Raw genomic sequence first — 57,671 nt, forward strand, 5'->3', positions numbered from 1 at the left:
AGCAGAAAGGCGCAGTTGGGGACTGCCCCCAGAGACGATCGTCTTTGCAGAGGTTCATCCCCTGTACGGAATTTCCGACATTCGCGGTTCCAGCGACGAAAGAAACCGAGCAATTCAAACAGATTTGCTCGAACAATTCCGCTTGGGTTTAGCCATAGCCGATGCCGTTTGCCAAACACAAACTACCCACCTAGGCGAGCAAATGCGGCTCGACTTGCTCGACTACATCGAGCATTTAAAAGAAAAAGTAACAGTCGATATGGAAGTGCGAGCAGCCGAGTATTTAAACGAGCGTTTAGAAGTATATTTTGACTACTTTGTACAGTGCGGGCCCACGGTTCTGGTAGCAGTTGAAGCTTACCGAGCCGCCTGCGACAACGAACACAATTGCGTTTATAGCGATCGTACCCGCTACGATCAAATGTTGAACCTAATCGGCACTAAACTTCAAGAAATCTGGGCCCGCTGGCAAGAAAAAATGCAGCAAATCATCCCCCACTACTGCGACATCGAATGCACCGACGGCATCGATCACATGATTTATGTCGGAAAGTCGATCGATCCCAAATTCAGCCCGTTTCATTTGCACAGTTTGCGCTACGAACAACTGCGAGCAATTTGTGACTGTGCCCGCACAGTTTTTCGCCTGCAGGCCGAGTGTCAAATTAACATGGAACTCGCCCATTTAGTCTTAGTACAGAATACAACCATAGACATTTTTCACAACGAAAACACCGAAAAAATGTTCGATGTCAAAGGCACCCGCGACATCCGCTACGAACTCGTCAAAAAGCGGATAGAAAAAGCCGTTGACCAAGATGCAAAACAGCGCATTACCCAATCGGGAATGCTAACCGTAGTTTATTCAACGGAAGACGAATGGGAAGAATACCAACAATACTTGCGCTACTTGTCACGGGAAGGTTGGGTAGAGGCAAAAGTTCAGACGGGGATGGTAGAATCACTGCAAGGAGTCAGCGGTTTAAAATTCGCCCGCGTGCGTATTTTGCCGGATACCAAATCTCTTGCAGAATACCGTGAAGTTACCGTAGTCACCGAGTAAAATTATCCCGAAAATAATCTTAATTTTCGTCTGGTGCAGGGCAGGCAAAATATTTTGAGCGTACCTCTTTTAATATCAATTGCGGTTGCAATCCTCATGATGTTAACGGTTAACAGTTAACGGTTAACAGTTAACAGTGAATTTACTATTCTGATGAAGAGAGGGATTGCTATAATAGCTACAAATAATATCAAATCCTCTCTTCATCGGAATGATTCAGATCTATATTCTCGGACTCTGTGTACTCTGTGTTCTAGCGCCGGTTAAATCACCTGACGATGCAACCGGAAACGATATAATCTAAAAAATCTGCGTTACATCTGTGTGGTATCTGCCTTGAATCGGCGGTTGATGTAATCGATGATTTATGCAAGAAGTATATTGAAGGATCGATCGCTAAACACCTCATTTTTTGAGCGAACTGCTATAACCCTACCAAGGGATGTCAGCGGAGGTGAGGGCGAAAATATTTGACTGCTGGTTTACTACCAAAGGAGTCAGAAAGGGTAAGGGTTTGGGGCTGTCTATCAGCGGCCAAAGCGTGCAAGAAACCCGCGGCGGTAAACCCAGTTGCAAATCTGTGTTTCGTGGAGGTACCCAATTTGCGATCGCAAATGTCGATCGACTAAAATTTATGCAGCTTGGGAAAAGACAGCAGAAAGTTCGGCAACGGATGCAAGTAACGGATGTAACGCACTCCCACCGAAGAAACCGGTTTTTTACCTGAACTGTGGACTCTAACGAAGTATTTTTGTCAAAAAAACCAGTTTCAGGCTACCTATGCGTCTCAGACTGTAATCTATCAAAGAGTCCACAGTTTACCGTTTAAAGCAGGCAATATGCAGTTACATTATTAGCTAAATGATGTCATAACTGTATTTGATAGGAGTTTTTCTAGTGAACGCTGCCGAACAAGCCAGAAATATAGAATTAGCTAGCAAAATTGCTGCGGTTGTTAATTTATTCAAATCGGAATTCCCGGATGTGAAAGTCGATTTGAAACCTTGGATGAACGATCGGGATACCAGGGAACTTGTCGATCCAGATTCCATCGACATTGGCTTCCATTTTCCCGGTAGAAGCCGCTACTTGCAAAGCCGCAGCATCCTGATTCAAATCCGATTTTACCAAGATCCAGTCGAAGGATCTCGGCGGGCGATCGGAGTTGAGGCAGCCGGTTACGATCATAGCGGTCAGCAGTGGCGCTTTTCTACCGTGGAAAATTGGGATTTTGTGGGTGAAACTGAACCTGTTGCGGAGTCTGCCGAAAAGCTCAAACACTTTTGCCGCGAGATATTCAATTTGTTTAATAGCTAATATTAATTTCTGGTTAATTACACATCATAAATCAGGCTTATAGTAAGGACTTTAGTCCTTATTAAGGCTTGTAGTGAGGACTTTAGTCCGTATTAAATTAAATTATCCTCGATGGAAAAAACTAAAGTCCTCACTACGAACCGGATTTTAAGTCGGGATTTTCGCAATTGTCGATCGCCCTACAGCCAACTGCATAAACAGATTTGTACGTTGTCGATCGCTTGCCAAACAAAGTATAGCGGTTATCGCGGACTTGTTCGTACAGGCGATCGCCCATCCACTTCATCCCCGGCATAGCGCGGTAAGCCGCCACAAACACCTCACCAGCAGGCAATATCCGCCCGATTTCCTCCGCCGCATCGCTACCTTGCCAGCGTTTTTCTAGATTCTGTGAATCTATCAAAATCATCCCCATTTCGCAGTCATCGGTAGCGATCCCAAAGCGATCTAATCCCTCTAAATCTTGCATAGAAATATATTCAAAATTCTGCCCTCCATCTAAGTTTTCCAGTAACTGCACCAAGGTGACGCAGAGATTGCAATTGCCGTCGTAAATTACCTTGTAATTCATAGGTTAACTGTTGACTGTTGAATGTTGACTGTTGACTGTTGACTAATGACTAATGACTAATGACTAATGACTAATGACTAATGACTAATGACTAATGACTAATGACTGTTAACTGTTAACTGTTGACTACTGACTACTGACTAATGACTACTGACTACTGACTACTGACTTCTAGCGACAGGAATCTCGATCGCAAATTCCGTACCTTGACCCGGTGCAGAATGACATTTAAGCTGACCGCCGTGCTTTTCTACCACAATTTGATAGCTGATAGACAACCCCAAACCCGTACCTTTACCGGGTTCTTTTGTAGTAAAAAACGGATCGAACAGCCTTTGATGAACCTCTGCTGGAATCCCCGGCCCGTTGTCAGCAATCCGAATCACTATATGAGAAGCATCCCCAACAGAATGATCCGCCACAGCATCCCGTTCGTATTTTACACCAGTACAAATCCGCAGCGTCGGCGAAGGACAAGAAGGAATAGGCGCAAGTTCCCCATCTGCCCAATGTCCCGTGTCCATTGCTTCTTCCAAAGCATCTATTGCATTACCGATAATATTCATAAAAACCTGATTCAACTGTCCGGCATAACACTGTACGCGAGGCAAATCACCAAACTCTTTGACTAGCGTAATTTTCGGATGTCCTGCAGTTTCTTTTAACCTGTGCTGCAAAATCAACAAAGTGCTGTCAATCCCTTCGTGAATGTCAACCTGTTTTTGTTCGGCTTCATCCAATCGCGAGAAATTCTTCAGCGACAGCACAATTTGACGAATTCGCTCGGCTCCCATTTTCATCGATGTTAACAGTTTTGGCAAATCTTTGAGCAGAAAATGCAAATCTACATCCTCTATCTCTTGTAGAATTGCTGCTGTTGGTTGAGGATATTCCTGCTGGTAAAGTTGCAGCATTTTTAGCAAGTCTTTAAAGTAATCGTCAGCGTGCATGACGTTGCCGTAAATAAAGCTAACTGGATTGTTGATTTCGTGAGCTACACCAGCTACTAACTGCCCCAAACTCACCATTTTTTCATTTTGAACCATCAGGCTTTGAGTTTTGTGCACGTCCCGCAGCGCTTTGGCAAGTTCTTCATTTTTATTCCTCAATTGACTTTCCGAAAGGCGCACTGCTTCTTCTGCTTGTTTGCGATCGGTAATATCTTTGCGAATTGCTACATATTGATGGGGTTCTCCGTTAGAATTTAAGCAAGGTACAATAGTTGTATCCAACCAGAATAATGTGCCGTCTTTAGCTTGATTTTTCATCTCTCCCCGCCAAACATTTCCTTGGCGAATGGTAGACCAAAGATGCTTGAAAAAATCCGGTGAATGATAAGCTGAATTGACAAGTCTGTGGGTTTTGCCGATCAAGTCTTCTCGATTGTATTTAAAGAGTTCGCAAAATTGGTTGTTGACATAGGTAATGACACCGAATTCGTCGGTATTCGAGACGATCGCAGATTCATCTAATGCAAATTTTTCAAATTCTAATTCTTGCAGAGTTTGGCGCAGTTCGGCTTCGGCTTGCTTGCGATCGCTAATATCGGTAATCATCCGCAAAACACCCGAAAATTCGCCTTTGTCATCGAACATCGGTGTCGCTGAGACGATCGCCCACAAGTGAGATCCATCAGAGCGAGTAAACTTAAAATCGTGGCGTTCCCGAATACCTTGTCGCCTGCGCTTTACGTAACCTTCAGCTATTTCCCTCGCCTCGGCGTCGATAAACTCAAATAGCGATCGCCCCAGCATCTCCTCCACAGTATACCCCAGCATTTCGGCCATCCGAGAGTTAGCAAAAGTCGTGGTGCTATCACCGTCAAACATCCAAACGCCCTCCGAAGCCGTCTCTACAATGCAGCGGTAATAACTCTCGCTCTCCCTCACTGTTGCCTCTGCTTGCTTGCGATCGGTAATATCAGTTTCTACCGCAATAAAACCTTCTAGTTTCCCAGTTTCTTGATAAATCGGCACGATCGACATCGCCACCCAATAACCTTTTCCATCCTTGCTGTAATTGTAAATTTCCTGATTAAACGGTTCACCTGTCGCCAAAGCCGATCGCATTTGAGCAATAGTTAACGGGTCAGTGTGAGGGCCTTGCAGCACATCAACCGGTTTTTTTCCCAGCACTTCTTCTAGCTTGTAACCGCTAATCCGAGTAAACCCTTCATTCACCCATTCAATGCAGCCTCGATCGTCAGTAATAATCACACCATTTTGCGTTTTTTGAGCCACGATCGCCAACCGCAACAATTCTGTTTCAGTTTTTTTACTTTCCGTAATATCTTGAGCAATACCCAGAATGTACTTAGGCGCGCCGGAACTGTCAAACAAAGGAACTTTTTTAGCCTGCAAAATCCGCTTTCCCCGGCGCGGTAGTTGAATAATTTGTTCTGGCAAATCCACACATTTTCCCGTAGCCAATACTTCTAAATCTTGGGTTTGCAAGTAATTTGCCTCCTCTGCTTCCAACAAATCAGCAGCATTGTTATTAAGCACTTCATCGCTGGAATAGCCAAATAAATTTTCGCTGGCTTTATTCCAATAAATAAATTTTTGTTCCGTAGCATCTTTGATAAACACGCTAATCGGCAGATTTTGCAGTACCGCATTCAGAAAATCTTCTGTATTTCGCAGCTTTTCCTCAGCTTGTTTGCGCTCCGTAATATCCCAAATCACTCCGTCGATATAAAAAACCCGCGACTGAAAATTTGCGGGCGAAATCGGCGAATCAGCAGCAGACAAAAACCCCTCAATTTCCCCTTGTCCCTCTTGTTTTCCTCTAGCCTCATTTACCTCGCCGCCAACAGATCGGCCTTTTTCGCAAACCCAGCTAATTTCACCGTCAGCCCGGACAATACGGTATTCAAGAATGTACGGAGTTTTTGTTGCTACACTTTTTTGGACAGCAGCATCCACATTTTTGCAGTCTTGAGGATGGATAATGCTGGCAAAAGAACGGACGCGATCGTTGATAAAATCAGAAGATGGATAGCCTGATATTTCTTGAATTGCCTCGCTCAAAAACCCCATTGTCCGTGTTGTGAATCGGCCGTCGCCCGTACCCTCGCAGGTACAGCGATAGACAGCACCGGGAATATTAGCTACTAAGTTTTTATAGCGTGCTTCGCTGCTTAACAAAGCTGAGTGGTCTTCGTTATGGCGATCGCCGTTATTAAATTTAGAAGAATTCGAGGAAGTTTGCATAATTTAGTCACTTGTGAGTGTGGGGGCAAGTGTTAGAGTAGATGCCTGTATAAAAAATGAATTTAATTGGGACAATAATCCGCTATCAACTAATATAGTACAAAATTACTTGGACTAACATTCAAAAAATTTTATTCTGGTTAATAGGTAAAGCTAATCAAAGATATTATGTAGAACGCAGAAGGTCGTTCGCCAAGGGATTTGATAACGGATTTAAGGGATTTAACCCATGGATGTTCGGGAAATATTTTTCCGATTCTCCCCTTGAGACTATCTTTCTCTTTCCCCATCGGACTATTCTCCCCATCTCCCCCTCTCCCCCGATCTCCATTGGGATCATCTGTGTTTTACTTTTGATCTGGCGAACTCTTAAGCTCGCAGTGTAACAAAAAATACTTGGTGGCAAACTTTACAGATGCTCTCTCCCCATTACACCATTAGACTATCTCCCCCCGCTGCCACTTCCCCAATTCCCCACTCTCGTTAGAATAAGAGAAGTTGCCTTGCTATCGATCGCCCTCAAACAAAAACCATGACTCAACAACAACCCCGGATTTGCATTCTCGGCGGAGGCTTCGGCGGACTCTACACAGCCCTGCGCTTGAGTCAGTTACCCTTCTCCAAAGCCGAAAAACCCGAAATAGTCCTAGTCGATCGGCGCGATCGCTTCCTGTTCGTTCCCCTGCTGTACGAACTCCTCACTGGCGAACTCCAAACCTGGGAAATCGCCCCGCCGTTTGCCGAACTATTGGAAAACACAGGCGTGCGCTTTTGTCAAGGCACCGTCTCAGGCATCGACTTAGACCAGAAGCGAGTGCAGTTACGCGACGGGCCAGAAATTCCGTGCGATCGCCTCGTTTTAGCTTTAGGCGGCGAAACCCCTCTCGATATGGTAAGAGGAGCCGTTGAATACGCTTATTCGTTCCGCACCCTCAAGGACGCCTACAGCTTGGAAGAAAGACTGCGGTTTCTCGAATCCAGCAATACCGACAAAATTCGGGTGGCGATCGTCGGTGCCGGTTATTCGGGAGTAGAATTAGCTTGTAAATTGGCCGATCGACTCGGAGACAAAGGCCGCATCCGGTTAGTCGAACAAAGCAACACAATTCTGCAGACATCGCCAGAGTTCAACCGCGAAGCCGCCAACAAAGCACTAGAAAAGCGCAAAGTGTGGATCGACTTAGAAACATCAGTAGAGGCGGTCGAATCCGACACCATATCCTTAGTCTACAAAGGACAATTAGACGTTCTCCCCGTAGACATAGTATTGTGGACAGTAGGAACTAAAGTTAGTCAAGCAGTGCGATCGCTACCCCTCAAACAAAACCGTCGCGGTCAACTAATAGTGAATCCGCAGATGCAAATTATCGACCATCCCGACATATTTGCCTTGGGAGACATAGCAGAATGTCACGATGCAACCGGTCAAAAAGTCCCCTCCACCGCTCAAACAGCATTCCAGCAAGCCGACTACACCGCCTGGAACATTTGGGCATCCCTGAGCGATCGTCCATTACTACCTTTCCGCTACCAGCCGCTAGGAGAAATGATGACATTAGGAATAGACAACGCCACCCTCACAGGTTTAGGAATCAAACTCGACGGACAACTAGCACACATTGCTCGCCGCCTAGCCTATCTCTATCGGATGCCCACATTTGACCACCAAATAAAAGTTGGATTCAACTGGATTAGCAAACCAATTCAGGACTTGTTGAAAAAGTAATAGTTAACTGTTAACTGTTAACTGTTAACTGTTGATTTATGATATAGAGGAGACGGCAGTGCCGTTTCCCTACGCCAGATTAATTGTAGGGAAACGGCCAAGCCGTCTCCTAATTTCTAATAATTCCGATGCAACCGGAAACTCTATGACTAACAATTAACTTATGATATAGAGGAGACGGCTTGGCCTTAGTCCCTACCTTGATTAATTGTAGGGAAACGGCACTGCCGTCTCCTAATTTCTAATAATTCCGATGCAACCGGAAACTCTATGACAAATAACAATTAACAACTAACAAATAACCAATAACTAATGACAAAAATTATATTTTTAGATGCCGCAGGTACATTATTTGACGTTCGCGGCAACGTCGGCGAAGTCTACGCAGAACTAGCCAAAAAATTTGGAGTTGCAGTTAAAAGCGAAGAGTTAAATGCAGCATTTTCCCAAAGTTTTGCCACAGCCAGTCCGATGGCATTTCCTGGGATAGAAGCAGCAAAAATTCCCCAGCTAGAATTTGAATGGTGGCTGACAGTTTCCGCGAAAGCATTTCAAATAGCAGGCGTTTTCCATCAATTCTCAGACTTTCCAAATTTCTTTGCCGAACTCTACGCTCATTTTGCCACCGCCGAGCCTTGGTTCGTCTATCCCGATGTATTCCCCGCCTTAAATAGGTGGCAGCAACAAGGAATTGAATTAGCAGTAGTATCGAATTTTGATTCGCGAATTTATGCAGTCTTAAAAGCATTAAATTTAGCAGAATATTTCACATCGGTGACAATTTCTACCGAAGTAGGTGCTGCTAAACCAGATTATAAGATTTTCACGGCAGCTTTACAAAAGCACAACTGTATTGCTGAAGATGTGTTGCATATTGGCGATAGTTTTAAGGCTGATTATTGTGGTGCTAAAAATTATGGGTTAAAGGCAATTTGGTTGAATCGCCAACAGGAAAAACTGGATTTAGGAAAGTTGTATTTTCCGAAGGTGGAGGAATTTGCTAGCTTGGATTTGATCTAAATATGATTTTTATGATGTTAAGGTTATGATTTTTATGAATTGACTTTGAGAATTATTTATTGAATAATATGGATAATTTAACCGCAGAGGGCGCAGAGGGCGCAGAGGAAGAGAAGAGAGGGGTGATTTATATATCTGATTTTTACTGGAAAACTCTATGGAAACTCGACTTACTCAAGATCAGTTAGCACAGGTTGTCGCTGAAATCGATAGGTTATCAAACCAGCGTGAGTTAGAATTGGGAACCGATCGCGTAAGAGAAATTTTACGGGAGTTGAATTTGCCTGATGAACTTCTGGAAGATGCGATCGCCCAAATGCACCGCCGCGAGGCCTTGGAAAAACAGCAGCGACGGAATCGTTGGATTGCGATCGCCTCGACTGCGGTTGTGATTTCGGCGATCGCGATCGGCATTCTATTCGGGCAAAATCGACAGCAGCAAAATGCTGGAGTTGCGTCAACAGAAGACAGGATTTCGCTATCGAAAAAGGGTGGTGATAGCCTCAGTCAAGTCAATCGTCAAATCAATCCCCGCATCTACTACCAGGTGACGTTGAAAAATGCTCCGATCGGCAATCGGTTGTCTCTGCAATGCGACTGGACTAATCCGAGTGGTCAAATTGTTCATCAGAACAAGTATCAGACTCGCACGATCGATACATCAGTTTGGAATACTTACTGTTTTTATGACCTCGGATCTGCTTCCGCGCCGGGAAACTGGGAGGTTCGGATGTCTCTGGATGGGCGCGCGATCGGCAGTGAACCTTTCGTGGTGAAATAGATATGGGTGCGATCGGCAAACCTGCACATTTCATCGGCTACTGGGGACAAACTGATCTCACAAAAACCCTTAGCCGTTTAGTGCCTAATTACTTTATCCGATCGGGCAAATTATCCGAGTGGGCGATCGCCTCTGCATCAATCCTCGCGGCTGACACAGTGACGCTGAATGCTTGCGGGCGATTTCAACCGACGGATTTTCCGGGAGATGTTTGGGCTGGAGTGGAAACGGGACAGCTACGGCTGGGGCGCGATCCGTTTGGGCGCGTGCCGCTTTACTGGATTCAGTTGGCAAAAACGATTTGGTTTTCGACTCAAATGCAATTGCTGCTACCGCTGATTGATTCTCCTGAAGTGAGTCCGATCGCCCTACACAGTTATGCTTGTTTTTCCTATGTACCAACGCCGTTAACTGCGATCGAGCAAATTGCATCTGTAGCAGCCGGAACCGAAATCCTTTGGGAAATCGCCGATGTTCAGTCTCAGCCGAAAGTGAGATCGCTCAAATCAGCTTGGCAAGAAGCGCCGCAATTACTGCGGAGTGAAGATGAGGCGATCGCACAATTGCAAACGCTGTTACAACAGGCGATCGATCGACAGGTGGCTGATTTGCCGATCGACGAACCAGTCGGCGTTTTGCTATCAGGCGGGATTGATTCTTCCCTAGTGACAGCGCTGCTAGTCAAAGCAGGCTTGAAAGTCCGCGCCTATGCCCTCGATTTTGGTGTCGAAGCCTATTCCGAATTGCCCTACGCGCAACAGGTTGCCGACTTTTTCGGGATTCCGCTAATCCGAGTGGCGGCGACGGGCGATACAATCTTGGGCGCGATCGGGCCAACCGCCAAAGCCCTAGATTCACCCTACGGAGACGGCACAACAGCCCCGCTGTTTTTGCTCAAACAGGCGGCGGCGCAAGAGGTGCGAGTTGTATTCAATGGCGAAAACGGCGATCAGCTATTTGCCGGATGGACAAACAAACCCTTGATTGCTAACGGAGTTTACAGCGCAGAACATCCAGCCGGCAAAGAAACCTTTGAACAGCAGTATTTGCGGACGTTTCAGCGATTTTATGGTTATGAAAAACAGATTTTTACGCCCAGTTTTTTATCAAAGAGGCTCGATCGCACTCAATCCCACGATTTAAGCATTTACCTGCAAGATGCGATCGGTACCGACACCTGTCCCTCCCTGCTAGCCAAACTGCGGCGGGCTTCGCTGATGCTCAAAGGCGCCCAAAATATCCAGCCGAGGGCCACCGCATTGGGCTTTGCTTGCGGTTTGTGGGTGCGATCGCCCTTCTGCGACCCCGACCTCACGGAGTGGACGTTTCAACTCCCTGGCGAGCTGCTGCTGCAAGGTGCGTGCGAAAAATACATCCTCAAAAAAGCCTCCGAACGTTGGCTGCCACCGGAAATTGTCTGGCGGGAAAAACGCGGGATGGGTGTGCCGTTGAAGGTGTGGTATTACCGGGAGTTTTGGAGTGCGATCGGATCTCGGCTGAATCCGAATGTACTGCGATCGCAAAAATCCTGGCAACCGCATTTAGCCGACTCGATGTTATCGGGAAAACTCGGAGTTGCCATGCGCGATCGATACATTGGCAACAATCTGTGGTTGCTGCTGATGTGGCAAGCATGGCGAACCGAAGTTTTAGGCGAAATTCCAGTTAAGCGATCGCTGGATCATGTTTTTTGGTTGCCACCGGCGATCGGACAACGCATTTGGAAATATCGAAGACAGTTAACAGTTGACAGTTGACAGTTGACAGTTGATATGGTCGGGGCGGGTTTATAAATTTGTTGGCTTTGAATTTGAGAATACTGGTGAACCCGCCCCTACAAGATATGGAATTATATCAGAACAGATCCATCGGACTTGATATAACCTCCGTTACATCCGTTACATCCGCTACAAAATCCGTTGCCGAACTTCTTCCTTATGATTAAATCTTTGCTAAATAATGAAACGAAAATACATTCGCCACCATTCTCCGAAGCAATGGCCCAGCGACTTTTATCAACCTATGGTTCGCCCTTATATGTGTATCAAGCCGATCGCCTGCGTCAAACCCTAGAACACATTACGCGATCGATCGACTATCCGCACGTTCAGTTTCATTTTGCCACCGTCACCAACGGCAATATTGCTTTGTTGCAACTGATTCAGCCAACTGGTTGGGGGCTGCACGCGAATACGCCCGGTGATGTTTTTTTAGGACTGAAAGCGGGTTTTACGGGCGATCGCATTGTCTACACTGGCAGTAACCTCAACCGGGCGGATATTCAGCAACTGATTGAATGGAAGATCGATCGATTCAACTTCGATAGCCTGTCGCAACTCCAGGATTTTTGCGAATATTCGCGCAGTCAACCGCGATTAATCGATCCCGAAATTGGACTGCGGCTCAACTTACCCGAATTGACGGGAGACAGCCGCATCGGACTCAATCCCGCTGAATTTGAAAAAGCCAACGAAATCGCGCAGCAGCATGGTTTTAGCATCACTGGACTGCATTTTTATCGGGGGACTGGAACTAATGCCACTGGTGCTTTTACGCAAGTAATCGATCGCCTAATTGCGATCGCCCAACAGTTACCCGATTGGCGAATTCTCGATTTTGGGGGTGGTTTTGGCTATCCCTATCGAGGCGGTGCGGTGTTTGACTGGGGGGAGTTTGGGGCAGCGATTACTCAACGATTGAGTGCGCTATCTCGCCCGATCGAGTTAGTAATTGAACCGGGAAGATCCGCGATCGCAGGTTGCGGTATTTTGCTAGCAAAAGTTGTGTCTGTGAAGTGGTTGGGCGATAGGCAAATAGTCGGAGTCGATACCACTGTATCAAATCTATCAGTACCTGCGGTGCACGGAGGCTATCGGGCGATCGCAACTTGGGAAACTGGGGATGTATCGCGACATGAAACGGATATTTGCGGCAACACAACTTATTCGCGGGATTATTTAGGGCGCAATTGTTGGCTACCGAAACTGCACATTGGAGATGCGATCGCCATTTTGGATAGCGGCGCCTACGGTTATGCGATGTCGTCGCATTTTCTGCACCGCCCTCGCCCTGCTGAAGTGTTAATTGATGCTAAGGGCGATCGATTAATTCGACAGCGAGAAGACTATTCCATCTTGTTAAACGGGCAAATCTTTTAAACCAATACGGTTCACTTAAGAGAGATCCCCCCTAACCCCCCTTAAAAAGGGGGGAATAAGAAAGCTCTCAAAGTCCCCCTTCTTAAGGGGGATTTAGGGGGATCTCCGGGGCATAAATAGTGTTAAGTGAACCCTATTGATCCATAAATCTATCAAATTAATCAGGAGTAACCGAAATGGGAATGAAATGCGTCCAGTGTAATACCGACAACAATTTACGCGATCGTACCAGGTACTCAGGTAGATGTAAGAAGTGCAACCATCTCTTTGTGTTTGATCCCACTACTATCACGCATAAAAAGTTTGGATTCACCGATACCTTTTTCAAGAATGCGATCGCAGATATTTCCAGCCAGAATATGTTATTTTTCACGCCCAGACAGTTCTTATATCTTATCAATAAACGGATTACACCTCGCAGTTCAGGTAAACGCTGGGGATGGATTTTTAAATACTTGTATCTTAGCCTTTTTACCCCGTTTGTAGGAATGTTTGCGACCATATTTATTAGCTCTTTATTCCCAAATTACATTGATTTTATTGCTTTTGAACTAACATCACTCATCCCATTGATTGTTTACAACTTTGTTTGGATAAGCATATTTTTTGCAAATAGCAACTCCAGTGGCCAAGGTATGCGAGGTAGAAGAGATAATGCTAAAAACCTACAAGTTTTAGGGGCAATTATTTTAGTAACAGGGATTGCAGGAAGCTTGATACTGAACTATGTCCCAGGATACATCGCATCGACTGTACTAGGGCTATTTTCCTACTGGCTGGGCACCGTCCAAAAAAATCCTCAACAGATAACTGGTGAAATATTTCTAGTCAATCAAGCCCAGAGCGATCAATGGCTGCGAGACTGGCAAAAGGTGAATGGTACACTAGAAAAACTGCTCCCTGCACCTCGCCAAGAAGCTTTATCCGCCAGCATCGATCCCGAAATTAGCGCCTACAGTTTCGATCGCGCAATCATCTGCGACAGCGACGAAACCGCCCAATTCCTGATTGCCAACAACGTCCATTTTGAGAACAACTGCGCCATTCTCAGCATCAGCGGCTATCCCCAAAGCATCTCCGACACAGTAATCGAAATGCTGCGACGTAATGCCGATTTGAAAGTATATGCGCTGCACGATGCGAACCCTGCTGGAGTTAGTTTAGTGCATAAATTACGAACCAGTCCAAACTGGTTTGCAAATCAAGCCGTCACAATTTTTGATTTAGGCATTTCTCCCCGTCAAATCTTGGAAACCCGCGATATGTTTGTACAACAATCTCAAACAATGGCACAAAGCACTCGTCAATTACCGGATGCTGTGAGGCAAGGTTTAACAGCAGAAGAACTAGCATGGCTAGAGGCCGGCAATTTCGTAGAATTAGAATCTTTTACGCCGCAGCGGTTGTTGCGCGTGGTGAATTATGGACTTGCTCAGAGTGGAGATCCGCAGAGCAATGAGGGCTTAATATTAGCGGATAATTCTGTGGGATATGGCGGCGGTTATGTGTTTGTTTCCGATAGTTTCGGTTGAGGAACAGAGGAGACGGCAATGCCGTTTCCCTACCCCAAAATAATCCGATCGCCAAACAACAGAGGAGACGGCAATGCCGTTTCCCTACCCCAAAATAATCGTAGCAACAGAGGAGACGGCAATGCCGTTTCCCTACCTCAAAATAATCTGATTGCCCGGGATTTAATGCAACCATCGCCCGATTAATGGTAGGGAAACGGCACTGCCGTGTCCTGATTTATTTAATGCAACCATCGCCGGATTAATGGTAGGGAAACGGCACTGCCGTGTCCTGATTTCGGGTAACTTGCCCGTCATTTAAAAACACTCCCTAACGGCGATTTACCTGTAACCAAATTTCTAGTGTTACCAACAGCCACAGTTTGAGCCCGTAGCGGGGAAAAACTTCGCCCCGATAGTTTAGCCATTCATCAATTAATGCCCGATCGAGATAAGGTGCGATCGCCGCATGACGATTTAGCAACAACGATCGCGCTTGTCGTTGCCAATCCCTCAAAAACCACTGCTGCATTGACATTACCATGCCGCTTTTCGGACGGTTGACAATGATATCTGGCAGTAAATCGGCAACAGCAGCCTTGAGCACAGCTTTTTCCTGGGCGCCCGAAAGCTTGTATTCTGGCGGAATTTGCAAACTCAGCGCCACCATCCGCTGATCGAATAAGGGCGATCGAGCTTTTAGCCCCGCAGCAGCCGTCAGATTATTCACTTTAGTTAAAATGTAATCGGCTCCTTTATACTCAATATTCAGGCGCATCAACCGATTCAAAAAAGTCGTTTCTGTCTGTTGCAATTCCTCAGCAAACACCGAAGGCGCATCTTTTACCTGATTCCAAACCTCCGGCTTCAGCAAGCGCGGTAAATCCACATAGCATTTCTGAAACGAAGTCAAGTAAGCTGCGATCGGATCTGGTTTACCCTGAATCGAAGCATACAAACTATTCAGCAACATCGGCTTATTTTTCGGCCCGCCAAAACACGGATCGCCACCTTCGCCATTTAATACCACGTCTGCGAATTGTTTTGCCGATCGCCCCAACAGCAAATTAGGCACCGTCAAACCTTCCCCCACCGGATCATCCATAGCAGCCAGCGTTTCCGGTAACAACTCCCAAATCTGCTTTGGCGAAACTTCTAAAATATGGTGCTCGGTGCCGCAATGTGCTGCGACGATGTTGGCAAATTCAATCTCGTTCGGATATTTTGCGCCAAAGTGCATCGAAAAAGTGTGCACGGGGCGATCGTGAAACCTCGCGGCGATCGCAGTCACGCAACTGGAATCAATGCCACCAGAAAGGTATGCTGCGACAGGTTCCCCGGCTGGTAGCCCTTCTTGCACCAGTTGTTCCAAGAGCGATCGCACTTGTTGACTGTGCCATTCCAAAGGGCGATCGGCGTTAGCAATTTGCTCCTGCGGTTCCCAATATCTCTGCGCTTTAACATCGGGTAAATACAGGTAGCTACCAGGGCGCAACTCTCGCACAGCTTCCCACAGCGTTTGCGATCCAGGTACAAAGGCACAACACAAATAGTCCCGCAAAGCAACCAAATCGAGTGTTCGATCGTGATAGCGATTGAGCGATCGCAGTCGAGGTGCGATCCAGCGAGTTGTTCCCGTGCGCGTGTAATAGAGCGTTTTTGCTCCCACGCGATCGCGCCCCAAACACAAGGTTTTCTCCTCTCGATCCCATACAGCCAGGGCAAATTGTCCCTCTAGCAAGCTAAGAGTTTGAGGGCCGGATGTTTCCCATAACTGCCCGACGATCGCCAAATCCGTCAATCCATCGCTATCAATCTGTGGTTTGAGCAGCAAAGTGCGATCGAAGGAACAGTCACCCACCAGCACAAATCGCTGATTCGGGCTGAAGGTGGGTTCAGCGCCGATTATGGCAAAACCGGGGGTTTCCCAAGTTGCAGCGTGCGATCGGGCGACCGGGCCCCAAGCGATCGCCCAATTCGGGTTAATCGACTTCTGATTTTCCATCGATTTATATCCGGTTGTATCGGAATAATTAAACCGCGAAGGCGCAAAGGACTCGAAGGAAGTACCCCCTGCCCCCCCAAGGGGGGAAAGAAGAAGATGCTGTTCTTTCTTCGCGCTCTTCGCGTCTTCGCGGTTCGTTTAATCTTACTCCATAACAGAACTTTATATAATACAATTCCGATTAAAAAACATTAGAAAGCAACTTATAAATCAAGCGAAATACGGCTGTTGCAGCGATCGCCCCCAAAGCCCCCAAACATCCCACAAACAACACGCCAACCATCGGAGAACCGGGATAAATCATACTTGCGGCCTTCTGCAAAGCCGGGAAAAACCACAGCACAGCCAGAGTACCAGCACCAATAATCAGCATCTCAGTTTGTTCGATCGCCCTGCGGTACTGAGCGTAAATCAGCCCCCCCACGATCGCACCCAGCAACCCGATACTCAAGCCCGGAGATGGCAGCCAACTCGTCAGGGCGATCGCCAGCAACGCCCCCTCAAAACCCGTAAACGCAGCCCCACGCAAAACCTCCCAAATCGAAAAAGCCCCTCTCGGCCGAGGTTGCAGACTTCCCGGAGGAGTCACAGCAACAGGCAGAGGAGGCGGCAGAGGAGGTGGTAGCTGCACAGGAGGTAGGGGGGGCGGAGTCTGCACAGCAGGCGGCTGCACGACCACCGTAGGCTGTTGAGAATTGTATTTCAGAGCCGCTTGCACCTCCGCAGCAGATTGATAGCGCTGACTCGGAGCCGGCAACAACATTCGATCGAGAACTTCAGCCAAACGCGGGCTTACCTGCACCCTAGAACGCCAATTCCACTGATTTTGATAACTATCAAACAACTCCGTCGGCTGCAAATCGGTCAACAAAGTAATGCAAGTCACAGCCAAAGCATAAAAATCCGTTGCCGGATAAACTTCTTGCCCGCTCATCTGTTCTGGCGGAGCGTAACCCAAAGAATAAATACCAGTAGAAGCCTTAGAACTGCCCGCAGTTTGCGTCACCTGTTTGACAGCCCCAAAATCTAATAAATAAAGCCGACCATTTTTAGCCCGCATAATATTAGCAGGTTTAATATCTCGGTGAATCGAACCGCGAGAATGCACAAAATCGAGAACCTTCAAAATTTCTCCCAGCACCTCCAGCGTTTGGGCCTCCGAAAACTTACCCTTAGCAGCAAGTTCTTCCTCCAAATTTTCACCGTCAATAAATTCTTGAACCAAATAGAAAAACTGATCGTTGTTCCCCCCTTGCAAACTCGGAACAGTCAGCTCAAAAAACGCCAGCAAACTCGGAATTTGCGAATGTTCGTTTCCCAGTTCTTCCAGCACCGCCGCTTCCCGTTCAAACAGAGTATGAGCGATTCTTAGCTGTGCCGGAGTCATATTTGCCGACGGCTGCAAAAGTTTAGCCACGCACTGCCGCATCGCCGGAGTGTAGCGGTCTCTAGCCAAAAATGCCGCCCCAAAACCGCCTTGACCCAACAACCTCGCGGGCAAATAGCGGCCGCTCAAAATTAGGGGCATCCCGCAAGTCGTGCAAAACTTTTGCTGCACAGTTTTCAGCAGGGAACTATCATCGAGGTCTGCAAAATTGTTTTGAGGGCGCGGGCAGGCCGGGCGGGTGCAGTAAACTTCCATTGTGGTTTGCTCATTGGTCTTAGGGAATTGGTCATCGGGCTCTAGCGAAGCGGAGGGATTGGTCATCGGGCCGATGCCCGCGCGGGGAATTAGGAATTGGTAATTGGGAATTGTAATTGGTTTAATTCCTAATTCTAGGCGGTCAAACTTTTTAAGACTAATCCCAGTTTGTTTTACCCTCTTTATCTAGTTTTGGTATTAGGTTTTGGCATCAAAAAAGCCAATTACCGATTTCCGATTTCCGATTCTCGATTCCCAATTTATTCATTTTTCCAAGGGTTCTCAAACCGGATTTTTATTTATAAACTAACCGCGAACTACTAACTGCCAACGACCTCACAAATTAATTTCCCGCCGAGTTGGGAGTTACTATTTCTATCAGAGGCAAATCGATCGCCGGAGCTGCTTTTTTTTCTGAAATGGTGGAATAAGTAGTAAACAGGGGCAGAATTTCATTGCTGAAAGCCTCTGCTGCTTTAGAACGGTAGCGGTTGGGGTTGCAAATCAGGGACAAAATCCGCGTTACTAACACTTCGTCCATTTTAGATTTGTGCAAAACGCCCATCAGCAACTCTTTTTCGATCGCCGAAACCGACACAAAAGCAGCGCCTAGACCCGACTGAACCGCATTTTTAATAGCTTCGATCGAATTTAGCTCCATCTCGATTTTCAGGCGGCGCGTGTCAATGCCGCAGCGAGTCAGTACCTGATCGATGACTTTGCGGATAGTAGACTGGGAGTCTAGGGAAATAAACTGCAATTTATAAAGGTCTTCTTTTTGGATACTTTCTTGTTGTACCATCGGGTGAGACGGAGGCAGAATCAGAGCCAGTTCGTCCTCTGCGTAAGGAACAATTTCTAAAGCTTCTACAAGTTCGGTAGGAATTTCTCCGCCTACAATTGCTAAATCGATTTGCCCGTTGGCCACACTCCACGCGGTGCGGCGGGTAGAGTGAACGTGAAGCTGTACCGCTACATCCGGGTACTTTTGCCGGAACATCCCGATCATCCTAGGTAGCAAATACGTCCCGGTTGTTTGAGAAGCGCCGACTATCAAAGTACCGCCTTGGAGATTTTGCAAGTCTTCGAGAGCTCGACAAGTTTCTTGACAAAGCGATAAAATTTTCTCGCCGTAACTCAGCAGCAGGTGTCCGGCTTCGGTGAGTTGAGCCCTGCGCCCCCCCCTGTCAAACAGTGGCACGTCCAACTGTCTCTCTAGGTTTTGCACCTGCAAGCTAACTGCGGGCTGGGATACGTAGAGGCTGTCGGCGGCGCGTTTGAAGCTTCCTTCGGAGGCGATCGCCTTGAGAATACGTAACTGGTCTAAAGTGAAAGGAAGGTCAGACATATATCTAAATTGTCAGTTGTCAGTTGTCAGTTGTCAGTTGGTAGGGGCGGTGGATGGTGCGTGCCCGCCCTCTTAGTTGTCAGTTGTCAGTTGTCAGTTGTCAGTTGTCAGTTGTCAGTTGTCAGTTGTCAGTTGTCAGTTGTCAGTTGTCAAGAAAGCAGTGGGCAGCGGGCAGTTGTCAAGAAAGCAGTTGTCAGTTGTCTGTAGCTGCGAATTGGCTGAGGGCTAATGACTAATGACTGATGACTAATGACTGATGACTGATGACTGATAACCGCTGAATGCTCCTATAGATACTTTGTGACACAACTTGGCCACGAATCAATAACTTTTCTTAATATTTGCAATGACGATCGACTTAGCGCTTGACTCCCACTTAGTTATTCTGGGACTTTTATTCGGTTTTGCGATCGCCCACAGCGGTTTAGCAGCCCTCCGGCCAACAGGTGAAAAGCTGATGGGGGCTAGACTTTACCGGGTTTTGTTTGCCCTTGTCAGTTTGCCGCTGGCGGTAATTCTGATTGTCTATTTTTTCAACCACCGCTACGACGGCGTGCAGCTTTGGCAAGTACAGGGAGTGCCCGGAGTTAAACCCGCAGTTTGGATACTTTCAGCAATTTCCTTTCTGTTTCTGTACCCCGCAACCTTCAACCTCCTAGAAATTGCCGCCGTCCAAAAGCCGCAAGTTCACCTCTACGAAGCCGGGATCATCCGCATCACCCGTCACCCGCAAATGGTGGGACAGGTGATTTGGTGCGTGGCCCACACCCTGTGGATTGGCACTAGCTTTACCCTCGTCACTTCCATCGGTTTGGTACTTCACCACCTGTTCGGAGTGTGGCACGGCGACCAGCGGCTGCGGGCGCGTTTTGGCGAATCCTTTGAAACCATCAAATCTCAAACCTCAATTATTCCATTTTTGGCCATCCTGCAAAAGCGTCAAACCCTTGATTTGCTTGAGTTTATGCGTCCTTCCTACGTAGGTGTAGTTATTTTTACGGGCCTGTTGTGGAAAATTCATCCTTTTTTGATGCGTGTCACGGGGAACATATACTGGTAGCATGATCCCTAGGATTGAAAAAAAATTATTAAATTTTGAGGGATCATGGTGTTGTCGGTTAGCGAACGCACTTTTGCACAAGAGGTATTTCAAGCCTCTACCCCCGTTTTAGTTCACTTTTGGGCACCTTGGTGCGGTTTGTGCCGCGCGATCGACCCTACGCTTAAGACTTTTGATGCACAGTGGGCAGGAAAAGTCAAGCTCCTAGGGGTGAATGCCGACCAAAGTTTGAAGTTAGCAAATACTTATCGGCTGACAAGTCTGCCGACGCTGATTTTGTTTGAGGGCGATCGAGCTCAATTTAGATTTGAACATTATCAAGGACGCGAGGAACTGCGGCGGACTCTCGATTCTTGGATGCTAGCCACTGTGAATTCTTCCCAAACTCAACGCCTGCAACCGCAGCAAGCAGTTAACAGGTAAGGATTCCCAGACATTTGGCCCGCGCGGTAGAAAGTATTTGGAATTCCCCATTTATTTCGATCGGCCATCCGACGGCACCTCAGTAGAGGCAGAAACCGAGTTTTTTTACGAAAATACGGCGTATATCGCCTGATATCGATAAAAACCCGGTTTCTTGAGTCGATCGGCTCTAAAAGTGTATTGATTTGTCAATCTATCTTTAGGAATAGATTGAAAGCGAACAAGATCGATCGGGAAAAAATAAAGCAGTTCTCAAGCATTGTCGATCGGCAATACTGAAAAATTGGAGCGAGTATTTTTGCCCAGTGGCGCAGGCGTGTGTCACAATTGTTTACAGTTTTGGCAATATCTAGTAGAAACTTTAAACAACCTATCAGTCATGGAACTGCTTTATCAATACGCTTGGCTGATTCCAGTCCTGCCGCTGGCAGGCGCAATGCTAGTAGGTTTAGGCTTAATCACCTTTAACCAGGCAACCAACAAACTCCGACAAGCGAATGCGATCTTCATCGTCTCCACGCTGGGAGGGTCAATGGTACTATCTTTCGCATTGCTGTGGAGTCAACTACAGGGCCACGCACCCTACACCCGCAATATTGAGTGGGCCTCTGCTGGCGACTTCTCGCTAAAAATGGGCTATATCATCGACCCCCTGACGGCGGTAATGCTGGCGATCGTCACCACGGTCGCCTTTTTGGTGATGATTTATACCGACGGGTACATGGCTCACGATGACGGGTACGTGCGATTTTACGCCTACCTCAGCATCTTCAGCGCCTCAATGTTAGGTCTAGTCCTCAGCCCGAACATCATTCAGGTTTACATTTTCTGGGAACTCGTAGGTATGTGTTCATACCTGCTAGTCGGATTTTGGTACGATCGCAAACCCGCAGCAGACGCTTGCCAAAAAGCCTTCGTCACCAACCGCGTCGGCGACTTCGGCCTGCTGCTGGGCATCCTCGGCATTTACTGGGCCACCGGCAGCTTTGAATTTGAGGTGATGGGCGAACGCCTGCACTCCCTAGTCGAATCCGGGGCCCTTTCGGCGACTCTAGCGACAATCTTCGGTGTTTTGATCTTTTTGGGCCCAGTCGCCAAATCCGCTCAATTCCCCCTCCACGTCTGGCTCCCAGACGCAATGGAAGGCCCCACACCGATTTCAGCCTTGATTCACGCGGCCACGATGGTAGCCGCCGGAGTCTTCCTGATCGCTAGGATGTACCCAGTATTGGAAGGTCTGCCTGAAGTCATGAATCTGATCGCCTGCACCGGCTGTTTTACAGCATTCATGGGTGCTTCGATCGCAATTACGCAAAATGACATCAAAAAAGGCTTAGCCTACTCCACCATCTCCCAATTGGGCTACATGGTCATGGCAATGGGCGTCGGCGCCTACAGTGCCGGACTGTTCCACTTAATGACCCACGCTTACTTCAAAGCAATGCTGTTCCTGTGCTCAGGTTCAGTCATTCACGGCATGGAAGATGTCGTCGGCCACAACCCAGCTCTGGCTCAAGACATGAGAGTCATGGGGGGCTTGCGTAAATATATGCCAATTACCGCTTCTTGCTTTTTAATCGGTAATTTAGCAATCTGCGGCATTCCGCCCTTTGCAGGTTTTTGGTCAAAAGACGAAATCCTCGCCCAAGCTTTTCACGCTAATCCCGCTCTCTGGGCGGTGAGTTGGCTGACTGCGGGCATGACCGCGTTTTATATGTTTCGGATGTATTTCAGCACCTTTGAGGGCGAATTCCGGGGCAATAACAGCGCCATCAAGCAACGACTCCTACAACCGAATCTGGTTTTCGGCCCCGGAGCGATGAATGTTAAGGAATTGGCACCCACTGGCGAAAGTCACGGCGAACACGACCATTTTCCTCACGAATCTCCTCTGACAATGGCTCTGCCGTTGGTGTTGCTGGCTGTACCTTCAGTATTTATCGGTTTTGTCGGTACGCCGTTTGCTAATTATTTCGAGCAGTTTGTGCGCGCGCCAGGGGAATCTCTCGAAGAAGTTTTGCAACACGCGGCTGAGTTTGATTTGACGGAATTCCTCATCATGGGCGGGAGCTCTGTAGGTATTGCTTTGCTTGGCATTACTTTGGCTTCTCTGATGTATTTGAGCCGGAAAATTGACCCGAGTGCGGTAGCTGCAAAAATCAAACCGCTTTACGAGTTCTCTCTCAACAAGTGGTATCTCGACGATATCAATGAAGTTCTCTTTGTCAAAGGCAGCCGCCGTTTAGCGCGACAAGTCATGGAAGTGGATTTGCGAGTTGTCGATGGTATTGTCAACTTGACAGGGTTTCTGACTCTAGTTACGGGCGAAGGTTTGAAATACTTTGAAAGCGGTCGCGCTCAATTTTACGCCCTGATCGTGTTTGTCGCAGTTCTGGGTTTTGCGATCGTTTCGGGAGTCAGTTAAATCTGTAGGGAAATGGCAATGCCTATTGGTCTCAACAATCGCCTGAAACCTTTTGTCTTTCTCCTTTACTGCCGAGGTCTGATCCCCCTAAATCCCCCTTAAGAAGAGGGACTTTGAGCAGATTCTTGTCCCACCCCCTACTCCCCTTTTTAAGGGGGGCTAGGGGGGATCTGGCCTCGGAGATCGACGAGAGATACAAAGGTTTTCAGGCGATTGTTGAGACGCCTTGGGCGAAGCGAAGCGGAGGGATTGCCGTATCCCCACCAAGAGATATTTTAAGAAATGCTATTAGCTCAATAACTCACAATTGACAATTAGCCAATAGATGTACATCTTTGATTAAACTCAATTTGTGCGATCGCACAAATTGTCGCAAATATAGCAAAAACAAATGTTTCGTATAAAGAAAGTATAAAATTTATAGGAAAACGGTTAAAATATGTTTAAACCTAATAGTTGATGGCTAATTTTAAAACGCAATGGATACAGCTAATTTCCCCTGGTTAACAACAACAATTCTGTTTCCCATTGCTGCGTCCTTGCTGATTCCTTTGATTCCCGACAAGGATGGCAAGACGGTGCGCTGGTATGCACTAATTGTAGGTTTGATCGATTTTGCTCTGCTTGTTTACGCTTTTTGCACTCATTACGACTTCAGCAATCCAGATTTGCAACTGGTAGAAAGCTATACTTGGGTACAGCAACTCGATTTAAATTGGTCGGTGGGTGCTGACGGTTTGTCGATGCCGCTGATTTTGCTGACTGGTTTTATTACTACGCTGGCTACTTTAGCAGCTTGGCCAGTCACATTTAAACCGAAGCTTTTTTACTTTTTGATGCTGGTCATGTACGGCGGACAAATCGCAGTTTTTGCCGTACAGGATATGTTGCTGTTTTTCCTAGTTTGGGAACTGGAATTAGTCCCTATTTACCTAATTTTGTCCATCTGGGGCGGCAAGAAGCGCCTCTACGCAGCAACTAAGTTTATCCTGTACACCGCAGGCGGTTCGCTGTTTATTTTGGTGGGTGCGCTGACGATGGCGTTTTATGGCGATACCGTGACTTTCGATATGCGGGCGATCGCGCTTAAAGACTTCGCCCCCAATATAGAATTGCTTCTGTACGCAGGTTTCTTAATAGCCTACGGCGTCAAACTGCCAATTTTTCCCCTCCACACTTGGCTCCCCGACGCTCACGGCGAAGCCACCGCACCCGCCCATATGTTGCTAGCAGGAATTCTCCTGAAAATGGGCGGTTACGCTTTACTGCGGATGAATGCGGGAATGCTCCCCGACGCTCACGCTACCTTCGCACCGCTGTTAGTAATTTTGGGCGTAGTTAACATTGTTTACGCCGCCTTAACTTCTTTTGCTCAGCGCAATTTGAAGCGGAAAATTGCTTATTCTTCGATTTCGCACATGGGCTTTGTGCTGATTGGGATAGCTTCGTTTACCGATTTGGGAATTAGCGGTGCAATGCTGCAAATGGTTTCCCACGGTTTAATCGGGGCGAGTTTGTTCTTTATGGTAGGTTGCACTTACGATCGCACCCACACCCTCATGCTCGACGAAATGGGCGGTGTCGGGCAGAAAATGCGTAAGGTTTTTGCGATGTGGACTGCTTGTTCTATGGCTTCTTTGGCTTTGCCGGGAATGAGCGGTTTTGTAGCAGAATTGATGGTGTTTGTGGGTTTTGCAACCAGCGATGCTTACAATCCGGTGTTTAAGGTTTGCGTGGTATTTCTAGCCGCTGTTGGGGTGATTTTGACTCCGATTTATCTGCTGTCGATGCTGCGGGAAATCTTCTACGGCCCGGAAAACAAGCAATTGGTGGAACACGAAGAGTTGGTGGATGCGGAACCGCGAGAAGTGTTTATTATTGCGGCTCTGTTAGTGCCGATTATTGGCATTGGTTTGTATCCAAAGATGCTGACTCAGGTTTACGATGCGACTACTTCACAGTTGACTGCAAAGTTGCGGGCTTCTGTACCGTCGCTTGTGGCTAAGGCTGCTGATAAAACGGTGGCTCTGCGCGCTCCGGCGATCGAGCCGAGCAAGTTGTGATTTAAACTGGATTTAGGAAGAAAACCCCCAAACCATTTTAGAAATAAGGTTTGGGGGTTTTCTATTTTTTTGGGGCTGGAACTTGTCTATTAGGTTTGCATCAATTTGCGATGATGTTATCTTTGAGATGTTTAGTCTTAACAATTTCATACTCAAACACAATGACAGACTATATTAAAGAGCATTATGTCAAGCCACTTTATCTCAAGGTTTTACACGGTAACTTTTTAGGGATTGGTAAAGATATAGATGCGTTTGTGGACTTGACAAAAGTTGCTCTAGATGAAGTAACTGACAAAGAACTGATCCAGATGTATAACGGTTGTTGGAGACATACAATTACCGCAAGTTGGTTTTGTGGAATTGGGCGCTTTCCACAACATCTCAAGAAAATTGAAACTTTGCTGATTCCAAGTCAAACTTGTTATGCAGGACAATTTCATTGTTTTGCGTTAGCTCGTCTTGACAATGCTGAGTCGGTAAGAATTTTGCGATCGTATTTAGACACATACTTACCCGTTGGCGCTCGACAATACGACCAAAAATGGGCTATTGGAGCATTATGGTGGTTAGATCGCAGGCATGGAACAGATTATGCACAGGTTTATCTAGAAAACCCCGATAATTGGAAACTTGGATATCGAGACCAAGAGTATGGGACACTAAGCGCAGAGGAAGGAATTCTCCACTTTCAAAAGGTTATGGACTTTGTAGACAAATATTTCCCAGAATTTACGGCGTAGATAGCTCCGCTTTCTAGATATCGATTTGCCAGGAAGAAGCGATAATAGATAATATGCCATTTTAATTCTAAGAGTGTGCTAGCCATGACTGAGTTACTGGAGCGTGCGATCGCTAAGTTGAAAACCTTGTCTGCAAGTGAGCAAGATGCTTTAGCGAAGCCCTCGAAGAGGATCGCCTCAATGATTTTGGAAGAACTTCAAGACGATCTAAAATGGGATCGAGCATTTGCGAGTTCTCCCGATGCTCTTGCCAAACTTGCAGCCTCCGCAATGGCTGAGTATCACGCAGGTAAAACCCAAAAACTCGATCCAGAAACCTTGTGAAGTAGTGAGCTATCATATCCATAACAAGAGCAAGAGTTATAAAAAAGAGGAAATGTATGCAAACAATCCTTTTGAGTCGTGAAGAAGTCGCTCGTCGTGCGAAACATTTGTATGAAAGCACCATCCGCCAAAAAATTGAATTAGAAGAGAATATTGGCAAGATGGTCATCATTGATATAGAAACAGGTGACTACGAAGTTGATAAAACTGGGCTAAAAGCCGCACGTAGTCTGATGGCAAAGCATCCGTATGCTCGACTTTTTGGCATTCGTATTGGTTACAATGTGGCTGCTTCGTTGGGTGGTGTAATGGAGCGTGTCAACAAGTGATTTCTGGTATTGTGACGGATCGGCACGCGATCGTCGCGTTGACGTTTCTCCTCCCAAGCGGCTCTACTTTCCCGATCGAGTTTGTCATAGATACGGGCTTCACTGACTACCTATGTTTGCCACCGGAGGCAGTTACCTTACTGGGGTTGCCGTTTCTGTACGATATGCCTGTAAACTTAGCAGATAACAGTGAAGTCCTAGTAGCAGTTCACGAAGCAATCATCCTTTGGGACGGGGAAGAACGAGAAGTTCGTGTATTTGCTACAGGGCGAAGGCCTCTGATTGGAACTGCTTTGCTGGACGAGCAAGAACTTGTGATTCAGTTCACTGAGGGGGGGTTAGTGACGATTGATGAGTTGTAGTTTCCAACGCTCGATCGCAAAACCCAATACTTTAAAATTACCATTTGGTCGATCGCCATTCAATTCGGTACGATCGCCCTTTTAGTTTCTAGCATTATTTTTTTAGGGAAAGTGCGAGCTTTGGAAAGGTCGATCGCACCCTCGCAAGTTTCGATTCGCTCAACTTGCCAGGAAGAAGCGATAATAAATAATATGCCATTTTTATTGTAAGAGTGTGCCAACTATGACTGAGTTACTTGAGCGTGCGATCGCTAAGTTGAAAACCTTGTCTGCAAGTGAACAAGATGCGATCGCCTCAATGATTTTGGAAGAACTTCAAGACGATCTGAGATGGGATCGAGCATTTGCGAGTTCTCCCGATGTTCTTGCTAAACTTGCAGCCTCCGCAATGGCTGAGTATCACGCAGGTAAAACCCAAGAACTCGATCCAGAAACATTGTGAAGTCTCGTACTACAACCGAATTCCGTACATCTTTTGCCACACTGCCAAAACAAGTTCAAGAGCAAACACGCGAAGCATATCGCCAATTCAAGGAAAACCCAAGTTATCCAAGTCTGCGTTTCAAAAAAGTGCATCCAGAGTTACCAATCTACTCTGCTCGAATTAGCAACAACTATCGAGCCGTTGGTCAGTTGGATGGAGATACCGTGATCTGGTTTTGGGTAGGTTCACACGCAGAGTACGACAGGTTGCTATCTCACTTATAATGGTTATTTCATCTACTTTAGTTTAACTTTATCAGAACGTTCACTGCGGTTGTTGAGAAAGACCATGAAACTGCTTTTGAGCTTTATACTGAGGCATTTTTATGTTGAACGAGACAGTTGATGAAATCCAGCGCGATCCTTCAAAGTATCTGCGTCAAGTGGAAGCAGGTGCAACTTTTGTTATCCTGCTTGCAGATAAGCCGATCGCCGAACTAAGACCTATTTCTAGCAGCAAGCAATTACGACCATTCGGTTTGTGTGCAGGCGAGTTTACCGTTCCAGATGATTTCGACGATCCTTTGCCGGAAGATATCCTCAGTGCATTTGAAGGTAAATGAAGATTCTGCTAGATACGCACATCTTTTTATGGTTCATCAGTGGTGACAGTTATCAACAGATGTTCGAGATGCAATTCGCTATCCAGATAATTATGTAGCAGTTCAGGGTTATTTGCCGTCGCACAACTTAACTTAACCGCTGAAGAGTTTTTAGAGTCTTGGTAACATTAAAGGGAATACTAACCAAACTGCAACTCATCCTAAAAACCATCGAAGGTACCCGCATTACTTGCCAAACCATCCCTTGATGACTCATCATTATGTTGATGATTGTTTCATTCTGATAACTCAATTAATATGCGATCGCTCCTCTTGACTCTAGCTCTCATGTGTTTAGCCACCCCCGCTGTTGCCGCAACCTGCGAAGAAAGCTTTCAAAAAAAGGGAGACTTTTTCAATGGTGCTGCCTTTTCTGCGCGTGTTCAGGTTGAGGGATTATCGATAGAAAGAGCATTTTCCCAATTACGACCCATTTTGGCCCGCGAGAGCATCAGAACGATCAGCACCGATGTGAGCGCAGGTGTAATGAAAGCTGAAAATCCCGCAACAGCATTTCAGCGTGCTTTGCCGATCGATGTTTTTGCCTCAGCCGACGGAAATCTATTAACTGTCGAGATGATCTTTACCATTCCCAGCGGCGTGGGCGCAAGTAGGGATACCGTGAAGCGATACTTGTGCGGTGCGCTAAATCAATTGTTGCCCAAAACTACAAACTAATATTTAACCGTAGATCGATCGCCCTTCTCTTCAAGCTCGATCGCTCTTTTAGTTTCCAGTCTGGCGAACTAAAATTGCTTAAGATTCAGCAGGGATCTGGAATGATGAAATAATCGATTGCCGAATGGGGATCTGAATTACAAACTCAGTGCCTGAGCCAGGTGTAGAAAAACACTTGATTTTACCGCGATGTTTTTCAGTAATGATTTGATAACTAATCGACATTCCCAAACCCGTACCTTTACCGATCGCTTTAGTAGTAAAAAAGGGGTCAAAAATGCGCTGCTTCACTGGGTCTGGCATACCGATTCCGTTATCAGCGATCGCCACCTCCACCCATTGATTGTCGATCGCAGAAGTCCGAATCGTAATCTGGTTTGGGGTATCTTTAAGCTCCTGATAGGAGCGTTTGGTATTCATCTCATCTAGGGCATCCAGGGCATTGACCAAAATATTCATGAATACCTGATTGAGTTGTCCGGGGAAACATTCCACCTTCGGCAAAGTGCCATAGTCTTTGATTACTACCACACCTGGACACTCTGGTTTATCTTTGAGCCGGTGTTGCAAAATCAGCAATGTACTTTCAATTCCCTCATGAATATCAACATCTTTGAAGTCTGCTTCATCCATGCGAGAAAAATTTCGCAACGAGAGAACAATACTGCGAATTCGATCGGTGCCTACCTTCATAGATGAAATTATCTTTTGGATATCTTCTGTGAGGAATTCCAAATCAATTTCCTCTGCCATTGCTTGCACGTCTGGATCGTTGCTGGGATGGCGCTGTTGATAGAGTTCGATCATCCGCAGCAGATCTTGGGTGTATTCGTCCAGGTAGGTGAGATTACCGTGGATGAAGTTGACCGGGTTATTGATTTCATGGGCAATTCCCGCAACCAACTGTCCCAAGCTAGACATTTTTTCGCTTTGGATAACTTGCATCTGAGCTTTTTGCAGTTCGTTGAGGGTCGTCTCCAGTTCTTTAGCTTGTGCAGTGGAGGAGATTGCTAGTTCTTCGATCGCAGCAACCTGGGGCAGACTTGTCCAGCAAGCAATTGCCACCCCCACAAATGCCAGCGTCATCAACACAATAATCAGCAGATAGGGATTGTTGGTTCCGGCTTCTACCCGCAGCCAGGATCTGATCAGCCAACTGATCGTCGCTGTACCACAAATCAGCGCAATCAACATTGCAACCTGAAACACTATAAAATCTTCGTTTTTAGGAGGAATTACTGGCTTGGTATGGAGTCGATCCCACCACGGTAAGTGCAAAGGTGCCCAAGGAATCCGCCGAATTGCCGCGTCGATCGCGATCGCTGCTAACGGCAACAGCAATCCGAGACCAAAATCCATCCATCCCCAGGCAACACCACCCACCACCAGGGAAATGAACTCCACCACCAGTAATGCTAAGGATAGTCGCCCCCAACGCACGACTGGATCGTTGCGCTGCATCCACAGCCCCAAGTGGAACCCCATGATAGAAATGAAAAAACTCACCCCTGACACCACGACAATTCGAGTGGTGTTGCCCCAGACTAAAAATCCTAAACTACAGATAAAGGTTAGCAGCAGGGCGGGTTCTAGGGAACCCCGACGGGACACTGCACCAAACACTGGAGACAACAGCCCATCCTGCGCGAGTTGGAAAAGGATGCGGGGCGTATTGCAAACGCTAGTGGCAGATCCCAACAAACAGCTAGCAGCAACCAGCAAAGTGACTATGACAGGGGCAGCGTCTCCCCAGAAAGGCTTGGCAGCCACCAAGAAATTGCCGTACAAATTGCCTTCTAAACCGGAAGCGGTTGCCAACTGCACCAACACTAAAGTGCCACCGACAAACACCAGAGGCATGAACCAGGCAACCCAAGACAGGGCCTTGAGGGTGTCTTTTGGGTGGAGACTGTCTGCTACAAAGGATGAAGCTGTGTCACAGCCATAGAAGCTATAAGCGGCAAACAAGTACCATTTCAGCCAGTCCTGGACACTGATGGCATCAATGCTGCTGGGCAAGAGTCCGGGGCTTTGGGGCGCAAAGGCAAGCCAGCCTAAACCCTGAACGCAGAAGAGGAGTAAAAAGCCGATCGAAGGAAAGACAAAAAAGAGGTGCAGAATGGCGACGGCGCGGGTGCCACTGAATGCTAAAAAGTAAGCGATCGCAGTAAAACCGATCTCAAACACTTTTTCTGGAATACTCAGCCCCATCGGTTCTAAATGGAATTGGATCAAATCTGTGATGACGATCGCATTAATGGTCGGAAAGGAAACCCACCCCAAGAAGTAGGCAATCCCCAAGTAGCGGGAAAGGGCAGGGTAACGATCGAGCAGTCGCGTAATGTAATTGGGTGTTCCCCCAGATATATCTGGATATTTCTCACCCAAACTCTGAACTTGAAGGTTAAACAGAATTCCGACGATCGCACCAGGAATCCAGACCAACAGCGATGCCGAGCCAATTTCTGCTTGCATCGACGGCGCTAAGGTAAACCACATAAGATATCCAACTACACTAAACCCCCAAGCTTCCGCAGAGGACATGGTGCGCCGGAGGCGATTCAGAAATGGCAAGCGATCTATTTCCATAACAAGCAGATAGGGGTAATCGTGTTTTGATACAAGTGTAATTTCCACAATCAAGAAAAAAACAAATACCTAGTGTTTCCTTCTAGGGATTAAAATTCTCAGCTCGATCTGATGTAGCGATGAAAGATTGAGGCAATCAGTTGAGGTTGCCAGCGATCGTAATACTCAATACCAAATACTTCAAAATTACCAGTGAATCAAGCGCCATTCAATGAGCGTGCGTTAGCGAAGCTTGCAGAAGAGGATCGCTCTCTTAGTTTCTAGTCCGATCGTTCTTTTTTGTGAGACATATAGATATCCTATAATTAAAGCTGTTGGTGTCGTACTACAATGATTTCTATGCTACAAATTACAAGCTGAATACCGAGCGACAGTGGGACATTACCATGAGAATTGACCGACTAGAAATCGAAAACTTCAAGAAATTTTCAGACTATACTCTTGACTTGCATCCCCAATTTACCTTGCTAGTTGGGGACAATGGCACAGGTAAAACGACGATCCTCGATGCTTTGGCGATCGCGGCTGGAATTTGGCTGGTCAACTCCCCCGACACAACCCTCAACAATAGCCGCCGTAACATTCTTCCCTCAGAAATTCGCTTAGAAGCCATCGAATCCGGCACCATCACCCAATATATAGAACGAAAACCCGTCCAGATTAAAGCGATCGGCACGATTAACAGTCAGCCAGTCCAATGGCTCAGACAAATCAAAACTAACGGCTCTAGAACCTCCAACACAGCCAAACAAGCTCTAGAAATTATCTCCACTTTATTTCAACAGGTTGAAGCAGGCGAAAAAATTTGGCTACCCATCATCGCCTACTACGGAGCAGGTCGAGCTTGGCTACCCTCCAACCAACGTGACCCCAAAGCAACTACCCATACCAGCCCCGCCCGCCGTTGGGATGCCTTCTATGACTGCTTTGAAGAACGGATTAGAATCGCCGATCTCCATACTTGGTTCCTGAAAGAAGCGATCGCTTCGGTCAATCGACAGGGACAAATGCGCCCTGGTTACAACGTGGTAAAGTTTGCTATTTTGCATTGTATTCCCAACGCAGATGACCTATGGTTTGATCCAGAGCGATCGGAAATTGTTGTTTCCATCCAAGGCAACCCCCAACCCTTTAGTAACCTTAGTGCAGGTCAAAAAATGATGGTAGGTCTAATTGCCGATATTGCCATCAAAATCGTTACTCAAAATGCCTCTTTCCTATCAGAATATATATCTATTCAAGAATTGCCTCTGATTTTGCAAGAAACACCAGGGCTAGTCTTAATTGATGAAATAGATGTACATCTCCATCCGAAATGGCAACGTCAAGTTGTGAATGACCTCACCAAAACCTTCCCCTCAATCCAGTTTGTTTGCACTTCCCATTCGCCGCTTGTTATTGGTGAAGTCGAAGCAAGCTGTATTAGAAACCTCGAACGTGATGAAGAAACTGGCAAAGTTGTTTCTACAATTCCCTTAGAATCTTATGGTCTTGATGCCAACCGAATACTAGAGGAGCAGATGGGATCGTCAGAACGTAATCAAGAGGTCGCAGACAAGCTTCACGCTCTTTTTAGACTAATTGATAATGAGAATTTTGATGGTGCACGTAAAGCTATGATTCCCATTGGTGAAAAAATTGGACACCAAGCTCCTGAGATTACTCAAGCTCGATCGCTGATTAAATTCTTAGAAGGTAATGAATGAGAAATATCCAGAAAAAGACCGAACCAACGTCGTTGACACAGCATCGCTGCAATACAAATACTGACTATGATAACTATGCCGAAAAAGATGACCTGAGAGCAAGTCTGGTGAGCGAGCAAAGAGGAATTTGCTGTTACTGTATGCAACGGATTTGTCCTGACTCAGAAAACATGAAAATTGAACACTGGCAAAGCCAAGATATATACCCTCAGAGACAGCTAGAATACAATAATCTCCTTGGGGCTTGTCGAGGAGGAGAAGGGCAAAAGAAAGATCAACAGCACTGTGACACAAAAAAAGGAAATCTCGATCTAACTTTTAACCCTGCCAATCCATCTCATAACGTCGAAGGTAAAATACGTTTCTTGGGAGACGGTACAGTTGAATCAAATGATCTCCAATTTAATAAAGAAATCAAGGAAGTCTTGAATTTGAATGAAGGTGCGTTGGTTCGTAATCGTAAAGGAGTATTAGAAGCCTTTCGCCAAGGATTGATTCAAAAACACCCCTCTGATGCAGATATACGAAAAGCACTACGCAAGTGGAATGGCGATAATGGAGCAGAACTCGAACCATTTTGCCAGGTTGTTGTTTATTATCTTCGTAAAAAGATTGCGAAAATGAAATCAAAATAACTTCTGAATGAACTTTTCAAAATGCGATCGAAGATCTCCTCCCAGAACCGATCGCCATTAGAGGGAGGAGGACGCATCATTCTGTCAGCATGGCACCGAGGGAGAGACAAAACAGATGCTACACGTTGGCTTTGCCAAATCGTTGCAGAATGTTAAATAAATTTTCTTGTGTTTGATGAGAATGATTAGACTGAAACTATAGCAGTTCTCAGTAACATAAGGTACGCCTCTAGATGAGTCGATACAGATTCTGAACGATCGTAATGAATATGTACCAGATGGCAATCGAAATATCAACGAACATTTTTTCAGGCATCCCTCAAATTATAAGCTGCGGGTCAAGTTGGTTGCTAATTGCACTGAGTGCGTTGCGAAAATAGGTCGATCGACCTAATATTTTTTACTTTCAAATCGATTTCTCATAACTCTTGTGGGGAGTAGGGGTTAGGCATCCTGCCCGCCATAAAGCTTAACATTCTGCCCGCCTGAAACGTTAATTTTGAATAAAGGACAAAGGACAGTTGACAAATTGCGATCGCTCCCCGAGCAGGCATAAAAGATATATGATAATCTTTTACAAATTTTTACGGCTCCATGAGGAACCCGAAAAGATATATCATTATCTTAACCGGATCATTTCTTCCCCAAGGATATGTTCTACTGCTCAAATCCAAGGTGCTCTAATCCTTTCAATCCCGACAACTCTAAATTTTGTCAAAGTTGCGGCGAATCAGACCTCACGCCTCTCTTCAGAAACCGCTACCGCGTGATTCGACTGTTGGGCGAAGGGGGATTTGGCAGAACTTATGAAGCGGTAGATACCGATCGCATGGACGATCCGTGCGTAATTAAGCAGTTTGTACCCCAATTTCAAGGAACCTCAGCACTTGAAAAAGCCGCACAATTGTTTAAAGAAGAAGCGAAACGGCTTTACGAACTCGGCGAACATCCCCAAATCCCTCGATTAATTGCTTATTTTGAACAAGACAAGCGGCTTTATTTAGTACAAGAATTGATTGAAGGGCAAAATTTACTGGCTGAATTAACTCAGCAGGGCGCTTTTAACGAAGAAAAAATTTGGCAGTTACTGGCAGATATTTTACCGATTCTGAAATTTGTGCACGATCGCCATGTCATTCACCGAGACATCAAACTTGAGAATATCATCCGCCGCCGCACCTCAGCCAGCTCATCCATGCCAAAAGCTGCAAATTTTCGCAATTCTGCTTTCCGCAGAGGAGGGCGGGGAGAATTAGTTTTGATTGATTTCGGCGTTTCCAAACAAGTGACGGGCTCGCTGATGAGCAAAGTCGGCACCACCGTAGGAACGCCCGGATATTCGCCGATGGAACAAATGCGGGGTCAAGTTTTCCCCGGAAGCGATTTATATAGTTTGGGGATAACTTGTCTCAGACTGCTAACTAAATGTTTGCCACAAGTTGACGGTTCCGATGACCTTTACGATCCGATTAACGGCGGCTGGATTTGGAGAGAACGCTTACCAGCCGGCACAAAAATCAGCAGCGAATTGGCAATAATTTTAGATAAATTAATTCAAGATTATCTCAAAAATAGATATCAATCGGCTGATGAAGTAATCAAAGCTTTAAATCTCTATTCTCTACCTCCCCCACCTCACTGTGGTAAGGGCGGACAACTTACTTTAAATTATCCTCAGCCCAAGGCAGCTCTACCTCCGCTCAATGCTTATTTGACCGAAATTGAACAACTTGCTCTCAATAGTCAGAGCCAGCAAAGCCGACAAATCAACAGCAATATCTCTGTTAATCCGAGTGGAAAATTCCACACCAATCCGCCTCCCAACAAGGGATCGCAAAGTATTGCTACTGTCAAAAGTACCTTTGAATTTCAGGTAGTTACAGTAGACAATCGCGGGCAGCAAACTAATCTTAACAGCCGCAAAGCGCGTTTTTTTGAAGAACATATCGGCAGCGGTACAGTCATGGAAATGGTATCTGTTCCTGGCGGTACTTTCCTGATGGGCAGCCAAAAAGATCGGGGTGACAGCGACGAAAAACCACAGCATTCAGTAACTTTAGCTGCTTTCTATATTGGTAAATTTCCAGTCACTCAGTCCCAATGGACTGCTGTTGCAGCGCTGCCGGAAATTAAAATGTTTCTCAATCCTGAGCCTTCCCGTTTTAAAGGTGTAAATCGACCGATTGAAAATGTATCTTGGTACGAAGCGGTGGAGTTTTGCGCTAGACTTTCTCACAAAACTGGTAAGAAGTATAGCTTGCCTAGCGAGGCGCAGTGGGAATATGCTTGCCGGGGGCAAACTATGACGGCGTTTCACTTTGGGGAAACGATTACTAGCGAGTTAGCAAATTACAACGGAAATGCTAATTATGCTGATGCGCCGAAGGGAGTTTATCGATTTCAAACTACAGATGTTGGCAGTTTTAAACCAAATGCTTTCGGATTGTACGATTTCCACGGCAATGTATGGGAATGGTGCGCGGATGCTTGGCACAGTAATTATAAAGGTGCGCCTGTTGATGGCAGTGTTTGGGAGTCTGGCGGCGACTATTCGCTGAGGTTGTTACGGGGGGGTTCTTGGAACGATCGCCCTCCGAATTGTCGCAGCGCGTGCCGTCTCAGATATCAGCCGGATTGTAAGGCTAGTATTGTAGGTTTTCGTGTGGTTGTTTCTGTTGTTTGATATTGTGTTGGCTTCTATTTTAAACACCCTAAAACAAGTTCGATGGTTCGGATTTTAGTCCTTAAAATCCTAGGACTAAAGTCCGAACTACAAACACCAGTTTCTACCTTAGCTTAATTAGCTTTCTTCTGAGGAGCCATCATGCGTTCTACACTCATAGCAGCCACGCTCAATGTCACTACAGCCATGCCAATAATTGCCAAAGGCTGCAACTTCTCATTGATAATGACAAACCCGAAGAGTGCGGTCATCGCCGGCCCCAAAGTACCAATTACGGAGGCTAAGGCCGCCCCGGCAAACCGGATAGCAAAATTGTTCAAAAGATAGCTAAACAGCGTCAGCACCCCTAAAATAACGCCTCCAAAAATCAAACCGGGCCATACATTTGGGTCGATTTTAGGAGCTAAATTTTCCGAGAGCGGCACCCACAAACTCAGGGCGGAAAATACAAAAATCGTGGCGAAATTAACTAAACTAAAAGGAATCGGGTGCAGCTTGCCCGCGGCCATTTGCGTCAGCAATACGTAACCTGCAAAGGTAATGCCAGCACCGAGTGCCGCGGCGACTCCCACCCCGACATTGCCGCCGCCGGGAGCTGGCGCTGCAAAACTCGGCCAGCCGGCTAAAATCAAACCTGCGGTAATTCCGCAGATTGCCAAAAAGCCGATCGTGCTTGGGCGAGCGCCAAACAAGATCCAAGAACCGAGTACGGTGACGATCGGGTAAATAAAGAAAATCGTAATCGCAATTCCCGCCGGAATATTGCCGATCGCCAAATAAATCAAAACCTGAGACAAAAACAGAAAAAATGCGCTTCCTAAAACCTTGCTCCACAAAGCGCGATCGCCAGACTGGAACAACCGCCTAATATCTTTCCACACAGAAGGATACAGAAAAGTTGCCAATATTGGCATCAAAGCCATCACCACGATCAGCCGCATCAACAAAATCAACAAAGAATTGCCAAAACCAGGAGTTACAACTCCCGGAACTTCAAACAAGCCAAAAATCATCCGAGGATTTCTGCTTTTAATCAAAATTCTCAAACAAACATTAAACAGCGACAATACCACCGCCGAAGACAAAGCCAGCATCAAACCTGCTTGCACTTGAGAACCGGCTTTAGCAATTGCTGCAGAACCTGAAGAAGGCTGCGACACAGAGTCCCGCGGCGCATCCACAGGTGCTGGCGCTATAGCTGGGGGGCGGACAGAATTAGCTGATACTTCGGGATAGGAATCTCTAGCATCGAAAGGATTGTCAAGATATTCTTCTTCTTCTTGTTCGAGTTCTTCCCTGATGCGGTTTACAAGATTTTGTAACAGCTCTTCCCCTTGCCGCTCTAGGGTTTGCATATTATTGAGCCGCATGGAAAGCTCGCTTTCGTAGCTGCTCAAATCTTGTTCGAGCATCTGGAAACTGCGATCGATCCTTTGATCCAGCGCCGCCAGCAACTCCGAGGCCCGTTCGTCGTAGTTGCTCGGCGGCATCGGTATCGGGAATTCGCCGCTGGGAATAGGGCTGCTGAGAGAATGTCCCGAGTTAGCACTGAGTTCGCTGAACCGCTGCACCAACAAATCCTGCAAATTGTGAGCCAAAACTTGAGCCAACTGCTTCAGCCACAATTGCTGCTGCTGAATGTATCGCCCAGACAGAGATTCCATTTGCTGGGACTGCAATTTGCGATATTGCTCTCTGAGATCTTCAATATCGTCAATCAGGTGATTTTTTTCACTTTCGAGCCGAGTAATGTCCTGATTTAACTGGCCTTTGACATTTTGGTGCAAAGCGTCCAGTTCCTGAATCACTGAGTGGAGGACTTCCTCTGCTGATTGTGCATCCCCTGGGTCGTCTTTTGACGAGTATACGTTCCGCTGCGCCATTAGCCTATAACCTCTAATTTAAACTGCACGTTCAGTGTTCTTAAGTATTTTTGCAAAGTAGAGCCCAACTTCCAGTCATTTTCTGTAAAAGATCCCTGACACTGTTTAATCAATATTAGTCGCTTGGGTTGAAGATGTGAGAAAATTGCGATCGCCCCAAAAACACTTTGTGCAATTAGAAATCATACTACAGCTTGACCTGTACACCGATTGCTCTAGGTCATTCTCACATCTGACACCAGTTTGCCAAAAGAATGCCGCTGCTGTTGTGCCCCAAACCCCGATTCAGTCACTTCTCTATTTTTTGACCGCAATCGGCAGCGACAGTTTTTGACACCCAACAGTAGAATGAGGGTTCCAGCGCAATCTGCCTGCATTCGACAACGCTACTGCTGAGTTCCCAACCCAAGTTCTCTTTAAGCATTCGCACAAAACTCCGAGAAACCCGGTTTCTGGGTTAATTTCTCCTCACTAATATCAAATCCGGTAGCATCGGAATTATAAAATCGAGTCAGATTAAATCCGCGCTTCATAGTTCTGTATTCATCTCTCTCTTGTCTTCCTCTGTGTTCTCTGCGCCCTAGCGCCGGTTAAATCACCTGACGATGCTACCGGAAACGATATAAACCCAAAACTCCGAGAAACCCGGTTTCTGAGGATGTTAAAAGTGTCATTTTTTTACTCGCCAAAGTTTTAAGAGGCGATCGCACCGTAAAAAAGCCACCCGCGCCCTCAAAAAATTAACACATCTCATCCCCAAGAGCAACAGATATGGCATCCGAAATTCATGACAATTTCTTTACAGGCGATCGACAAACTCTGAATATTTCCTCAGAAGCCGAAGTCTTTGTCTTTCCCGCATCTTTTGCCCAGCAGCGCCTGTGGTTTCTCGACCAATTTTCACCGGAAAACCCTTTTTATAATGTAGTAACAGCACTGCGATTAATCGGTTCCCTCAACTTAACAGCCTTGGAAGAAACCTTCAACGAAATAGTGCGGCGACACGAAACTTTGCGAACCACTTTTGCAGCGGTATCAGGTCAACCAATGCAGATAATTTCTCTGAACTCTCAGATAACTTTTCAAATATTAGAACTGCAACATTTGCCGCCAGAACAACGGCAAACAGAAGCCAAAAAACTCTCCGCAGCCGAATCTCTGCGCCCTTTCAATTTATCCACCGGGCCGCTGATGCGAGTCACCATCCTGCGGCTGACAGAAACCGAGCATATTCTGTTGCTCAATATGCACCACATAGCCTCCGATGATTGGTCGATCGGCGTGCTAATTCGAGAACTAGAAGCTATCTACACAGCTTTGATAAATCAACAGCCATCTCCCCTGCCAGAATTATCACTGCAATATGCCGACTTTGCCGAGTGGCAGCGAGAATGGCTGCAAGGTGAAGTATTAGAAACTCAGCTTGCTTATTGGCGGCAGCAATTGCACGGGATTTCTGTGTTAAATTTGCCGATCGATCGCCCTGCACCAGCTAGGCAAAATTATCGCGGAAAAACTCAATATTTAGAACTGCCGAAACAACTGAAGGATGCACTTGTAGCGCTCTCGCAGCGAGAAGGAGCGACTTTATTTATGACACTGCTCGCAGCATTTCAAACTTTGCTTTACCGCTACTCGCAGCAAGCAGATATTGTTGTCGGTTCGCCGATCGCCAATCGCAACCGCAGCGAAATAGAAGCATTAATCGGTTTTTTTGTCAATACTTTAGTGCTGCGAACAGACTGCTCGGGAAACCCGACGTTTCGAGATTTTTTGGGCCGGGTACGGGAAGTAACCCTGGGAGCTTACGCTCACCAAGATTTGCCCTTTGAGAAGCTCGTTGAGGAATTGCACCCGGAGCGATCGCTCAATCGCCACCCGTTATTTCAAGTGGTATTCGGTCTGCAAAATGTGCCTGTGGACGAGTTAGAATTGCCAGAATTAAAGTTGAGTTCTTTTCCTTTGGAGACTCAAACAACGCGCTTTGATTTAGAGCTGCATTTGTGGGAAGCTGCGGATAAGTTTAGGAGCAGGTACGGGGAAGAGTGGGAACATTCGTCAGGCCTCAGAGGTTTAGCTGTGTACAATACGGATTTATTTGATGAAGTTACGATCGCCCGAATGCTGAGGCATTTTAAAACGCTGCTGGAAAGCATTGTCGCCAATCCAGAACAAAGAATTGCTAACTTACCTTTATTGAGCGAGAATGAAGTGAATCAATTATTAATAGAATGGAACGAAACTCGCACGGATTATCCTCAAAATAAGTGCATTCATCAGTTATTTGAGGAGCGGGCCCTGCAGCACCCGGAGGCTGTCGCCCTAACTTTCGAGGGCCAGCATTGGACTTACAGAGAACTCAACAGCAAAGCGAACCAACTGGCGGGCTATTTACAAAAACAGGGCGTGGGTGCGGAGGTTTTAGTGGGGCTTTGCGCCGATCGCTCGATCGAGCTAATTGTCGGGATGTTGGCTGTACTGAAGGCTGGAGGCGCTTATTTACCCTTAGATCCGAGCTATCCGCGCGATCGGCTAAACTTGATGCTGGAAGATGCTCAAGTTAAAGTCTTGCTAATTCAGGATAAATTGATTGAGAATTTCCGAGACTTCTCAAACTTGGTGATTAAGTGCGATCGCGACTGGGAACACATAGCCAAAGAAAGCGCCGAAAATCCCGCCAACACCGTCACAGCAGACAACCTAGCTTACGTTATTTACACATCTGGATCTACAGGAAAACCCAAGGGAGTTGCTGTCACCCACAAAGCAGTAAATCGGCTGGTACTCAACACCAACTATATAAAAATAGAATCTACCGATAAAATTGCCCAAGCATCAAACGCTTCATTCGATGCAGCCACATTCGAGATTTGGGGAGCCTTGCTTAACGGCGCTCAACTCGTGGGAATTAGCACCAATATTACCCTTTCGCCTCACGATTTAGCCTTAGAACTGCGCCAAGAAGGCATCACAGTTTTGTTTTTAACAACAGCCTTATTTCAACAAATTGCTAGAATTTTACCGCAAGCTTTTGATTCGCTGCGCTGCTTGCTGTTTGGCGGAGAAGCCGTCGATATGAGATGGGTTAAAAAAGTTTTAAAACAAAATCCAACCACTCAATTAATTCACGTTTACGGGCCGACAGAAAATACCACATTTTCGGCTTATTATTGCGTGCAAGACGTACCAGAAACCGCAACCTCTATCCCCATCGGCCGCCCGATCGCCAACACGCAGATTTATCTCCTCGATGCGGATTTGCAGCCGGTGGCGATCGGTGTTGCAGGTCAATTATACCTCGGCGGTGACGGACTGGCGCGAGGCTACCTCAACCGCCCAGATTTAACCGCTGCTGCATTCATTCCTAACCCTTTTAGCAATAAATCTGGTTCTAGCCTTTATAAAACAGGTGATTTATGCCGCTATTGGGTTGACGGAAACATCGAGTTTTTAGGCCGCGTTGACGACCAAGTAAAAATTCGCGGCTACCGCATAGAATTGGGAGAAATTGAAGCGGCTTTGTGCCAGCATCCCCAAGTGCGCGAAGCAGTAGTAATTGTGAGAGAAGACATCCCCGACGATAAACATTTGGTAGCTTATGTTGTGACTGACGGCCTTAAGGAAAAATCAGACATTCACAATCTAAAATCAAGTGAATTGCGCCAATTTTTGACAGAAAAGTTACCGGGATATATGGTTCCTGCAACTTATGCAGTGTTGGAGTCCCTACCGCTGACGCCTAATGGCAAAGTCGATCGTCGTGCTTTGCCTAATATAGATACAGACAACGAGGATCTAACAGAAAACTATGTAGCGCCTCGGACTAATATAGAAGAAATGCTGGGAAAAATTTGGGCTAAGATTTTGGGAAAGCAGCAGGTTAGTATCTACGATAATTTCTTTGAATTAGGCGGGCATTCCCTGCTAGCAACTCAGTTAATTTCTCGCATCCGAGACGCTTTGCAAGTTGAGCTACCGGTCAGCAATTTGTTTGAGGCTCCGACTGTGGCGAGTCTGGCAAAATACATTGAAACAATGCGCTGGGCCGCGAAAGGTTTGGATGCTCCCAGAACCGACGAAAAAGAGCGAGAAGATGTGGAATTTTAAGGGCTTACATACAGCAGATTCCACGTTTATAAAGTACACCCAGATTGCTCTTCTATTGCCGTAGGGACACGGCACTGCCGTCTCCCTACCTCTGTTGTGTACCTCACTAACCTGAAAAGTGCTGTAATTGCGGGATGATTTTGATTGTTTTGTGGAATGACCGTCCAAAAGTGGGGTTCATCTCACTTTTGCAGGCAAGCTATAAATTGGAGTTTTGAGGCCCGAGGCTGCCAGGAAAGAGGAAGAAGGAAGGAGCCAGAAGAAGTGTTTTTACAAATAGGAGATGCTCCCGGATGACAACCCTCCTCAAACCCTGATGGAGTAAAGATTGAGCATCGCTTATGCTAAAAAAAGATAGGCAGCCTTAACTGAACGGTATTGCAATATACTGGTCTTTAGTTACTTTCCCTGTTGAATAAATCTTCATTAGGATTACTGACGGCTAAAAACTTCAGAAGCAGCAACTCTGTTTGACAGCCTGTCTTTTGACATTGTTGATACTTGTGTAGCATAATGGCTTTTTTTCGATATTTTAGCAAACGACAATGAGTAAATTGAACAGCGTTTTGAACCCTTCACTGGTTACTGAACCTCCCAGTAATCGTTTTTATCGCACCGTTTGGCGATGGCATTTCTATGCAGGCTTGTTTGTTATTCCTTTCATGCTGATTTTGTCAATCACAGGCATCATTTACCTGTTTAAACCGCAATTAGATGCTGCGATGTATCACCAGAATATGTTTGTGCAGCCTGCGGATGTGGTGATGCCTTATACTCAACAGGTGGCAGTTGTTCAACGAACTTATCCTGATGCCAAAGTAACAAAATTTACGCCGAGCGTTGCGTCTAATCGTAGTGCTGAAGTGACGATCGCGACTAAAGATGAAAGAACACTAGCCGTTTTCGTGAATCCTTATACGGCTAAGATTTTAGGCGATCGCGATGAAAATAATAATCTCCAAGCGATCGCACGCAAGATTCACGGCGAACTGATGATCGGAAAATTGGGAGATTATTTAGTAGAGCTTGCTTCCTGTTGGGGACTGATTTTGCTAATTACCGGATTATATTTATGGTTGCCTCGCGGCAAAGTAAATTTTTTAGGAACATTAATTCCGCGTGTGTGGAGCCAGAACAAGCGGGTATTTTGGCGGGACTTACACGCCGTTTCGGGATTTTATGGCGTATTGCTAATTGGCTTTCTCATCATTAGCGGACTACCCTGGACAGGTTTTTGGGGAGATACCTTCGCTCGTTTGTCGAGTCACTATCCTGCACAAATGTGGGATAACGTGCCTCAATCTACAACACTCACAGGCTCACTCAATCAACAGGGCAATCTAATTGTGCCTTGGGCAGTAGAGCAATTACCAATTCCCAAATCTAGTAAGCTTGGAGAGGAGCATCATTCAGGACACAACGAAATTATCAGGGGAACTCCTGCTGGTACGTCCGTAAATCTAGATTCTGTTGTAACTTTAGCCCAAGCAAAAGGCGCACCCCCTGGATTTAGTGTTAGTTTTCCAGAATCCCAAACGGGTGTGTACACGGTTTCGGCATTTCCCAATAATCCGGCGCAAGAAGTCACTCTGCACATCGATCGATACAGTGGCAAAGTGTTAGCAGATGTGCGGTGGAAGGATTACGGGCTAATACCCAAAGCCGTAGAAATGGGAATTTCCATTCACATGGGCAAATATTTTGGATTGAGCAATCAACTGCTGATGTTGTTTGCAGCGTTAATTGTGATTGTGCTTTCAGTCAGTGGTGCGGTGATGTGGTGGCAGCGTCGTCCCAAAGGGACGGGTTGGCTCGGTGCGCCTGCAATGCCCACCCATGTTCAGGGATGGAAAGTGCCACTCGCAATCGTTGCTGTTTTAGGGATTGCCTTCCCGCTTGTAGGACTTTCACTCGTCACCGTTCTGCTGTTGGATTATTTCGTGTTGGCTCGTATTCCTGCCCTCAAGCGCATTTTCAGTTAAAAGTGGGAGGGTGACAAAGAGCTCTAGGAACTAGACCGAATCAGTGCGTAGGTTGGGCCGCGAGGGAAGGAACCCTCCGTTTCACTCCGCCCAACATTTTCGCTACAATTTTCCTTAAGGAATGAGAATTAAATAACTTGCATTTTTTGTAGGTTGGGCCCGTGGAACGAACCCTCCGTTTCACTCCGCCCAACAATCAAGAGCGGCTACCCGCTGAACCCTACCCGTCCGCGTCGGCTTAGGTTCGTCAGCACCGGGGCGGCGGAACAGCGGCAAACCGATCAAGCGGCCGCCAACAGACCAAAGAAGCATCAACACTCCGCAGACTAAGTAGGAAATCCCTACAAGTTGGCCGATGTAATATTCATAGACAATGTATATACCTCCGCCAAGTACCCCAACGGACAGCAGTCCCACCAGCCATAGGAACAGGAAATTGAAGGGCATGAACGGCATAAGCTGAAACCTTGGGTAGGATTTTGGTTGCGGATTCAAACAGAATCATACTCAGGTTAGGCCACAGTCGGCAAGGGGTAAGTTAAGCTCTTAATTTGTGCGCTGGTAGAATTTATTTTATTGATTTGCCGAAGTAATGACAGGATGACTCAAAATGCCCGAACCCAAAATATCGAGTTCATCGCCAAATGCCAGAGATTCTGTCACGGTGGAGTTAGTTGAGTTTTTATCTTACCTTCGCAGTCTAGATATTAATATTTTTATTGAGGGCGAGATCCTGCGCTGCAACGCTCCTGAAGGAATTATTACACCCGAACTGCGCGCCGAAATTTCTCAGAAAAAAGCCGAAATAATTTCATTTTTAAAAGCAGCTAATCGTACTTCTAGTTTCACTCCTACACCGATTATTCCTGTGGGGCGGGACGGAAATCAACCGCTTTCCTTTGCACAGCAGCGCTTGTGGTTTCTCGACCAATTAGTCCCGAACAATCCTTTTTATAATGTTCCCGCAGCCTTGCGTTTGACAGGTTCGCTCAATTTCCCGGCGCTGCAACAAACCTTCAATGAAATTGTGCGCCGCCACGAAGCTTTACGCACGACTTTAGCAGTAGTTTCGGGCCAACCTGTTCAGAGAATAGCTGCGGCTTTCCACCTCCCGATTAATGTAGTGGACTTGCGAAATTTGCCAAAGGAATCTCGACAAAATGAAGCAAACAGGCTCACCGCCCAAGAAGCTCAACACTCTTTCAATTTGTCCAAGGACTTGTTGCTGCGAGTCACATTATTGCAGTTAGATGAGGCCGAATATTTACTAATGCTGAACATGCACCACATTGTCTCCGATGGTTGGTCTATCGGAGTGCTAATTCAGGAATTAGGCGCGCTTTACACGGCATTTGCTAGCGAAAAACCTTCGCCTTTACCGGCTTTGTCGATCCAGTATGCTGATTTTGCAAAATGGCAGCGCGAATGGCTGCAAGGGGAAGTTTTAGAAACGCAGCTTGCTTACTGGAGACAGCAGTTAAACGGCCTTTCTATGCTAAATTTGCCTGCGGATCGACCCAGGCCAGCAATTCAAAGTTACCGAGGCAAAAGGCAATTTTTGCAACTGCCAAAACAACTGAGCGAGGCTTTAGAAACGTTGAGCCAGCGCGAAGGAGTGACGCTGTTTATGACTATGCTGGCAGCTTTTAAAACGTTGCTTTACCATTACGCGCAGCAAGAAGATATTGTTGTAGGTTCGCCGATCGCCAATCGCAACCGCAGTGAAATTGAAGCATTAATCGGTTTTTTTGTCAACAGTTTGGTGCTGCGTACAGATTTGTCGGGAAATCCAACTTTTCGGGAACTTTTAAACCGAGTCAAAGAGGTAGCATTAGGAGCTTACGCTCACCAAGATTTGCCGTTTGAGAAGTTAGTAGAAGAACTGCACCCCGATCGCGCGTTGAACCAAAATCCGTTATTTCAGGTGGCGTTTGCGCTGCAAAACGCGCCGGGGAATCGGTTAGAATTGCCAGAATTAACACTCAGCCCGCAGCAGTTAGATGTGGGTACAGCGCGGTTTGATTTGGAGTTTCATTTGTGGGAGCGATCGCCCAACAGTTCGGGAAGCAACCAATCGCCCAGCAATAAGCTGTGGGTTGATAGCTCGGAGGGTATCAGCGGCATGGTTATTTACAGCGCCGATTTATTTGATGAAGCTACGATTACCCGCATGATCGGGCATTTTCAAACTCTGTTAGAAAGCATTGTGACAAATCCCGAGCAGCGCATTGCCAACTTGCAATATTTGAGCGCCCAAGAGCGCGATCGTTTGTTAGTTGAATGCAACAATACTCAGGCAGATTATCCGCAAAATTTGTGCATCCATCAGCTATTTGAAATGCAGGCGGATCGGACACCGGAGGCGGTGGCGCTGGTATTTGGAGAGGAGCAATTCACCTACCAGCAGCTAAATCTCCGCAGCAACCAACTAGCACGTTATTTGCAAAAAATGGGGGTTGGGGCGGAAGTTTTAGTAGGGCTTTGCTGCGGGCGATCGCTCGATGTGATCGTGGGGATGTTGGGTATCCTGAAAGCGGGAGGAGCTTACTTAATTTTAGATCCGAGCTATCCTGCTGAGCGATCGAGCTTTATGCTAAAAGATGCTCAATTATCTGTTGTGTTAACTCAGCAGCAATGGGTAGAGAAATTGCGCTCGCCCAATTTACAGATAGTTTGTTTAGACACTGACTGGGAGATGATTTCCCAAGAAATCGCCGACAATCCCACCAGCGCAGCCACAGCCGAAAATCTGGTTTACGCGATTTACACCTCCGGCTCCACGGGAAAGCCGAAAGGAGTTGAAATTGAGCACGGGAGCTTGTTAAATCTCGTTTTTTGGCATCAAAGAGAGTTTGGGGTGTCAGCGGGCGATCGAGCAACGCAAATTGCTGCGATCGGCTTTGATGCTTGCGGGTGGGAAATTTGGCCTTATCTCGCAGCCGGAGCTAGCATCTACTTTCCAGAAGATGACATGAGGCGAGATCCTGAAAAACTGCAAAACTGGTTAGTATCAAAAGCAATAACAATTAGCTTTTTACCAACACCTTTAGCCGAAAAACTTTTGCGATTAGATTGGCCTCAAAATACAGCGTTGCGAATCTTGCTCGCAGGCGGCGAAAAACTGCAACAACATCCTTTAAAATCCCATCCATTTAAGCTAGTAAATAATTACGGCCCAACCGAGAACACCGTCGTCACAACTTCCGGTTATATTCCTGTAACAGAGCAAACAGACATCGCCCCGACAATTGGCCGCCCCATTGCTAACACTCAAATCTACATATTAGACAAATATTTGCAGCCCGTACCAATGGGGGTTGTTGGCGAATTGTACATCGGCGGAAACGGACTCGCTCGCGGCTACCTCAACCGCCCAGATTTAACCGCACAAAGCTTTATTGTCAATCCTTTTAAACCAAATTCAGGAGAGCGAATTTACAAAACCGGCGACTTAGTGCGCTACAGAGGCGATCGCAACCTTGAATTTTTGGGACGCATTGACGAACAAGTAAAAATTCGCGGTTTTCGCATCGAATTAGGAGAAATCGAGACACTATTAACTCAAGATCCGGCCCTGCAGCAAACTGTAGTAACAACTTCGGAAGATGGACAGGGAGATAAACGTTTAGTAGCTTATATTGCCCTGAATGCAGAATATAGCGTTGCCCGCGAAAAAAACCAAATAATGCAATTGCAGGACGAACAGGTCTTGCAGTGGCAAATGCTCTACAATGAAACTTACAATCAACCTGCATTTGACTCAGATCCAACCTTTAATATTGTCGGCTGGAATAGCAGCTATACTAATCAGCCAATCCCAGCAGAACAAATGCGCGACTGGGCGAACAATCAAGCCGCCCAAATTTTAGCTTTGCAGCCCAGCCGAGTGTTAGAAATTGGCTGCGGCACGGGTTTGTTGCTGTTCCAAATTGCCTCTCGCTGCACTCAATATTGCGGAACAGACTTTTCACCTATTTCGCTCAACTATATTCAGCAGCACTTGGCAAAGCAACAGTTAGCTAATGTAACGCTGCTTCAGAAAATGGCGACAGACTTTGAAGGAGTAGAGACAGCAGCTTTTGACGCGGTGATTCTCAACTCAGTCGTGCAATATTTCCCGAATATCGACTATCTCGTGCAGGTGCTAGAAGGTGCGGTGAAAGCAACTGCTCCCGGCGGCTTTATATTCATCGGAGATGTCCGCAGCTTGCCGTTGCTGGCAGCTTTTCACGCTTCGGTACAACTGTATCAAGCCGAACCTTCTCTCGCGGGCGAACAGTTGCAGCAGCGAGTACAAATGCAAATTTTTCAAGAAACAGAGTTAGTTATTGAACCCGATTTTTTTAGCGCATTAAAGCACCGCTTTCCGCAGATTTGCGGCGTAGAGATTCAATTAATTCGCGGTAGTTATCACAATGAGTTAACTGATTTTCGGTACAATGCTATTCTGCATATTGCGTCTGAAAGCGAACTCCCAAAATCCCTTGACGAACGGGAGTTGCGGGGAGAAAAATTGCTGGATTGGTCGGCTGAAAATCATAATTTGACTGTTACCAACGTACAACAAATATTACGGGAAACTCAACTCGATCTTTTAAGAATTGCGAATGTCTCTAATGCGCGGGTAACGGCCGCAGTTAAGGCGGCAGAATTGCTGTCTGTTGTCGATAAATTTACCACAGCAGGTCAATTGCAGAAAGCCGTGGATAAACTTGATGATTTAGGAGTAGATCCTGAAGCGTGGTATGCTTTGGAAGTTCCATATAATGTTAATATTAGTTGGTCTAATTCCGACAGTCAAGGGCGCTACGATGTAGTGTTTTTGCGGGGCGAAACTAGAGATTTTGTGCGAGAAACCCGAAGCGATAACTTGCGTCCTTGGCGCTCTTATGCTAACAATCCCTTACAAGCTAAAGCAGCGCGTAAATTAGTACCACAGTTGCAGGCTTATCTAGCAGAAAAACTGCCGGAATATATGGTTCCGTCGGCTTTTGTGGTGCTGGAGTCGCTACCTGTGACGGCTAACGGAAAGGTCGATCGCCTCGCTTTGCCCGCACCGGAGCCAATTAAGTTAGAATGGGCTGGCAGTTATGTTGCGCCTCATACTTCTGTTGAGGAAGTTTTAGTGAAAATTTGGGTTGAGGTTTTGGGGATAAAGCGAGTGGGTATCCGGGACAATTTCTTTGAATTAGGAGGCCATTCGCTGCTGGCGACTCAGCTTGTTTCTAGAGTGCGAGATGCTTTCGCGGTAGAGTTGCCTTTGCGAAGCGTTTTTGAAGCGCCGACAATCGGAGAATTGTCTAAGATTGTGGAGAGTTTAAAAGAGAGCAAGGTTAATATTAAAGCTCCGGCTTTAGTGGCTATTTCTCGCGAAAGTCGGCGGATGAAGCTATCATCTTTTAATCGAGAAAGTAAATAAAAATTAAGGCGGTTGAACGGGTGCAATTTCGATAAATATGCAGCAAGAAACAGAAGTTTTCGTCTTCCCCGCATCCTTTGCTCAGCAGCGGCTTTGGTTCCTCAATCAATTAGCACCGGGCAATCCTTTCTACAATGTCTCAACAGCGCTCCGCTTAACAGGTTTTCTCAACTTAATATCCTTAGAGCAAACCTTCAACGAAATTGTGCAGAGGCACGAAACTTTACGCACTACTTTTACGCTTTTGGAAGGGGAACTCGTACAAATTATTGCTCCCATTTTAACAGTACCCCTCCCCACAATCGACTTACAAAATCTCTCGCCAACTCAGCAAGAAACCGCAGCGCTGCAACTCGCAACCGATGCAGCGCAATGCCCTTTCGATTTAGCCGCCGGGCCGTTATTTAAAGTAACGCTGCTACAACTGGGTGAAACCGAACATATATTGTTGCTGAATTTACATCATATTGTGGCTGATGGTTGGTCGATTGGAGTGCTAATTCGAGAGCTGGGAACGCTCTACACGGCATTTGTAAAAAACGGGATTTCGCACTTACCAGGACTGCCCGTGCAGTACGCCGACTTTGCAGAATGGCAGCACGAATGGTTGCAGGGCGAAGTATTAGAAACCCAGTTAGATTATTGGCGCGAGCAGTTAAACGGAATTACCACACTCAATCTACCAACAGACAGACAAAGGCCGGCGGTTCCATCCTACCGAGGTGCTAAACATTTTATAACACTATCACCTGCTTTGAGCGAGCAGCTAAAGTTATTTAGCCAGCAAGAAAGCGCGACTTTATTTATCACTCTACTAGCCGCTTTTCAAACTTTGCTGTACCGCTATACAGGACAAGTAGATATTGCAGTAGGAACGCCGATCGCCAATCGCAACCTGAGCAAAATAGAAGCATTAATCGGTTTTTTTGTCAACAGTTTAGTGCTGCGTGCAGATTTGTCGGGAAATCCAACTTTTCGGGAACTATTGCATCGGGTAAAAAACGTCGCAATGGCAGCCTACGCCCACCAAGATTTGCCCTTCGAGAAGTTGGTTGAGGAATTGCACCCCGATCGCGAATTGAGCCGCAACCCCCTATTTCAACTTAGTTTCAGCCTGCAAAACACTCCTGTAGCAGCGCTAGAATTGCCGGGAATCACTTTGGGGGCGATAGACTTTGACAGCGGAACCGCCAAGCTCGACTTAGAGTGCAACTTGTGGGAAGATGCAGGAAGTATTCAAGGGCAATTTGTCTACAGCACAGATTTATTCGATCGCGCCACAATTGCGCGCATGGCGGGACATTTCCAAAGGCTGCTCGAAGCCATTGTTGCCAATCCCAAACAGCACCTCAGCGACTTGGCTTTGCTGACAGCGCCAGAATACCAGCAATTATTAATCGATTGGAATGACACTCAGAGAGATTATCCGCAAAACCAGTGTTTCCACCAGCTATTTGAAGAGCGAGTCGAGCTCGCGCCCGATGCTATCGCCGCCGTCTTTGAAAACCAGCAGTTAACCTACCGCCAACTCAACAGCAAAGCCAACCAACTTGCACGTTACTTGCAGCAATTGGGAGCCAAACCGGAAGTTTTAATAGGCCTTTGTGTAGAACGTTCCTTAGAGGCGATCGTCGGATTGCTAGGCATTATCAAAGCAGGCGCAGCCTACCTACCTTTAGATCCAATTTATCCTCAAGAGCGCCTTAACTTCATGTTAGAAGATGCTCAGATGTCGATTTTGGTAACTCAGCAGCACTTAGCCAAAAACTTGACGCAGCCGGAAAATTACGGAGTTTTTTCAGTAGTGTGTTTGGACTCCGACAGAGAAAATATCGCCCGACAAAGCCCAGCCAAATTAACTACAAATATTATACCAGAAAACCTAGCCTACGTCATTTACACATCGGGTTCAACCGGAAAACCTAAAGGCGTTTTAATCGAACATCGCGGACTCTACAACTTAGTAAAAGCTCAAATAGAAGCTTTTCAAATAAGCTCAAATCACCGCATTTTGCAATTTGCATCCCTGAGTTTTGATGCCTCAATCTTTGAGATTGTCATGGCCTTGGGAACCGGCTCAACACTTTACTCAGCCAAGAAAGAATCTTTGTTGCCCGGACAAACATTAATCCAATTTTTGCAGGACAATGCTATTACCCACGCTACCCTCCCGCCCTCGCTGCTAGCAGTCCTTCCAAACGCCGAACTTCCCGCACTGCAAACAATCATCTGTGCGGGCGAATCCTGTTCCCCGGATATTGTAAAACGCTGGGCTTCTGGGCGCAGATTTTTTAACGCTTACGGCCCTACAGAAGCGACAGTCTGGTCGAGTTTTGCCGAAATTGGCGATAGCAAAAAAACGCCCATCGGCCGCCCAATAGCTAATACTCAACTCTATATTTTAGATAAAAATTTACAGCCTGTACCCGTTGGAATTCCAGGTGAATTGTACATCGGTGGCAGCGGATTGGCGCGAGGCTACCTGAACCGCCCCGAATTAACCGCCCAGCGATTTATTGCTAATCCGTTTAGCGAGAAAGCGGAAGAACGAATTTACAAAACAGGTGACTTAGCTCGCTATTTTCCCGACGGCAATATTGAGTTTTTAGGCCGCACTGACGAACAGGTAAAAATTCGCGGTTATCGAATAGAATTGGGAGAAATTGAAGCGCTGCTGCTTCAGCATCCCGCAGTCAAAGAAACAGCGGTGGTGGCTGAAGATGATTTGTCTGGAAACAAGCGCCTAGTTGCTTATGTCGTTCCCAATCAAAATCAGACGCTTAATCCCTTGGAAATGCGGAATTTCCTCAAACAACAACTGCCCAATTACATGATTCCCAGTGCTTTTGTGGCGATCGACTTTCTGCCCCTAACTCCCAATGGCAAAATCGATCGCAACCGCCTAATATCGCCGGAGAATCTCATTAGCAATTCAACAGGTAAAAGCTGCATTGCACCTCGCACGCCAACCGAGTCAACCCTCGCCCAAATTTGGTCAAAAATCCTTAACACAGAGCCTGTTGGCATTGGCGACAACTTCTTCGATTTGGGTGGAGATTCCCTGCTCGCAATCCGCCTCATTAATGAGATTAACCAGCAATTTGAGCGCGAGTTGTCGCTGTCTGCTATTTTTTTAAATCCGACAATTGAAGGTTTAGCAGATTCGCTAGATTCAGGAACAAATTCTGAGGAATGGTCGCCGTTAGTAGCAATTAAGCCTGGCGGTAAAAATCCGCCTTTTTTCTGCGTTCATCCCATCTTTGGCGTGGTATTTCCTTATGTCGAGTTAGCCTTTGGGCTAGGAGAAAATCAACCGTTTTACGGGCTGCAACCCAAAGGAATTGACGGCGAAAGTTCTCCGTTAACTAGCATTGAAGACATGGCGGCTGACTACATCGCAGCTTTGCGTACCGTTCAACCAAAAGGGCCTTATTTTTTAGGAGGTTGGTCTTTTGGTGGTTTGGTGGCTTTTGAGATGGCTCAACAGTTGCTCGCGGCGGGTGATGAAGTGGCTTTGCTTGCTGTGCTGGATACTTTAGCGCCGGTTTCTGCTAACAAACCTTCTTTTTGGGACGGTTGCAAGTTTATTCTGACTACTGTTTCGCGCTCTATCTGGCCTTTTGTGGTCGATTATTTTCGCTTGGTGGCTGCTGCGGAAAATGTGCAAGTTGGCGGAATTGCTGCCAGGTTTCCTAAATTAAATAAAATGCTTAATTGGGTAACTAAGTTTTGGTATGGCTGGAATTGGAAACAGGCTGTTATGGTTAGTATCTTATCTCAGGAGTCCAAACAAAAAAGCTGGCGCGAGCTGGCAATTCCTTCGATGTTTACTGTATTTCAGGCTAACAGTCAAGCAACTCTCAGCTATGTACCGAAAATTTATCCGCACCGAATTACTTTGTTTAGATCCGGGGAAAAGCTAAGCATGAGTCATCAAGATCCAACTCTTGGCTGGAGCGATTTAACGGCGGCACAAGTAGAGGTGATTCGAGTTCCTGGCAATCACCTTACTATGTTGAGAAAGCCCTGTGTTGAGGTGCTGGCCAGACAGCTAAACCTTTGCTTGAAGCAGAAATTAAGTGATTGAGCGGCCGTTGGGCGCGATCGATCGAATTGCGTTCATCTGGCTAAAATCCATTGGGCGATGCTAAAAATGCTAGCACCCAAAGCGGCTGCGATCGGAATTGTCACCAGCCAAGCCGAACCAATTGACAGCAAAGTTTCCCAGCGTACTGTTTTCCAAGCTTTGACAAGTCCAACTCCGACAACTGCACCGACTAAAGCGTGGGATGTGGAAACTGGCAAACCGAAGCGGGATGCTAGCAAGACTGTGGTGGCTGTGGCTAATTCCGCGCAAAATCCGCCGCTGGGTTGGAGTTGGATGATCTTTTCGCCGACTGTGGCAATTACATTTTTGCCCCAGAGGGTTAAACCGATGACTATTCCTGCGCCTCCGACGACTAAAATCCACAGTGGTACGCTGAAATCCTCTGAGGGAAAGGAACCTGTGCGCCGGATGTAGGCGATCGCAGCTAGGGGAGCAACTGCATTTCCTACGTCGTTGGAACCGTGGGAAAATGCTACAAAACAGGCGCTCAAGACTTGAAATCTCGCCATTTGTTGCTCGATGGGAGAGTGGCGGGGAGGGGGAGAGGGGGAGAGGGGGAGAGTGGGAGATTGGGAAAATATTCCCTCTTTCTTATTCCTTGCATCCGTTACATCCGTTACATCCGTTACAAAAGAAGCGGACGTACCTTCTTCCTTCTCAACTGATTCTAATTTGTTCCAGCTATTGAGTGTCAGGCCGATCGCAGCTATTGCCCCGATGCCAATGACAATATCGTGAATTGGAAGATTCCAGCCAAATCGATCGTGCGCGGCGGCGATCGCCCCTGTCTGCACCAAAGCGACATCCACAATAGACGGCAGTACAATTATGCCAAATACGCTCAGCATTCCTGCACTCAGCCAAGGTATCCACTCGCGCAGTTGAAATAGAGGATCTGGCCGATCGAGAATCGAATACTTCACCACACAGTAAAATAGTGCGGCTAAAGCACCGCTGGCAAAAGGTGTCGCCACCCAAGTTAGGGAGATGGTGCCGATGGTTCGCCAATCAACCGCATTAATTCCGGCTGCAACACAGCTAAAACCCGCGATCGCACCTACCACCGCATGAGATGAAGAAACCGGCAAACCTCGACTCGTAGCGATTTGCAGCCACAACCCGCAAGCTATCAGCACTGACACCATCCCGACTAAAAATACCTGCGGCCGGGCAGAAAACACATCTACATTGACAACTCCTGTTGCCAGAGTTTCGGAAACTCCTTGCCCGAACAGCACTGCGCCGGAAAACTCCAGTATGCCTGCAACAATTATTGCTTGCCGCAGCGTTAGCGCTTTCGAGCCTACGGATGTCCCCATCGAGTTAGCGACATCGTTTGCTCCCAAGTTGGCGGCGACGTACAAAGCCAGTACAGCCAGCGCCGCCAGTTGCAGAAATACGAGCTCTGAGCTATTTAACATTGCATTTTTTTGTCATAAAACTGGCAGTTCGATATATGATAAGGGATTGTGAGTTTTGGTAAATCCCATGAAAGGCGCAGAAATAATCCGTTCTATCGAAACGGAAGAAATCAATAGAGTCAAGCAAGAACTAAATAAACAACTCCCCCAAATTTACGTGGGCGACACAGTGCGCGTCGGCGTGAAAATTAAAGAGGGTTCTAAAGAACGGGTTCAGCCCTACGAAGGGACTGTGATTGCTATGCGAAACGGCGGCATTAATGAAACAATCACCGTGCGCCGCGTGCTTCAGGGCGTGGGTGTGGAACGGGTGTTTATGATTCACTCGCCCCGCATCGCTACGATCCAAGTCATGCGCCGCGGGAAAGTCCGCAGAGCCAAACTTTACTACCTGCGCGATCGCGTGGGCAAGGCAACTCGGGTCAAACAGCGGTTCGATCGCTCTCTGTAGGAATGCACCAAGCTTTCCTTTTGTTCATGGAAAATGGGAAATTGAAAAATTTCAAAAAAAAGTTTCCCATTTCCGAGCGCACTGTGTTAAAATAGAAATCTAGAGGTTAAGCGAGTTTCAGCAACCTCACCTGTGCGCTCTTAGTTCAGTTGGTAGAACGCAGGTCTCCAAAACCTGATGTCGGGGGTTCAAGTCCTCCAGGGCGCGCTGAATCACCAAACTTGAAATTCTGCCCGAAAGCGCCCGGATTATTGGCTGGAAACAGCCAAAACCGCAAGTTTTCGGGTAGAATTAATTTTTGTGGGCGGTTCGCAAAAAATGCCATCAACAAATGCTCGGTGTGGTCTCTCGATCGCCCTTAGGAGCGATCGGCACTTATACCGTTGATGGATTTAGCTTGTAAAAAAGTGCAGGCGAAAGGATTTGAAATTTTGGACTTGGGCGTAAGTGGTTAGTGTCAAAAAATCAAAGAGCCGCGAGCCACTCACACAATCTAAAATCTAAAATCTCAAATCGCAAGGGGGATTCGATCGTGGCGAAAAAAGACGAAGCTCAAGAAACTCAAGAGATCGCGGCGTCTGGGTTTGATCCTGTGGGTTTTTTAAAAGACACTAGAGAAGAGCTCGACAAAGTGGTGTGGCCTAGCCGCCAGCAGCTAATTAGCGAGTCTTTGGCCGTGCTTTTGATGGTAATCCTTTCAGCAAGCCTGATCTATTTGGTGGATAACTTCTTTAACTGGGGCGCAGGAAAGGTGTTTGGGCCATGACTTTTGCATCAGAAGAATCTGATTATTCCACAGAAGCGACGGGACAAGCTTCATCGGCAGATGTGCCGGAAATTGATGCTCGCTGGTATGCTGTTCAAGTTGCCTCTGGCTGCGAAAAGCGGGTGAAGGCTAACTTGGATCAGCGGATTCAAACCTTGGATGTTGCCGATCGCATCGTTCAAGTAGAAATTCCGCAAACTCCGGCGATCAAAGTCGGTAAAGACGGTTCCAGGCGGCAGTCCGATGAAAAAATCTTCCCCGGCTACGTACTCATCCGTATGTTTATGGACGAAGATACGTGGCAGGTGATCAAAAATACCCCGAATGTAATTAATTTTGTCGGGGCAGAGCAGAAACGCCGCTACGGGCGCGGCAGAGGTCACGTCAAACCGCTACCTCTGAGTCATTCGGAAGTAGAACGGATCTTCAGAAACGCTCAGGAATCAGAACCAGTTGTCAAAGTATCGATGGCGACAGGAGACCACGTTGTGGTACTTTCCGGGCCGTTTAAGGATTTTGAAGGTGACGTGATTGAAGTGAGCCCGGAACGGAACAAGCTCAAAGTTTTACTCTCGATTTTTGGGCGCGATACGCCTGTAGAATTGGAGTTCAATCAGGTTCAGAAACAGAACTAACTAATGGCAAAGAAAGTTGTTGCAGTAATTAAGTTGGCGATTACGGCGGGAAAAGCCAACCCAGCTCCTCCGATCGGCCCAGCTTTGGGTCAGCACGGCGTCAATATTATGATGTTTTGCAAGGAGTACAATGCTAGAACCGCAGACCAAGCTGGTCTTGTGGTTCCGGTAGAAATTTCGGTTTTTGAAGACCGCAGTTTTACGTTTATTCTCAAAACCCCCCCGGCTTCGGTTTTGATTCAAAAAGCTGCTGGCATTGCTAAGGGTTCGGGTGAACCTAACCGCAAGCAAGTAGGGACAATTACACAGGCTCAGTTGCGAGAAATCGCTGAAACCAAAATGCCTGACCTCAATGCTAATGATGTTGAAGCAGCAATGAAAATTGTGGCGGGAACAGCTAAAAACATGGGCGTGGCGATCGCGGATTGAAGTCAGTTGAC

General features: G+C 46.6%; 43 protein-coding genes and 1 tRNA gene (1 of these 44 only partly in view). 34 read left to right on the plus strand and 10 right to left on the minus strand.

What is annotated here, in order from left to right; translation table 11 throughout:
• The 3 genes from QUA97_RS05935 to QUA97_RS05945 all read left to right on the plus strand — a co-directional run.
• Positions 1 to 1,063 carry the end of a GAF domain-containing protein gene (locus QUA97_RS05935; protein WP_333193871.1) on the plus strand. The gene continues 1,226 nt to the left of window position 1, outside the view, so 1,063 of the gene's 2,289 nt are visible here — the last part of the coding sequence; its start codon lies beyond the left edge, outside the window; it ends in the stop codon at positions 1,061 to 1,063.
• A 442-nt stretch (positions 1,064 to 1,505) separates the two neighbouring features.
• Positions 1,506 to 1,790, plus strand: a complete 285-nt coding sequence (locus QUA97_RS05940) for a hypothetical protein (RefSeq protein WP_333193872.1) — start codon at positions 1,506 to 1,508, stop codon at positions 1,788 to 1,790.
• A gap of 170 nt (positions 1,791 to 1,960) precedes the next feature.
• Complete coding sequence (locus tag QUA97_RS05945) at positions 1,961 to 2,380, plus strand: hypothetical protein (protein WP_194067360.1); 420 nt, start codon at positions 1,961 to 1,963, stop codon at positions 2,378 to 2,380.
• Between the two features lie 133 nt (positions 2,381 to 2,513).
• Here the strand turns inward: QUA97_RS05945 and QUA97_RS05950 are convergent, their stop codons facing one another.
• Positions 2,514 to 2,951: a thiol-disulfide oxidoreductase DCC family protein gene (locus tag QUA97_RS05950; RefSeq protein ID WP_333193873.1), complete on the minus strand. Its 438-nt coding sequence runs from the start codon at positions 2,949 to 2,951 to the stop codon at positions 2,514 to 2,516.
• Positions 2,952 to 3,112: 161 nt separating this feature from the next.
• The gene (locus QUA97_RS05955; RefSeq protein ID WP_333193874.1) at positions 3,113 to 6,163 is read right to left on the minus strand and encodes a PAS domain-containing sensor histidine kinase; all 3,051 of its coding nucleotides are present in this window, start codon (positions 6,161 to 6,163) and stop codon (positions 3,113 to 3,115) included.
• 532 nt (positions 6,164 to 6,695) lie between these two features.
• Here QUA97_RS05955 and QUA97_RS05960 point away from each other — a divergent pair.
• From QUA97_RS05960 to QUA97_RS05990, 7 genes are all read left to right on the plus strand, one after another.
• On the plus strand, positions 6,696 to 7,889 hold the full coding sequence (locus QUA97_RS05960; protein WP_194067357.1) for an NAD(P)/FAD-dependent oxidoreductase: 1,194 nt from the start codon (positions 6,696 to 6,698) through the stop codon (positions 7,887 to 7,889).
• A 312-nt stretch (positions 7,890 to 8,201) separates the two neighbouring features.
• Positions 8,202 to 8,909: an HAD-IA family hydrolase gene (locus QUA97_RS05965; protein ID WP_333193877.1), complete on the plus strand. Its 708-nt coding sequence runs from the start codon at positions 8,202 to 8,204 to the stop codon at positions 8,907 to 8,909.
• Between the two features lie 157 nt (positions 8,910 to 9,066).
• A complete protein-coding gene (locus QUA97_RS05970) occupies positions 9,067 to 9,690 on the plus strand; it encodes a DUF3859 domain-containing protein (RefSeq protein ID WP_333193879.1) in 624 nt (207 codons plus the stop codon).
• A 2-nt stretch (positions 9,691 to 9,692) separates the two neighbouring features.
• Positions 9,693 to 11,447: an asparagine synthetase B family protein gene (locus tag QUA97_RS05975; RefSeq protein WP_194067354.1), complete on the plus strand. Its 1,755-nt coding sequence runs from the start codon at positions 9,693 to 9,695 to the stop codon at positions 11,445 to 11,447.
• 180 nt (positions 11,448 to 11,627) lie between these two features.
• Positions 11,628 to 12,848, plus strand: a complete 1,221-nt coding sequence (locus QUA97_RS05980) for a diaminopimelate decarboxylase family protein (protein ID WP_333193880.1) — start codon at positions 11,628 to 11,630, stop codon at positions 12,846 to 12,848.
• Between the two features lie 635 nt (positions 12,849 to 13,483).
• On the plus strand, positions 13,484 to 14,380 hold the full coding sequence (locus QUA97_RS05985; protein WP_333193882.1) for a hypothetical protein: 897 nt from the start codon (positions 13,484 to 13,486) through the stop codon (positions 14,378 to 14,380).
• Between the two features lie 18 nt (positions 14,381 to 14,398).
• Complete coding sequence (locus tag QUA97_RS05990) at positions 14,399 to 14,566, plus strand: hypothetical protein (protein ID WP_194067351.1); 168 nt, start codon at positions 14,399 to 14,401, stop codon at positions 14,564 to 14,566.
• A gap of 124 nt (positions 14,567 to 14,690) precedes the next feature.
• Here the strand turns inward: QUA97_RS05990 and QUA97_RS05995 are convergent, their stop codons facing one another.
• The 3 genes from QUA97_RS05995 to QUA97_RS06005 all read right to left on the minus strand — a co-directional run bounded on the left by QUA97_RS05995 (position 14,691) and on the right by QUA97_RS06005 (position 19,354).
• On the minus strand, positions 14,691 to 16,364 hold the full coding sequence (locus QUA97_RS05995) for an asparagine synthetase B family protein (RefSeq protein WP_333193885.1): 1,674 nt from the start codon (positions 16,362 to 16,364) through the stop codon (positions 14,691 to 14,693).
• 181 nt (positions 16,365 to 16,545) lie between these two features.
• The gene (locus tag QUA97_RS06000; protein WP_333193887.1) at positions 16,546 to 18,006 is read right to left on the minus strand and encodes a serine/threonine-protein kinase; all 1,461 of its coding nucleotides are present in this window, start codon (positions 18,004 to 18,006) and stop codon (positions 16,546 to 16,548) included.
• 343 nt (positions 18,007 to 18,349) lie between these two features.
• Positions 18,350 to 19,354 carry a LysR family transcriptional regulator gene (locus QUA97_RS06005; RefSeq protein ID WP_194067348.1) on the minus strand — a complete coding sequence of 335 codons (1,005 nt, stop codon included), beginning with the start codon at positions 19,352 to 19,354 and terminating at the stop codon, positions 18,350 to 18,352.
• A 346-nt stretch (positions 19,355 to 19,700) separates the two neighbouring features.
• Between QUA97_RS06005 and QUA97_RS06010 the strand changes: the two genes are divergently transcribed.
• The 8 genes from QUA97_RS06010 (at position 19,701) to QUA97_RS06045 (ending at position 27,083) form a co-directional block, all read left to right on the plus strand.
• Positions 19,701 to 20,414, plus strand: a complete 714-nt coding sequence (locus QUA97_RS06010) for an NnrU family protein (protein ID WP_333193889.1) — start codon at positions 19,701 to 19,703, stop codon at positions 20,412 to 20,414.
• Between the two features lie 45 nt (positions 20,415 to 20,459).
• Positions 20,460 to 20,837 (plus strand): thioredoxin family protein, encoded by a 378-nt coding sequence (locus QUA97_RS06015; protein WP_333193891.1) that lies wholly within the window; start codon positions 20,460 to 20,462, stop codon positions 20,835 to 20,837.
• Between the two features lie 379 nt (positions 20,838 to 21,216).
• The gene (locus tag QUA97_RS06020; RefSeq protein WP_333193947.1) at positions 21,217 to 23,262 is read left to right on the plus strand and encodes an NAD(P)H-quinone oxidoreductase subunit 5; all 2,046 of its coding nucleotides are present in this window, start codon (positions 21,217 to 21,219) and stop codon (positions 23,260 to 23,262) included.
• Positions 23,263 to 23,741: 479 nt separating this feature from the next.
• The gene (gene ndhD1 / locus QUA97_RS06025) at positions 23,742 to 25,325 is read left to right on the plus strand and encodes a photosynthetic/respiratory NAD(P)H-quinone oxidoreductase subunit D1 (protein ID WP_194067345.1); all 1,584 of its coding nucleotides are present in this window, start codon (positions 23,742 to 23,744) and stop codon (positions 25,323 to 25,325) included.
• Positions 25,326 to 25,486: 161 nt separating this feature from the next.
• Positions 25,487 to 26,068 carry a DUF6000 family protein gene (locus QUA97_RS06030; RefSeq protein ID WP_333193893.1) on the plus strand — a complete coding sequence of 194 codons (582 nt, stop codon included), beginning with the start codon at positions 25,487 to 25,489 and terminating at the stop codon, positions 26,066 to 26,068.
• An 84-nt stretch (positions 26,069 to 26,152) separates the two neighbouring features.
• Positions 26,153 to 26,392, plus strand: a complete 240-nt coding sequence (locus QUA97_RS06035; RefSeq protein WP_194067343.1) for a hypothetical protein — start codon at positions 26,153 to 26,155, stop codon at positions 26,390 to 26,392.
• Between the two features lie 56 nt (positions 26,393 to 26,448).
• Positions 26,449 to 26,721 carry a hypothetical protein gene (locus QUA97_RS06040; protein WP_172190858.1) on the plus strand — a complete coding sequence of 91 codons (273 nt, stop codon included), beginning with the start codon at positions 26,449 to 26,451 and terminating at the stop codon, positions 26,719 to 26,721.
• Positions 26,718 to 27,083 (plus strand): clan AA aspartic protease, encoded by a 366-nt coding sequence (locus QUA97_RS06045; protein WP_194067342.1) that lies wholly within the window; start codon positions 26,718 to 26,720, stop codon positions 27,081 to 27,083. Before QUA97_RS06040 ends, QUA97_RS06045 begins: the two co-directional genes overlap by 4 nt.
• Positions 27,084 to 27,142: 59 nt before the next feature.
• Here the strand turns inward: QUA97_RS06045 and QUA97_RS06050 are convergent, their stop codons facing one another.
• Positions 27,143 to 27,304, minus strand: a complete 162-nt coding sequence (locus tag QUA97_RS06050; RefSeq protein ID WP_194067341.1) for a hypothetical protein — start codon at positions 27,302 to 27,304, stop codon at positions 27,143 to 27,145.
• Positions 27,305 to 27,306: 2 nt separating this feature from the next.
• On the opposite strand from QUA97_RS06050, the gene QUA97_RS06055 reads away from it, so the two are divergent.
• The 4 genes from QUA97_RS06055 (at position 27,307) to QUA97_RS06065 (ending at position 28,846) form a co-directional block, all read left to right on the plus strand.
• Entirely contained in the window at positions 27,307 to 27,525 is a 219-nt protein-coding gene (locus QUA97_RS06055; RefSeq protein WP_194067340.1) for a hypothetical protein, read from the plus strand.
• Positions 27,522 to 27,791, plus strand: a complete 270-nt coding sequence (locus QUA97_RS28255) for a type II toxin-antitoxin system RelE family toxin (protein ID WP_442922484.1) — start codon at positions 27,522 to 27,524, stop codon at positions 27,789 to 27,791. The genes QUA97_RS06055 and QUA97_RS28255 overlap by 4 nt, the downstream gene beginning before the upstream one ends.
• A 101-nt stretch (positions 27,792 to 27,892) precedes the next feature.
• The gene (locus QUA97_RS06060) at positions 27,893 to 28,129 is read left to right on the plus strand and encodes a type II toxin-antitoxin system Phd/YefM family antitoxin (protein WP_194067339.1); all 237 of its coding nucleotides are present in this window, start codon (positions 27,893 to 27,895) and stop codon (positions 28,127 to 28,129) included.
• 327 nt (positions 28,130 to 28,456) lie between these two features.
• Entirely contained in the window at positions 28,457 to 28,846 is a 390-nt protein-coding gene (locus QUA97_RS06065; protein WP_194067338.1) for a hypothetical protein, read from the plus strand.
• 78 nt (positions 28,847 to 28,924) lie between these two features.
• Here QUA97_RS06065 and QUA97_RS06070 read toward each other — a convergent pair whose 3' ends face one another.
• Positions 28,925 to 31,435, minus strand: a complete 2,511-nt coding sequence (locus tag QUA97_RS06070) for an ATP-binding protein (RefSeq protein ID WP_333193898.1) — start codon at positions 31,433 to 31,435, stop codon at positions 28,925 to 28,927.
• A gap of 317 nt (positions 31,436 to 31,752) precedes the next feature.
• On the opposite strand from QUA97_RS06070, the gene QUA97_RS06075 reads away from it, so the two are divergent.
• The 3 genes from QUA97_RS06075 to QUA97_RS06085 all read left to right on the plus strand — a co-directional run bounded on the left by QUA97_RS06075 (position 31,753) and on the right by QUA97_RS06085 (position 36,459).
• Positions 31,753 to 33,141, plus strand: a complete 1,389-nt coding sequence (locus QUA97_RS06075; protein ID WP_333193900.1) for an AAA family ATPase — start codon at positions 31,753 to 31,755, stop codon at positions 33,139 to 33,141.
• On the plus strand, positions 33,138 to 33,776 hold the full coding sequence (locus tag QUA97_RS06080; protein WP_194067336.1) for a retron system putative HNH endonuclease: 639 nt from the start codon (positions 33,138 to 33,140) through the stop codon (positions 33,774 to 33,776). The genes QUA97_RS06075 and QUA97_RS06080 overlap by 4 nt, the downstream gene beginning before the upstream one ends.
• 652 nt (positions 33,777 to 34,428) lie before the next feature.
• A complete protein-coding gene (locus QUA97_RS06085) occupies positions 34,429 to 36,459 on the plus strand; it encodes a bifunctional serine/threonine-protein kinase/formylglycine-generating enzyme family protein (RefSeq protein WP_333193903.1) in 2,031 nt (676 codons plus the stop codon).
• Between the two features lie 113 nt (positions 36,460 to 36,572).
• Here QUA97_RS06085 and QUA97_RS06090 read toward each other — a convergent pair whose 3' ends face one another.
• Positions 36,573 to 38,342 (minus strand): DMT family transporter, encoded by a 1,770-nt coding sequence (locus QUA97_RS06090; RefSeq protein ID WP_333193905.1) that lies wholly within the window; start codon positions 38,340 to 38,342, stop codon positions 36,573 to 36,575.
• 771 nt (positions 38,343 to 39,113) lie between these two features.
• Here QUA97_RS06090 and QUA97_RS06095 point away from each other — a divergent pair.
• Both QUA97_RS06095 and QUA97_RS06100 read left to right on the plus strand, forming a co-directional pair.
• Positions 39,114 to 42,449, plus strand: coding sequence for a non-ribosomal peptide synthetase (locus QUA97_RS06095; protein ID WP_333193907.1), 3,336 nt, complete (start codon positions 39,114 to 39,116; stop codon positions 42,447 to 42,449).
• Between the two features lie 545 nt (positions 42,450 to 42,994).
• A complete protein-coding gene (locus QUA97_RS06100) occupies positions 42,995 to 44,431 on the plus strand; it encodes a PepSY-associated TM helix domain-containing protein (RefSeq protein WP_333193909.1) in 1,437 nt (478 codons plus the stop codon).
• Positions 44,432 to 44,611: 180 nt separating this feature from the next.
• On the opposite strand, the gene QUA97_RS06105 is transcribed toward QUA97_RS06100, so the two are convergent.
• Positions 44,612 to 44,887: a hypothetical protein gene (locus QUA97_RS06105; RefSeq protein WP_333193912.1), complete on the minus strand. Its 276-nt coding sequence runs from the start codon at positions 44,885 to 44,887 to the stop codon at positions 44,612 to 44,614.
• Positions 44,888 to 45,041: 154 nt separating this feature from the next.
• Between QUA97_RS06105 and QUA97_RS06110 the strand changes: the two genes are divergently transcribed.
• Complete coding sequence (locus QUA97_RS06110; protein ID WP_333193914.1) at positions 45,042 to 49,850, plus strand: amino acid adenylation domain-containing protein; 4,809 nt, start codon at positions 45,042 to 45,044, stop codon at positions 49,848 to 49,850.
• A 37-nt stretch (positions 49,851 to 49,887) separates the two neighbouring features.
• Positions 49,888 to 53,937 (plus strand): non-ribosomal peptide synthetase, encoded by a 4,050-nt coding sequence (locus QUA97_RS06115; protein WP_333193916.1) that lies wholly within the window; start codon positions 49,888 to 49,890, stop codon positions 53,935 to 53,937.
• Positions 53,938 to 53,969: 32 nt separating this feature from the next.
• On the opposite strand, the gene QUA97_RS06120 is transcribed toward QUA97_RS06115, so the two are convergent.
• Positions 53,970 to 55,379, minus strand: a complete 1,410-nt coding sequence (locus QUA97_RS06120) for an inorganic phosphate transporter (protein WP_333193918.1) — start codon at positions 55,377 to 55,379, stop codon at positions 53,970 to 53,972.
• A gap of 67 nt (positions 55,380 to 55,446) precedes the next feature.
• Here QUA97_RS06120 and rplS point away from each other — a divergent pair, with 67 nt between their 5' ends.
• From rplS to rplK, 5 genes are all read left to right on the plus strand, one after another.
• On the plus strand, positions 55,447 to 55,830 hold the full coding sequence (gene rplS / locus QUA97_RS06125) for a 50S ribosomal protein L19 (RefSeq protein WP_194069690.1): 384 nt from the start codon (positions 55,447 to 55,449) through the stop codon (positions 55,828 to 55,830).
• Positions 55,831 to 55,964: 134 nt separating this feature from the next.
• A tRNA-Trp gene (locus tag QUA97_RS06130) sits at positions 55,965 to 56,037 on the plus strand.
• A 325-nt stretch (positions 56,038 to 56,362) separates the two neighbouring features.
• Positions 56,363 to 56,596, plus strand: coding sequence for a preprotein translocase subunit SecE (secE, locus tag QUA97_RS06135; protein ID WP_194012023.1), 234 nt, complete (start codon positions 56,363 to 56,365; stop codon positions 56,594 to 56,596).
• Positions 56,593 to 57,231: a transcription termination/antitermination protein NusG gene (nusG, locus tag QUA97_RS06140; protein WP_194069689.1), complete on the plus strand. Its 639-nt coding sequence runs from the start codon at positions 56,593 to 56,595 to the stop codon at positions 57,229 to 57,231. The genes secE and nusG overlap by 4 nt, the downstream gene beginning before the upstream one ends.
• Positions 57,232 to 57,234: 3 nt before the next feature.
• Complete coding sequence (gene rplK, locus QUA97_RS06145; RefSeq protein ID WP_006635588.1) at positions 57,235 to 57,660, plus strand: 50S ribosomal protein L11; 426 nt, start codon at positions 57,235 to 57,237, stop codon at positions 57,658 to 57,660.
• Positions 57,661 to 57,671: the final 11 nt, after the last annotated feature.

It is taken from the genome of Microcoleus sp. CZ3-B2, assembly GCF_036705055.1.
In the GTDB taxonomy this organism is placed as follows: Bacteria; Cyanobacteriota; Cyanobacteriia; order Cyanobacteriales; family Microcoleaceae; genus Microcoleus.

Coding starts and splice junctions, on each gene's coding strand:
- QUA97_RS06060 (WP_194067339.1), top strand. CDS start 27,893: ATGTTGAACGAGACAGTTGATGAAATCCAGCGCGATCCTTCAAAGTAT.
- QUA97_RS06100 (WP_333193909.1), top strand. CDS start 42,995: ATGAGTAAATTGAACAGCGTTTTGAACCCTTCACTGGTTACTGAACCT.
- QUA97_RS05960 (WP_194067357.1), top strand. CDS start 6,696: ATGACTCAACAACAACCCCGGATTTGCATTCTCGGCGGAGGCTTCGGC.
- QUA97_RS06035 (WP_194067343.1), top strand. CDS start 26,153: ATGACTGAGTTACTGGAGCGTGCGATCGCTAAGTTGAAAACCTTGTCT.
- QUA97_RS06005 (WP_194067348.1), bottom strand. CDS start 19,354: ATGTCTGACCTTCCTTTCACTTTAGACCAGTTACGTATTCTCAAGGCG.
- QUA97_RS06085 (WP_333193903.1), top strand. CDS start 34,429: ATGTTCTACTGCTCAAATCCAAGGTGCTCTAATCCTTTCAATCCCGAC.
- QUA97_RS06040 (WP_172190858.1), top strand. CDS start 26,449: ATGCAAACAATCCTTTTGAGTCGTGAAGAAGTCGCTCGTCGTGCGAAA.
- QUA97_RS05940 (WP_333193872.1), top strand. CDS start 1,506: ATGTCAGCGGAGGTGAGGGCGAAAATATTTGACTGCTGGTTTACTACC.
- QUA97_RS06010 (WP_333193889.1), top strand. CDS start 19,701: ATGACGATCGACTTAGCGCTTGACTCCCACTTAGTTATTCTGGGACTT.
- QUA97_RS06015 (WP_333193891.1), top strand. CDS start 20,460: ATGGTGTTGTCGGTTAGCGAACGCACTTTTGCACAAGAGGTATTTCAA.
- nusG (WP_194069689.1), top strand. CDS start 56,593: ATGACTTTTGCATCAGAAGAATCTGATTATTCCACAGAAGCGACGGGA.
- QUA97_RS06105 (WP_333193912.1), bottom strand. CDS start 44,887: ATGCCGTTCATGCCCTTCAATTTCCTGTTCCTATGGCTGGTGGGACTG.
- rplK (WP_006635588.1), top strand. CDS start 57,235: ATGGCAAAGAAAGTTGTTGCAGTAATTAAGTTGGCGATTACGGCGGGA.
- QUA97_RS06030 (WP_333193893.1), top strand. CDS start 25,487: ATGACAGACTATATTAAAGAGCATTATGTCAAGCCACTTTATCTCAAG.
- QUA97_RS05985 (WP_333193882.1), top strand. CDS start 13,484: ATGCGAGGTAGAAGAGATAATGCTAAAAACCTACAAGTTTTAGGGGCA.
- QUA97_RS06090 (WP_333193905.1), bottom strand. CDS start 38,342: ATGGCGCAGCGGAACGTATACTCGTCAAAAGACGACCCAGGGGATGCA.
- QUA97_RS05990 (WP_194067351.1), top strand. CDS start 14,399: ATGCCGTTTCCCTACCCCAAAATAATCCGATCGCCAAACAACAGAGGA.
- QUA97_RS05980 (WP_333193880.1), top strand. CDS start 11,628: ATGATTAAATCTTTGCTAAATAATGAAACGAAAATACATTCGCCACCA.
- QUA97_RS06115 (WP_333193916.1), top strand. CDS start 49,888: ATGCAGCAAGAAACAGAAGTTTTCGTCTTCCCCGCATCCTTTGCTCAG.
- QUA97_RS06095 (WP_333193907.1), top strand. CDS start 39,114: ATGGCATCCGAAATTCATGACAATTTCTTTACAGGCGATCGACAAACT.
- QUA97_RS05995 (WP_333193885.1), bottom strand. CDS start 16,364: ATGGAAAATCAGAAGTCGATTAACCCGAATTGGGCGATCGCTTGGGGC.
- QUA97_RS05970 (WP_333193879.1), top strand. CDS start 9,067: ATGGAAACTCGACTTACTCAAGATCAGTTAGCACAGGTTGTCGCTGAA.
- ndhD1 (WP_194067345.1), top strand. CDS start 23,742: ATGGATACAGCTAATTTCCCCTGGTTAACAACAACAATTCTGTTTCCC.
- QUA97_RS06070 (WP_333193898.1), bottom strand. CDS start 31,435: ATGGAAATAGATCGCTTGCCATTTCTGAATCGCCTCCGGCGCACCATG.
- QUA97_RS05975 (WP_194067354.1), top strand. CDS start 9,693: ATGGGTGCGATCGGCAAACCTGCACATTTCATCGGCTACTGGGGACAA.
- QUA97_RS06055 (WP_194067340.1), top strand. CDS start 27,307: ATGACTGAGTTACTTGAGCGTGCGATCGCTAAGTTGAAAACCTTGTCT.
- QUA97_RS06000 (WP_333193887.1), bottom strand. CDS start 18,006: ATGGAAGTTTACTGCACCCGCCCGGCCTGCCCGCGCCCTCAAAACAAT.
- QUA97_RS06065 (WP_194067338.1), top strand. CDS start 28,457: ATGTGTTTAGCCACCCCCGCTGTTGCCGCAACCTGCGAAGAAAGCTTT.
- rplS (WP_194069690.1), top strand. CDS start 55,447: ATGAAAGGCGCAGAAATAATCCGTTCTATCGAAACGGAAGAAATCAAT.
- QUA97_RS06120 (WP_333193918.1), bottom strand. CDS start 55,379: ATGTTAAATAGCTCAGAGCTCGTATTTCTGCAACTGGCGGCGCTGGCT.
- QUA97_RS05965 (WP_333193877.1), top strand. CDS start 8,202: ATGACAAAAATTATATTTTTAGATGCCGCAGGTACATTATTTGACGTT.
- QUA97_RS05950 (WP_333193873.1), bottom strand. CDS start 2,951: ATGAATTACAAGGTAATTTACGACGGCAATTGCAATCTCTGCGTCACC.
- QUA97_RS05955 (WP_333193874.1), bottom strand. CDS start 6,163: ATGCAAACTTCCTCGAATTCTTCTAAATTTAATAACGGCGATCGCCAT.
- QUA97_RS06080 (WP_194067336.1), top strand. CDS start 33,138: ATGAGAAATATCCAGAAAAAGACCGAACCAACGTCGTTGACACAGCAT.
- QUA97_RS06020 (WP_333193947.1), top strand. CDS start 21,217: ATGGAACTGCTTTATCAATACGCTTGGCTGATTCCAGTCCTGCCGCTG.
- QUA97_RS06110 (WP_333193914.1), top strand. CDS start 45,042: ATGCCCGAACCCAAAATATCGAGTTCATCGCCAAATGCCAGAGATTCT.